Genomic DNA, 57,671 nt, shown 5'->3' on the forward strand with positions numbered 1-57,671 from the left:
CATATGGGCAGGCCCTTGTTATTGTATTTCTTTCAGGTATTTTCTTTATTGTGATCACAGCGATCGGCCTGAGGGAGGCGATCATCAGATCCATTCCCGATGCGGTCAAGATGGCGATCACACCTGGGATCGGATTGTTTATCACCATTATCGGACTGAAGAATGCGGGTATTATTATTTCAAACCCGGCCACCCTTGTCAGTCTGGTGGATTTTTCACAGTGGAAGCTGGAGGGAGCGGATATGATGCTCATCAACGGCGCCCTGACTGCCCTGATCGGACTGATCATAATGGGGATCCTGCATGCGAGAAAGGTGAAAGGCTCCATTCTTTTAGGAATTGTAGCCGCCACGCTGATTGGAATACCTCTTGGTATCACCCGCCTCTCAAACCTGGATATGAACATCGGGGTGAAATTCAGGGATTTTGCAGAGGTTTCCTTTATGAGAATGGACTTCACGGGCTTATTTGCAGGAACCAATTTTATGGAAACCGTATTTACAGTGACTATGCTGGTTATCAGTTTTTCACTGGTGAATATGTTTGATTCCATCGGAACTTTGCTGGGAGCCGCCCGGCAGTCCGGAATGATCGATGAAAACGGTGAAGTCATCAGGATGAAACAGGCCCTGATGTCAGATGCTGTCTCCACCCTGGCAGGCGCTATGGTTGGAACCTCTACCGTGACGACCGTGGTGGAGTCCAGTGCGGGAATTGCAGTGGGAGGAAGAACCGGGCTCACAAGCCTTGTGACAGCGTTTATGTTCCTGGGATCCATCCTTTTTGTTCCCATTGTCAGCATTGTCCCGGCAGCGGCAACCGCGCCCGCCCTGATCTTTGTCGGCATTCTGATGCTGGGTAATATCAGGGAAGTGGACTTCAGTGAGATGAGCAATGCCCTTCCGGCATTCTGCACTATCGTATTCATGCCATTTACCTACTCCATTGCAAACGGTGTGGCATTCGGCCTGATCACTTACTGCCTGATGAAGCTTATGACCGGCAGGAAGCAGGATGTAAAAGCCCTGACGCTGGTGATATCTGTGGTATTTGTGGTCAGATACGCATTTATGACATTGGGCTAATCAATTGTTATCGGGAACTGGCATAGCTGCGGTTATGCCAGTTTTTCTTGTTTTCTTGTACTCTTCCAATGAATGGACTATAATGGGATGATCGGAAGTGCATGCATGTTAAGGACGGTGAAAAGAATGAGGCGTATTTTTTTTGTTGAAGATGATTTGAGTTTAATAAGCGGTTTGTCCTTTGCCATCAGAAAACAGGGGTATGAGATTGATGTTGCCCGGACAAAATTAGAAGCAGAAACGCTGTGGATGAATGGAACGTATGATCTGGTTATTCTGGATGTATCCCTGCCTGATGGCTCCGGCTATGATCTATGCAGGAAGATCCGCCAGACCTCCAAAGTACCGGTCATTTTCCTGACAGCGGCGGACGAAGAGACAGATATTATCATGGGGCTTGATATAGGCGGTGATGACTACATTACAAAGCCTTTTAAGCTGGCGGTGTTCCTTTCGCGGGTCAATGCGCTTCTTCGCAGAAGTGGTAATTTCAACCAGACCGATACGGAACTAAGCTCCAATGGCATCAAGATACAGCTGCTAAAGCGGGAGGTATATAAAAGCGGAGTGATGATCGATCTGACGGCCGGCGAGTACAAACTGCTGTGCCTGTTTATGGAAAATCCGAATATCGTCCTTTTGCCGGAGCAGATCTTGGGCAGACTTTGGGACTGTGATGAAAACTATATAGACAGCAGTGCGCTGACGGTCTATATCCGCAGGTTACGCACAAAAATCGAGGATGACCCAGGCAATCCGCAAAAGATCGTGACGGTCCGCCGTGTGGGCTATAAATGGAATGCTGAGGATTGAGGAGAGCCATGAAAATATTCACAGATCGAAAAATCAAGCATCTTTTTTGTATGGTGTTTCTGTCCGCCGCGGGATCCGTTCTGCTTTCCGCTGTCCTGATCGGTCTGAAGGTGGAATATGCGGAGCTGTATGTACTGGGATTGTCTGTCTGCATGGAAAGCTTTGTTCTTGCCGCCATGTACCTGTATTTTAGAAACCGGCATAAGATCATGGAAAAAGCGATCGCGCAGATCAAAGAATATATTGGGGGAGATGAGGATGCCCGGATCCACTGTGATGACGAGGGCGAGCTGTACCGATTGTTTCATGAAGTCAATTCTCTGGTGTCCATCCTGAACGCCCATGCCGAGAATGAGGAACGTGGAAAAAGGTTTATGAAAGATACCATATCCGACATATCCCACCAACTCAAGACACCTCTGACCGCCCTGAATATCTATAACGGGATCATGCGGGAAGATGCAGAGGATGCGCCGGCCATCAGGGAGTTTGCCGCCCTTTCGGAACAGGAGCTTGACCGGATAGAGACACTTGTGCAGAATCTTTTGAAGATCACAAAGCTGGACGCTGGGACGATCACTTTGGAAAAGACAGTTGAAAATGTGTCCGACATGATGGCAAGTATTGAACGGCATTTTGCTTTTCAGGCCGGGCAGGAAGGAAAAACACTGTCTTTTTTGGGAGATGATATGGTTGTACTGCTGTGCGACCGTAACTGGCTCACAGAGGCGGTCGGTAATATTGTGAAAAATGCCCTGGACCACACCAAGGCAGGAAATTCTGTTTCTGTTGAGTGGAGAAGCTTTGCGTCAATGGTCCAGATTGTTGTGAAAGACAATGGCAGCGGCATCCACCCGGAGGACATACATTATATCTTCAAACGGTTTTACCGCAGCCGTTTTTCAAAAGATACGCAGGGGGTGGGACTTGGGCTTCCCCTTGCAAAGGCAATTGTGGAAGCGCACAGGGGAACAATCGAGGTGGACAGTGTGTTGGGCGCCGGCACGGTTTTTACCATCAATTTTTTGATTCCTACAAAATTGTAGGCTGTGTGTCATCCGGCAGTAATGTTGATGTGGTACTCTTTCCTGATCAAGGAAGAAAGAGGTGTTAGACTTTATGGATCTGTTAGAAGTACAGAATGTTTCAAAAACCTATGGAAGGGGGGAAGCTGCTGTACATGCATTGAAGCAAGCGGCTTTCTCTGTCCCAAAGGGTGAATTCGTTGCCATTGTCGGAGAGTCCGGTTCAGGGAAAAGCACGCTGCTGAACATGATAGGCGCGCTTGATACGCCTACTTCAGGCAGGGTGTTGATTGATGGAAGGGACATTTTCTCCATGAAAGACAGCAGCTTGACTGTTTTCCGCCGCAGGAATATAGGCTTCATCTTTCAGAACTTTAATCTGATCCCGGAATTGACCGTGGAGCAGAATATCATCTTTCCTGTCCTGCTTGATTATGAGAAACCTAACAAGAAGTATTTGGAAGAACTGCTTGCTGTATTGAATTTAAAAGAGCGCCGCCATCATTTGCCCAGCCAGTTATCCGGCGGCCAGCAGCAGCGCGTTGCGATCGGGCGGGCTTTGATCACACGGCCGGCGCTCATCCTCGCTGATGAGCCTACCGGCAATCTTGACTCCCAAAACACCAGCGAGGTGATCACTCTGCTCAAGGAAGCCTCAAGAAAATATGAGCAGACCATAGTTATGATCACTCACAGCAGGAGCATTGCACAGACAGCGGACCGGATCCTGCAGGTGTCCGATGGGGTGGTGTCCGACTTGGGGAGGTGCCGCGAATGAAAAGTTACCTTAGCCTGATCCCGATATCAGCCAAAGTACACAGGCGGCAGAACCGTATGACCCTGCTGTGTATTATTTTTTCCGTGTTTATGGTAACGGCTGTGTTCAGTATGGCCGAGATGGGGGCCAGGATGGAGCAGGAAAGACTGCTGGAAAAACATGGCAGTCTGCCGGTTCAAAATCTGTTTAACAGCGCAATGGGACAATCCCTTTTGTTGATTGCCGCGGTTTTATTTCTGCTGGTATTGATCGCCGGAGCTTTAATGATCTCCAGCAGTATGAACAGCAGCGTGGCCCAAAGAACACAGTTTTTTGGTATGATGCGCTGCATCGGGATGAGTAAACAGCAGATTAACCGTTTTATCAGGCTGGAGGCTCTCAATTGGTGTAAAACCGCGGTCCCCATTGGTCTTTTACTTGGAACGTTTGCCTCATGGGTCCTGTGCGCCGTCCTGCGTTTTATTGTGGGTGAGGAATTTTCTCATATACCCTTGTTTCGGTTCAGCATTGTTGGTTTGATCAGCGGTATTGTGGTGGGCGTTGTCACCGTATTGCTTGCTGCAGGATCACCGGCAAAAAGAGCGGCAAACGTATCGCCTGTGACGGCAGCTTCCGGTCATTGGGAAAATGCGCGGACAGGAGCGCAGGCGGTACGCTGTGCGGTTGATTTCCGTTTTCTTAAAATCGAAACAGCCCTGGGCATTCATCATGGGGTATCGGCAAAGAAAAACCTGTTTCTGATGACGGGGTCCTTTGCCCTTACCATTATCCTTTTTCTCAGTTTTTCCGTATTGATCAACTTTGTAAACTACGTGATGCCGCAATCGGCCAGCACCTCTGACGTGGATATTTCAAGCAGTGACGGTTCCAACTCAATCCCAGGCGGACTGGTCCGCACCATCAGCGGTATGAAGGGGGTAAAATATGTCTATGGCCGTCAAAGCTGCCTTGGGGTCCCTGCAGAAGTAATGGGCGATACCACGGTTTACGGTGCGGTTGATATCATTTCCTTTGATGATTTCGATTTAGACTGCCTTAAAAAGGACCGTGCGTTAACACGGGGCAGCAGCCTTTCAAAGGTTTATGGAAACAGCGGTCATGTCCTGGCAGCCTGGGATCAGAACAGTCCCTTGAGGATCGGCGACAGGATTCTGGTGGCTGGCAGTGAACTGGAAATCGCCGGTCTGCTGAAATATGACCCCTTCAGCAGTGACGGCCTTACTAACGGCAAGATTACACTGATCACCTCCAGGGATACGTTTACCCGCCTGACGGATGTGGAGGATTACTCCCTGATTATGATCCAGACAACAGGTGATGCGACCGATGAGGACATCAAGGCGCTGGGGCGGGCGGCAGGCGGTGGGTATGTATTTAACGATAAGCGAGATGAACGCACCACCGGCACATATTTTGCTTTTGTATCCTGCGTATATGGATTTTTGGGAATCATCACCCTGGTTACCCTGTTGAATATTGTAAACAGCATTTCCATGAGCGTATCCGCAAGGATCAAGCAATACGGCGCCATGCGGGCAGTGGGGATGGACCGGCGCCAGATCACCCGGATGATCGCTGCTGAAGCTTTTACCTATGCTTTCTGGGGCTGCGCCGCCGGCTGTGCGGTGGGAGTGCCCTGCAGTAAGCTTCTGTTCGATCAACTTATTGCCAGCCATTTCAGCTATGCTGTTTGGCGGTTCCCCGTTGTCAATTTGGCGGTCATACTTGTGTTTGTACTCTTGGCAGCGGCCATAGCAGCTTATGCTCCGGCGAAAAGAATAGGAGATCTGTCCGTAACCGAAACCATCAACGAACTGTAAAAAAGCTTCTCTTGGATTAAAAACAGTAAACTTTTCAGGCTATGGTACGATAATGAATAAGAGTACTCATAAAGAACAGGAGGATTAAGATGAGAGTTAACCTTACGATGCAGCAGCCTGGACATTCTGTTATCAATACCGCCCGGATCAATGCCTCTGTTGCCAGGAATCATCCGGATGGCGGTAGAGCTAAGGCGGGGCATATGAAAAAGGACCGGGTGAACCTTTCGCCCCAGGGCAAGCTGATGAGTATGATCGAGAATCTGAGGAAGCAAAAGGAGGCGGTCATAAAGAACAGGAATGACCTTGTGGAATCCACGCTTAAAAACGGAGGAAAGGTGGAGGACATTAAAGAGCAGCTGAAATATTATGGAAAGCAGCTGGAGCAGATCGACCATCAGATTTCCGATGCATATGCAAGCCAGGCAAAGCAGGCCGTGGAACAGGACGATCAAAAGAAGCCGGGGAGAGATGATGGACACAAAACCCGGCAGCAGCGGGACGCGGAGCATATGAGCAGGCTTGCGGGGGCATCGGCGGACTTAAAACATGCTGAAAAGATCGCAGCGGCACAGGACAAGGCAGAAGGGGATGCACGGGTGCAGGAAGCTGAGATACACATGGGCGGGATACACATTGACAAGCTGGAAAGCAAGGGAATGGGAACCGGTGCAAATGTTGGCGATATGATTGAAAATGAGAACCGTTCACTGGAGGCAAAGCGGAAACAGGCCGGCCGTCTGTGGGACAGTGCCATGGATCTTCAGGAAAGCCAGGGGGATAAGCTGAAGGAAGCCAGAGAACAGATAGACGAGAAACCCTAAAAAAGAGGGGAGCCGCCAGTAATGATCCCGGCGGCATGAGTATGAAAGGTATATATAAAAAGGTTTGTGCCTTGTACATGTTCTATACTACTGGAAAAGTATGACAAAAGTTTGTCCGTGGAATAAAAGATACATAAAAACAATTAAGACTTTCTTACAGATTCCTGGGTTATAATTAGTTGATAGTTCCGTATTTTTGATATAAGATATTAGTTAAATGATGTGTACTCTCGGAGACTCCGAGAGTACATTGAACTTATGGGGAGGGAACAGATACCATGGTACAGCCCAATGGAATACAGAGAATTTCAAAGACAGACACATATCTGAATGTGGCTGAGACATTTGCCTACAGGAGCACCTGTATTAAACGAAAATACGGAGCCGTGATTGTTAAGGATGATGTGGTAGTCTCCACGGGCTACAACGGTTCGCCCCGAGGGTATGACAACTGCTGTGACACGGGGAAATGTCCCAGGATCGAACTGGGAATGCACCAGGGAGAGGGATATGGGATCTGCCGTGCGGTCCATGCGGAGCAGAATGCGCTGTTAAACTGCTCAAGGGAACAGACCATGGGTGCTGACCTTTATCTGGCAGGGGTCAATCCCATGGACAATTCCGTGCACAGGGCCAAACCATGTCCTTTATGTGCAAGGATGATCATTCAGGCGGGGATCCGCAATGTGATCATGAGGATGGGAGCTCGGGCGGATGAGTATGTTGTGGTGCCCGCAGGTGAACTGACCTGGCATTGTTGAATCCAGGCCGGGGATTCAGGCCGGGGATTCAGGCCGGGGATCCGGCCCGGAATTTTTTGCATTGACGGTGGGGCGGGCAAAAGATATACTGGACTGTGACTAAAATGAAAGCGATGGAATGAATATGTCAGAGAGAAAATTTGTGATCGTTGACGGCTCCTCCCTGTTGTCAACCTGTTATTATGCTGTTTTGCCAAGGGAAATCATGTTTGCAAAGACCGAGGAGGAGAGGCAGAAACACTACGATAAAATACTCCATTCAGAGAACGGTACGTATACCAATGGGATTTTCGGCGTGCTGAAGGCCACAGCCTCCCTGCTAAAAAAACAGGCGCCGGACCACATTGCCTTTGTGTTTGATAAAACAAGGGATACATTTCGCAGGAAGCTGTACCCGGACTATAAGGGGACCAGGTCCGCTACGCCGGAACCGCTGAAACAGCAGTTTGTACTCCTTGAACAAATCCTGGAGGATGCAGGGTTTCGGGTCTTATATGACAGTCAGTTTGAGGCGGATGATTATGCAGGCAGTCTGGTGATGAAATTCAGGGATCAGATCCCCATGGTGGTGATGACAAAAGACCACGATTACCTTCAGCTTGTCAGTGACGAGCACAATGTAAGAGCCTGGATGGTCCAGTCCAAACAGGAAAAAGCAGATGAATTGTACAATAAATATTATGCTCCCTACGGCCTGGATAAAAGGAGCGTCAACCTGCCGGAAAAAACCTTTGAGTTCACAGCAGAGCACGTATTTGCGGAGGAAGGGGTATGGCCCTGCCAGATAACCGACTTAAAGGGGATCCAGGGGGACACCTCAGATAATATCCCGGGAGTCAAGGGGGTGGCAAGCGCTGCGCCGATCCTTTTGAACGAATACAAAAGTGTGGAGGATCTCTATGAGGCCATTCATGATGTAAAGGAGGATAAGACAGCTTTAAAAGAACTGCAGGACTTCTGGAAAAATGGTCTTGGGATCAGCCGTTCCCCGTACAAGGCCCTGACAAAGACCGAAGAGGGCGAGGTGTGCGGGGAAGCGGCTGCCATGCTCTCCAAACAGCTGGCCACGATTAAGACTGATATCCAGATCGGCCTCTCCCTGGACGACTTCTCTGTTTCATATTATGATGAGTCAAAGATGAGGGAATGGTGCAGCCGTCTGGATATCAAGGAAGAATCTGTTTTTGGAAAGTGACATCAGGTTGATGTCAGGTGATCAGCCCTTCACCACTGAGCTGTATTCAGGATGCTTTTCAAACCACTTCACGGCATAGGAACAAGTCAGAACCGCTTTTTTATCTGTTTCCCGAAGCTGTTTTGCAGCTGCTTCCATCAGTTTGCCGGCAACCCCCTGTCCTCTCAGAGAGTCATCCACAAAGGTGTGGTCGATATTGACCGTATCCGTATCCACGTCCGGGAATGATACCTCGGCAAGAATGGCGCCATTGTCTCCTGGCAGCATGATCCTATTCTTCTCATAAATAAAGTCCATGTGAAACCTCCTGTGTTTTTATATGATGGTAATGAGAGATACATTATAGCATGCGGCCGTATCCTCATCAAGCCCTATCGGCAATGTCAGCCTACAGTAATGTCCCAGTAATGTCTCCGCTCATCAATGTCCGGTATCAGTAAGCTCCGGGATGGGGCGTTGCCAGGGCGGCAGCCTCCGGAAGGCCGCAGCCTGTGAGAAAATTGCGGACAAATTCCAGCATATGGCAGTAGCATTGGGAAAGCTGGTCCGCAAACCGTTCCTTTTCACCAAAAGCCAGACAGCGGAATGCCTTCATGCTTTTCTGGTATAATGCGTCTGCTGCGTTCAGACCCTCGCTGTAAAAGGAATAGTAATAACCCCAGTGGAGCATTTCTTTGACCTCTGTAAGGATTACCTTGTAGGGCTGTAGGGGAAGATGGTCTATGGTACACTGCACCAGCAGGTCCAGGGGAATGACATTGTTTTTTTTCATATCCTGTTTCAGGCGCTCAATGCTGGCGCTGTCAATGAAATCAAATGCCAGGACGGCGGCAGGGTACACTGCGATGGCCATGAACTGAAGTCCGCTAAGATACAGCAGTGTGTCCTTTTTAAAGACCTTGTTCTTCATGCACTGCAGTGTGGCGTCATCGTTAAAAAGGGTCACCTGGGTACCCCTGACATTGTAGGTTTGGCAGAAACCGGTCTTGTTGAGCACGGCAAGGGCTTTCCGTATGGTGGACACAGAGACCTGGTATTCCTCAGCCAGTGCCGCCTCCGGTGGAAGAAAGGAACGGTCCTTGTAATAGCCTGTCCCGATCTTATCAATCAGATCGCGGGTAATCTGCATATAGTAATGGTCCCTTCCCTGTTCCGCGCTCCAGGTGTAGTAATCGGGATCATCCATTATGGGAACCGTCATGTGGGAGGACAGGTCATCCAGATACTGTCTGACCGCGCTTGTGATGGAACGATACATACCGGTAAAACAGCGATGGATCTCCCTTGGATGTTTTCTGTTCACAGCATCCATCATCCACATGGGATCTTTGTAATCCTTATAAGCGGACGCAAAGAACTCAGACTGGGTGCAGTCCAGGAAAAACGGCACCCGAGCACAGATTTCAAGGCTTGTGAAAATATCCCTGAACAGCAGGTTATCAGATGCGTCCAGCAGGCTGTGGAGGGCAACGGATGAGGCTTTCCAGCGGATCCGCAGGGATTTTCTGCCGCTTTTCTTTAATTGCTGGAAACAGTGCTCCAGCGTCTCTGCGCCGCACACTTGGGCGGAAAAGGAAAAAAGGCAGGGCATCAGCAGGGTCATGGTTTCATAGACCTGAAGGATCGAGGTCTTTTTCTCCATGACAGTTTGTATGGCCGCCTCATTTAACGCACCGGTACAGGGACGGTATATAACTACGGAAGGCCTTCTCTCCTCGGTCCGGATCAGGCCCTCCTCCTTCAGATCCTTTAATACATCCTTTGCTGTCCTGATTCCCACGTGATAGATATCGCACAACTGGTTAAGGGAAGGGAGAGTATCCCCATAACCCAGGTAACCGGTCAGGATCTGTTCGCGCAGGCATTGATACAGGTATTCGTATAATGTTCTTTTTTTCTCCATTAACAAATCCTCCAAATGTCTCTAATGCACTCTCGGAAAATCAGCCGCAGGAATGGGGGCCAGGACTCCGAGAATACACCCTATTATATCATAGATTTTCCAGAATACTATATGCTTACGTACACAAATCGTATGTTGATTTATCCTGTGCCGTATTTTAAAATAAAACAGAATACACTTTAAGATAATGGAGAACAAAAGGAAATGAAGCAGATAGAAAACAGATTTCCTGATGATCAAAAGCCTTTTTTCCGGGGAGTGCAGATGATACTGTTATCTGTAGCCCTGGTTTTTGTTTTTGCGGTATCCATTTGGAATGCGGCAGGACTGCGTGTGGTGTTAAACCAAAGCACCCAGGAATACCTGTATGATGTGACATCACAGCTTACAAGGGATATCAGGGATGCAATGATCAATAAAATGACCGACCTGGAGATGGTGTCAGATTCCATTTCCCGTCTGACAATGTATCAGGAAGAGGAGTCGATCACTGAATTCCTGAACCGCAAAGCCCGCATACTGGAATGTGATCCCTTGATCATCTTGGACAGACAGGGGAATTTTATTTCCTCCGACTCTAACCTTTCTTCCTGGGAATTGACACCGGAAGACTATTTAAAGATACCCGGCATCCAGTCCTCTTTTTTGGGAAAGGTAAGTGCCAATTATCTGGGAGGGCGGAGCATTTTTTTATTCCGTTCCCGTTTACAGGGATAACCAGGTGGAGGATGTGCTGGTTGGGATAAGAAGCAAGGAAAATATGCAGGCTATGATATCCTCTAAAAGTTTTAACGGGCAGGTGATCAGCTGCATTGTTGACAGCACCGGCCAGGTGATTATTTCACCCACTGATTTAAAGCCGTTCCTCCAGCTGGATGATATATTCAGAAAAGAGAAGGACAGTAAGGTGAAGTCGGATATTTACCAGATGCAGTCTGACATGCACAAGGGCAGCAGCGGCATTCTGGAATTTACCGCAGTTACCGGGGAGGATCTGTTTCTGGCATACAATGAACTGGAGATCAATGACTGGTTCCTCTTTACACTTATCCCCTCTGATATTATTTCCGGCGGAGCCGAGCGCTATATCATCCAGTCCTTTGTGATCATGGCGGTCACAATGCTTATCTTTTTTATTTTTCTTTTTGCCGTATACCGGTTTTATCATATCCACAGGCTGCAGCTGGAACGCCTTGCCTTTGTGGACCCGGTGACAGGGGGAAGGAATAACGCCGCTTTCCAGCTGAAGTACCGGGAACTGGCCAGGGGGATGGAACCGGGTACTTATACGGTGGTGCTGTTGAATGTGAAGAATTTTAAACTCATCAACGAACGGTTTGGAAGCCTTACAGGCAACCGAATACTGGGCTACATATACCAGGTGCTGGAACAGCACGTGTGCCCGCACAAGGATGAGTTTGTGGGAAGAGGCGAATCCGACTATTTTTTCCTCTGTATCAGGGCCAACACACCTCAGGAGGTCCAGGGCAGGCTGGACAACATGATCCAGGACATCAATTCCTTCCGCGACACAGACCTGCCCGGCTGCCATATGGCTTTCAGGCAGGGAGCCTGCCGGGTGGAGGATCCCTCCCAGGAGATTACGATCATACAGGACAGGGCGAGGCTTGCCTGCCGGGGCCGGGATCTGGATTTCTGGCAGGGATGTGTGTTCTATGATGAGAGCCTGACGGAACAATTAAAAAAGGAACAGGAGCTTAATGACCTGTTTGAGGATTCCCTTGAGAATCATGATTTCCATGTGTATCTGCAGCCCAAGGTAAGGCTTGGCGATGAAAAGATCAAGGGAGCCGAGGCATTGGTGCGGTGGATCCACCCGGAGAGAGGCGTGATCTATCCATCGGATTTTATCCCGCTGTTTGAGCGCAACGGAAAAATATGCAGGCTGGACCTCTATGTGTTTACAGAGGTATGCGCTTTGATCCGCGGCTGGATCCGGCAGGGCAGGGAATTAATCCCTGTTTCTGTGAATCTGTCCAGGCAGCATTTTACAAAGGAAGATTGTTTGGATGAGTTTTACCGCATTGCGCAGGAGTACGGGATTCCGCGGGGAGCCATTGAGTTTGAACTGACCGAATCCATTTTCTTTGACAACCAGCAGATTGACCGGGTGAGGGACATTATCCGCCAGATGCATATGCTGGGATTTGACTGTTCCCTGGATGATTTTGGCTCTGGGTATTCCTCACTGGGACTTTTAAAGGAGTTTGACGTGGACACGATCAAGCTGGACCGGTCCTTTTTCCTCAACATGACGGGGTCAAAGGCCAGGGATGTGATCACATGCCTGGTGGACCTGTCAAAACGGCTGCATGTGCAGGTGGTGGCTGAAGGTATTGAGACAACGGAGCAGGTGGAGTACCTGCGCTCTATCGGCTGCGACATGGTACAGGGGTATGTATTTTCCAAGCCTCTTCCGGCCCGGGAGTTTGAGAAGCTGTGGTTTGAGCATATTTAGAGGACAGGCTGCATAAAATGTAATATCTGTGTCTGACATGAGAATCCCTTTGGCAAATGTGCAAAGCGCCCGCCTGATTATGCCCGGAGCAAAACCGGCGTTGGCGCCAGCACGCCAAGGCAGACCGAACCATTGAAAGGAGTTATTACATATGCCCATCTATCCGCCCTGTGAAAGCCTGATGAAATACGGAGTTGTCCAGAATATTGTTGAGAAATATTACCGGTTCAGAATCAAACGGCCATGCTTTGTCATGATGCAGAATGAGAGATGGACACTGGTGACCCTGGACTGTTAAAATCTTTCTTTACTCTCAGCAGACCGGTAAGTTCGGGAAACTGGCTACTTGACTTATGGGAGATTCTGTTCTAGTATAAAAGCTGTCAATATGAACCGTCCGGTCCATTTTGGTGTGGGACAAGGCGGTAAGGACAGGAGAGAGACAGGATGAATAAAAAGGAAGCAAATGAAATAAAAAAGCTTTTTACTCCGGCAAACTGTGCCATCACACGTATCTGCGGCTGTTACGTAGATGCTGAGAAGAATAAGAAGACGGAACTTAAGGAGGCGTTCCTTTCCCTGCCCGAGGAGGAAGCCTTTAAGTATTTTACCATTTTCAGGAATGCCCTGTCCGGTACGGTGGGGAAGAACCTGATCAATATGGAATTTCCCTTACATACCGAGGCCGAGGGAGGCACACATCATTTCCTTATGAAGCTGCGGGACAGCCAGCTTAAGGATGATGGGGTTTTGGAGGAGTTTTATGATAAGGTGATCGCAAACTATGACTATGGTGAAAATTATTATATCATACTGATCCACTGTGCGTATGATATTCCGGCCAAGGCCACGGACGGAATGGAGATGTTTGACGCCTCCGAATACGTGTATGAGTTTATTCAGTGCACCATCTGTCCGGTAAAACTGGCCAAGGCCGGGCTGAGCTACAATCCCCTGACCAATGCCATTGAGAACCGCAGCAGGGACTGGCTGGTGGAGGCGCCGGACCAGGGATTCCTGTTCCCGGCCTTTAATGACAGGAATACGGATATCCACAGTCTTTTATATTATTCAAAGAACCCGGAACAGATGCCGGAGATCCTGATCGATGAGCTTCTGGGGTGCGTGGTTCCCATGTCGGCCAAGAGCCAGAAGGAAACCTTCCAGGCCATTGTGGAGGAGACATTGGGAGAAAACTGCGATTTTGAGACGGTGAAGACCATTCACGAGAACCTGGCCGAGCTGGTGGAGGAGACAAAGGATGAGCCCGTTCCCCTGACCCTGGATAAGTATCAGGTGAAAAAGCTTCTGGAGACCAATGGGGCAACGCCGGAAAAGCTGGAAGAATTTGAACAGCGGTACGCGCAAGTGGAGGATGGCCCGGGAACCAGCTTTGTGGCGGCAAACGTGGTGAACACAAAGAGTTTTGAGATCAAGACCCCGGATGTGAGCATCAAGGTTGCGCCGGATAAAACCTATCTGGTGGAAAACAGGATGATAGAGGGGCGGCCCTGTATTGTCATTGCCATCAATGAACATGTGGAAATAAATGGAATCTCAGTGAGACCGGTGGGAATTAAGAGGCCGGAGGAAGAGTAGATTTTTAATCAAGAACAGCCGATTCCAGCACCTGGTCCGGTGCCTGGAATCGGCTGTTTTGAATGTGGGGACATCAGATACGCTCCGCGTTGTCCCTCATGAATTTGAATTCCGCCACAGAGCGGTCAAAGGTCTGGATGTGGTAGTAGAGCCAGTCCCTGACTTTTTCACTGACCTTTTCCACAAATGCATCAGTGGGACCTTCCTCCTCCATAAGCATCTCGTGGAGTTCCTGTACGGTGTTCCTCAGCTCTTTGTGTTTCTCCTTGTGCTCATTGATGCCAGGATAATTGATGGAAGCCTGGAGTTCCTCCTCTTCCCTGAAGTGATAGTCTGTATAGTCTGCCAGGAAGTTTAACATCCTGGCCGCCCCGCTCTGGTTGGACCGTTCCTCGCAGCTCTTTAATAGGTCGTTGATCTTGCTGATCAGCTCCTTGTGCTGGGAATCAATCATCTCATTACCTGTAATCAGGTCATCTGTAAATTCTGCATACATATTCCATTACCTCCGTGCTGAATGTTTGATATATATAATTTATCACAAACAATGGAAAATTACTATGACTTTTGCAACAAGTACAAGCCTTTTTGAGAAAAGGCAGACAGCGGGCGGTAGTGTTTTGAAAAAAACATCTTCGCAAAAACGAATACACTATAAATAGGGGGAGGTATACGTGTAAGGAGTTGTCTGGACAAAGAAGTCAATAGTTGATATAATGACTATGTGCATTTGGCAATCTTACAATAACGGGAGGATAATACTACAGATGAGTCGGACAATTAGTGCAGGTTATGTATATCGTCAATATTCTACAGAAGGTGTGTATCTGGCAGACTACAAAAGCTCCAGGGCGGCCCATGAGGCCACAGGAGTTTCCATTGGCTCCATAGCCAGGGCGGCTCACGGCGAGCGCAGAACCGGAGGCGGATTTGTGTGGAGGAAGGTTTTGGTGGATTCTCCCAAGGAGAACATAGAGATCGATCTTACAAGTAAAATAGGAAACCACGATAAGCGGCCATTGCTTCAAAAAACCCCGGACGGAGAGGTGGTTGGGGAGTTCCTTTCCATTGCCCATGCCAGCAGAAGCCTGAAGATCAGCAGAAGAAGCCTGTCATGCGCCCTCAGCGGGGCTCAGAAAACAGCCGGCGGTTTTATCTGGGAAGAAGTGGAATTGCCTGAGGAGCAGGAGGAAGACGCTGAACAGGAGAACCTTAAGGATTGAGATATACATACACTATAATTACCCTCAGTGGACAAGGGGGGCATACGCCGAGCGACAGTAACGCCGCAGAATCGCAAAGCTGTGGTGCAAAACCGTGTGTCCCCTTGTCCACTGAGGGTATAGAAGAAACAGAGATATAGAAAAACAGAGATCATCAAGAGATCATCAACAGCTGTCCTTTGGGCAGCTGTTTTTATTTGTTCAGAAGATAGGAGCGTTTTTATGAGTTATAAGAAAACATTGGAAACAAAAGAGAAAAAACGCAGAATTATGAATGTATTTGCGAGATTTTTATGGAAATTTGCGAGAATTTATAGTACAATAGGAAAAGAGACATTGGCAGGATCGCTCAGAGGAGGAACTGGAAATGAAACGTGATGATTTGGTATGGAGAGACAGAAAACGAAACCGGCTGGGTCTGCCCTGGACCTTTACTGTATATGGACTGACGGAAGACCGTCTTTTTATCAAGTCGGGTATGTTGAATATACATGAGGATGAGGTGCGTCTGTACCGCATTCTGGACCTATCCCTGCGCAGGTCCTTTTGGCAGAGGATCGTTGGGCTGGGCACGATCCATGTGGACAGCAGCGACAAGACCATGAAGGCCTTTGATATACATAATATCAGGAATTGCGAGGCGGTGAAGGAACAGTTATCCCAGCTGGTAGAGCAGGAGCGTGACAATAAGCGGGTATCCTCCAGGGAGTTTATGGGTGGATATGAGGGCGATGGGAACGATGAGAGTGAGTTTGATGAGCCGGACGGCCATTATTAATACTACTAAGAAAGGGGATATTGTATGGGGAAAAGACGTAATATCATAGTTGGGCAGTCAGGAGGACCCACGGCAGTTATCAATTCCAGTCTGGCAGGGGTATACAAGACGGCAAAGGAGAGGGGATTCCACAAGGTGTATGGAATGCTCCATGGGATTGAAGGCCTGTTGGAGGAAATGTATGTGGACTTGTCCACTCAGATCCACTCGGACATGGATATTGAACTGTTAAAGCGGACGCCCTCTGCATTTTTGGGTTCCTGCCGCTATAAGCTGCCGGACATCCATGAGAATCCAGGATTTTATGAAAAGATTTTCGGGATCCTGGATAAGCTGCAGATCGAAGTCTTTATCTATATTGGCGGCAACGACTCCATGGATACCATAAAGAAGCTGTCAGACTATGCCATTGTGAAGGGCCATGACCAGAAGTTCCTGGGGGTTCCAAAAACCATTGACAATGATCTGGCGCTGACGGACCATACCCCTGGCTTTGGAAGCGCTGCCAAGTACATAGCCACATCCACCAAGGAAGTGATACGGGATGCCATGGGCCTTTCCTTTAAGCGCAAGACCATCACGATCATGGAGTGTATGGGAAGGAATGCGGGATGGCTGACCGGTTCCACGGCTCTTGCAAGGACTGAGGACTGCTGCGGACCGGATCTTATTTACCTGCCGGAAATTCCCTTTGACATTGATAAATTCCTTAAAAAATGCAAGGATCTTATTGAGAAAAAACCATCCAGTGTGATCGCCGTTTCTGAGGGAATCAAGGTTTTGGATGGACGGTACGTGTGCCAGCTGGCAGGCGGAAGCGATTATGTGGATGCATTCGGACACAAGCAGCTGGCAGGTACGGCAGATTATCTGGCAGGTTTCCTGGCTGCTGAACTGGGCTGCAAGGCCAGGTCCGTAGAACTTTCAACCCTGCAGAGAAGTGCCTCCCATATGGCGTCCAGAGTGGATATCAATGAGGCCTTCATGGTGGGCGGCGCTGCTGTGAAGGCAGCGGATGAGGGAGATACCGGTAAGATGGTGGTGATCGACCGTGTTTCAGATGATCCGTATATGAGCGCGGCAGGTATCTATGATGTGCACAAGATCGCAAACAATGAAAAGGTGGTGCCCAGGAACTGGGTGAACAAAGACGGCAGTTATGTGACCCAGGAATTTGTCAACTATGTGGAGCCGCTGATCCAGGGAGATTATCAGCCGTTTATGGTCAACGGACTGCCGCAGCACCTTGTTTTAAAGCGGTAAATGATGGCTTCGGGCCGGAATTTTCTATGAAAAGCTAAAATTCAATGAACAAAATCAGGCTGCAGCGGATAAGAATCAGGATGGTTCCCCAGAAATTTGGGAACTGTCCTGAACTATTTTACAAAAAAATAACGGATTTTTTTGTTGTTTAGGTGATAATGGACATAAAAATTCCTCCCCCCGGCAGGGGAGAGGGGTGAAACGAAATTTGACAATTGAATATAATAGTGATATATATATTTCAACCTTTCCAATTGTCATTGATGGACACCCGGATCCGTGCAACAGGGATCAGGGGGTGCCCCTAAAAGGAGACTGAACTATGAAAGAAAAGAAGATTATGTTACCAACAATAGCTGAAGCAAAGCGGTTTGTAGAGGAAGCTACCAGGTGTGACTTTGATATTGACGTATTTTACAACAGGGTAACCATTGACGCAAAGTCCATTCTGGGAGTACTGAGCCTGGATCTCACCAGGGTACTGACAGTCCAGTTTAACGGAGCCGATGAACGGTTTGAGGAATACCTGGACACCATTTTACCCCATGCAGCTGTGACGGCTGCCTGATGGACGTCTGCCTGATGGCAGCGGCCGGGAGGGATTGCGAACGTCTGTTTGCAATCCCTCCTTTTTTATGGTATGATATGTGGGATATAAGGACGGACAGATGACAGGTATGGATGTTTCACTGAATTTTGGGCATCCGGGGAGCAAGGAGGGAGCGGGAATTGGAGGAACAGACCCAGGCGCAGCCGCCAATCAGGATATCGGTACGCAATCTGGTGGAATTTGTGATGCGAAACGGTGATCTGGATAACCGCAGGACAGCAGGGGCAAAGAAAGAGGCCATGCAGGCCGGAAGCAGGCTTCACCGCAAGATACAGAGGCGTATGGGAAGCGATTACCGCTCTGAGGTGATGTTAAAGCACAGGGTCCGGGAGGATATGTTCGAGATCCTGGTGGAGGGAAGGGCGGATGGGATCATTACGGAACCGGCCGGCACTGTGATCGATGAAATCAAATGTATTTATATGGATGTAGACCGGCTGGAGGAGCCGGACCCGGTCCATTTGGCCCAGGCATTGTGTTACGGCTATTTTTACAGCCATGACCATGATCTGGATACCATTGGGATCCAGATCACCTACTGCAACATAGAGACGGAGGAGATCAGGCGGTTCAGGGAGGAGAGGAGCTTTGAGAACCTGACCCAGTGGTTTCAGGGACTGATCCACGAGTATGTAAAGTGGGCGAGATACCTTTACCACCATGGCCTGCGCAGGCAGGAGTGCCTTAAGGAGCTGCCTTTTCCCTATCCCTACAGGGAAGGACAAAAGGAACTGGCTGTGGATGTGTACCGCTCCATTGCCAGAAAGCGCAACCTGTTCATCCAGGCGCCCACAGGAGTTGGCAAGACCCTTTCCACCATCTATCCCAGTCTGAAGGCCATGGGTGAGGGGCACGGGGAAAAGCTGTTCTATCTCACCGCCAAGACCATTACCAGAAGTGTGGCTGAGGAGGCTTTTGCCATATTGAGGCGAGGGGGACTGTATTTTAATACGGTTACCATCACTGCCAAGGAAAAGCTGTGCATCATGGATAAGCCGGACTGCAATCCCCAGTCCTGTCCGCGTGCCAGGGGCCATTATGACCGGGTTAATGATGCGGTCTATGAGATCATTGGGGAAGTGGACGGCATTACCAGGGACAAGGTGCTGGAATATGCGGAGCGCTTTCAAATCTGCCCCTTTGAGTTCTGCCTGGATATCAGCAACTGGGTGGATGGGATCATCTGTGACTACAACTACGTGTTTGATCCAAATGTAAGGCTGAAGCGGTACTTTTCAGAGGGGGAGCCGGGACAGGGGTATCTGTTCCTGGTGGACGAGGCCCACAACCTGGTGCCAAGAGCCAGGGAAATGTACAGCGCCAGCCTTGTAAAGGAGGACGTGCTTTTAGTAAAACGGATTTTAAAATCCCAGCCAGGAGCAGGCCGTGTCCTGCCACAGCTGGACAAGTGCAACCAGAAGTTTCTGGAGCTGAAGCGGGCATATGGGTCAGGGAACGAGGAGGGGATCGTTCACAGGCAGGTCCTGGGAAGTGACTATGAACTTCTCCCTGATGTGAATCTTCTGGCGCTGCAGCTCATGTCTTTGTTCGGGGAACTGGAAACCTTTATGAACGAGAACGTGGAGTTTCCGGACAGGGATCTTGTATTGGAATTTTATTTTGCTGCAAGGGATTTTCTATATGTCTATGACAGGCTGGATGACAATTATCGGATCTATGCCAGGCTTCTTCCTGACGGACAGTTTATGGTAAAGCTCCTGTGCATCAATCCGTCCCTGAACCTGAAGGAATGTCTGGACAGGGGGGAGAGCACCGTATTCTTTTCCGCGACCCTGCTGCCCATCCAATACTATAAGGAACTGCTCAGCGGCAGCCAGGAAGAGTATGCCGTATATGCAAAGTCCCCCTTTCCCCAGGAAAACCGCCTGGTACTGGCAGCCAGTGATGTGAGCAGCCGGTACAGCAGGCGCAGCAGGCGGGAGTATGAGAAAATAGCGGATTATATATGCCGGATCGTGGAAGGAAGACAGGGGAATTATATGGTGTTCTGCCCATCCTACCAATATCTGAATGAGATAGGAGAGATCCTTGGCCGGCGGCAGGAAGAACATGTTTTGGATTTTACCTGGATCGCCCAGAAGAATCGTATGACCGAGGAGGAGAGGGAAGATTTCCTGAAGCATTTCGAGGAGGAAAGGGACCGGTCTTTGGCAGCGCTATGCGTTATGGGCGGGATCTTTTCAGAAGGGATCGATCTAAAGGAGGACCGCCTTATTGGGGCCATTATCATTGGGACCGGCCTGCCCCAGGTGAACACGGAGCAGGAGATACTGAGGGATTATTTTGATGAGCAGGGCGGCTGCGGCTTTGATTATGCCTATCAGTATCCGGGCATGAATAAGGTGATGCAGGCCGCAGGCCGCGTGATTCGTACCATCAGGGACAAGGGGGTGATCGCCCTGTTGGACGACCGCTTCCTGAATCCCCAGTGTGTATCCCTGTTTCCAAGGGAGTGGGGGACCTATACGGTGGTCAACCGCTATAATGTGGGGCAGGCGGTAAACGCATTCTGGGACCGGACGGACCAGGCGTGCTCTACTGCAGGATATCCATAAACTGTCTGGCAGCCTGGGATACGGGCAGACTTTCATTGTAGGCCACCATCATCTGGCGGGAGGGAAGCTGCTCCTTCAGGTTCAGGATAAACAGATTCTCATCCTGGGCAGGGATGCAGAAATCAGGCACAAATGCGATCCCAAGGCCGATGCGGGCCAGATCAATCAACAGGTCGTTGCTGGAGAGCTCGATCTCGGGAACCAGGTCCAGCTGGCTTTTTTGGAAAATCTGGTGAAGGAATTCACTGGTGGTGCTTTTCCGGTCCAGCATCATAATGGGATAGTCCAGCAGCTCCTCCAGGGTGAGCTTCCTGCCTTCCAGAGGAAAGGCGGACCTGCTGGCCACAAACACATCATGGAATTCGTTGATGACCCGGGTGTGCATGTTTCCGGCCAGGGCGGAGTTGGGATAGTTGGTCACAATAAAATCAGCCTGACCATTTTCCAGAAAACGGGCGCACTCAATAGAGGTCTGGTTGGTAACCTTAATATGGATATTGGGAAACTCCTTGTGGAACCGGTTCAGGTAGGGGACCAGATAGTAGCGGCAGATGGTATCGCTGGCGCCGATGCGAAGCTGTCCGCCGTTTAGGGTATGGGCTTCCAGCAGCTGGTTTTCCCCCCGCTTGATCAGGTTCATGGCAGGCTCAATATGTTTTAAAAGGATCTCACCTTCCGGGGTCAGCTGTACTTTCTTAGTGCTTCTGATAAACAGGGGCTGGTTCAGCTTTTTCTCCAGGACCTTAATGGACTGGCTGACCGCTGACTGCGAGATGAACAACTGCTTGGAAGCCTCGGAAAAACTCAGTGTGATGGCGACATGGTAAAATACTTTATATAGTTCATAGTTGATATCCATTATTAAGTCCTCCTTATAAACTATGCCTATCTTATCACGTATCACAAGTGTTTGTAAAGAGGTTTCTTCCTGATCTCTTGACTTATACAGGGGGATGGATTATCCTATTAAATACAATAAAGGGAACAGAGTGAAAGGAACTGAATAAATATATGGCTGAAAACTTTTTTGAAATGTATCTGGAGGAGATTGGGGATATTGCGCCCATGACCTTGGAGGAGGAATCTGTCCTTCTGGAAAAAACAGCCCGGGGAGATGGGGATGCCAGGAGCCGCCTGGTGGAGGGCAGCCTGAAAAAGGTCCTGGACCTGGTGGCAGAATACCAGGGCAGCGAACTGCCCATGTCCGACATTGTGCAGGAGGCCAACACAGCCCTTATGCTGGCGGCCGTGGAATATGATGCCAGCGAGGAATGGGAGAGCCTGCTTGAGCGCCGCGTAAAGGAAGGGGTGGAACTTGCCCTGAAAGAGCAGAAGGCCGAACATGAGATTGAAGAAAATATGGCTGCCAGGGTGAATGTCCTCCAGACCGTATCCCAGATGCTGGCCGCTGAACTGGGCCGTGAAGCCTCAGTGGAAGAACTGGCGGCCAAGATGAAGATGACGGAGGATGAGATCAAGGACATCATGAAGCTGGCCCTGAATGCCATCACGGTAAATGGTGAAGGACAGGCAGACCCTGCTGATGGAGGCGGGGATCAAGCTTTGGGACACAATCCTGTAAGGGATGGATGGAGCTTGGAAGAACTGTAAGGGGAGAATACAAATGAAGATATATATAATTCGTCACGGACAGACAGACTGGAATGTGGAAGGAAAGATCCAGGGAAGGCAGGACATTCCTCTGAATGCCGCAGGCAAAATGCAGGCCCAGGCCCTGGCCAAAGGCATGGAGAACCGTCCCATAACCGCCATCTATTCCAGCCCCCAGCTTCGGGCCATGGAGACGGCCCAGGCCATTGCGGCGGCTCAGAACGTGCCGATCCACACCTTGCCTCAGCTGGTGGAGATCGGCTATGGGAACTGGGAGGGGCGCAGGGCGGAAGACATACTTACCACGGACCGGGAACTGTATGAATCATGGTGGCAGCACCCTGCCACCGTAGCTCCGCCCGGAGGCGAGACGCTGAACCAGGTGGACAGCCGATGTCAGGAGGCCTGGAACATTATCCGCCGGGATATTGAGGGGGATACTGCGGTGGTGGCCCACGGAGGTACTCTGGCCCACTTTATTGTCCACCTGTTAAAAGGGCAGCCCGAGGCCAAGGAGATCGTGGTCAGCAATGTGAGCATCACCACCATTGACTATGACCCCGGCACAAATACCTGCCGCCTTGTGGAGTTAAATGACTGCCGTCATCTGGACGAGTGAGTGGGGAGAGCAGGGCAGCGCAGTGGGATGGCTGCCCTGCGGATTTCCCTCCGGGAAAACCGCAGGAAAAATTTCCGCAAATAAATATGATTCCCCCCTTGCGTTTCTTTTTTCTTTATATTAAAATATAAGTAGTTTTGTAAGCGCTTACAATTAAATATGGGAGGTATTCTTATGACAGAGGTTAAAGGTAATGTGATCGTAGGGCAGTCCGGAGGACCTACGGCGGTGATCAACTCAAGCCTGGCAGGGGTTTATAAGACGGCTAAAGACAGGGGGGCCAAGAAGGTGTACGGCATGCTTCACGGTATCCAGGGGCTTTTGCAGGAACGGTATGTGGACCTGTCGGAGCACATTAAGACGGACCTGGATATTGAACTGTTAAAGCGGACGCCCTCTGCTTACCTTGGCTCATGCCGCTTCAAGCTCCCCGAGATCTGCGAGGACCGGGAGATCTATGACAGGATATTTGCTATCCTGGACAAGCTGGAGGTGGAGTTTTTCTTTTACATAGGCGGCAACGACTCCATGGATACCATTAAGAAACTGTCAGATTACTCCCTCTTAAACGGCAGCAGGATCCGCTTTATGGGGGTGCCCAAAACCATTGACAATGACCTGGCGGCCACGGACCACACGCCGGGGTACGGAAGTGCGGCAAAGTATATAGGGGCCATAACAAAGGAAGTGATCCGGGACGGACTGGTGTATGACCAGCAGAACGTTACAATCCTGGAGATCATGGGGCGCAATGCCGGCTGGCTGACAGGGGCGGCGGCCCTGGCAAAGTGTGAGGACTGTGAAGGCCCGGATATGATCTTCCTTCCCGAAGTCACCTTTGATGTGGATAGCTTCATGAAAAAGGTGGAGGAGCTTCACAGGCACAAAAAGTCAGTGGTGGTGGCCGTGTCCGAGGGCGTGAAGCTGGCTGACGGCCGTTATGTGTGCGAACTCACGGAGGGGATTGAGTTTGTGGACGCATTTGGCCACAAGCAGCTTACAGGTACGGCCAGATATCTGGCGGAAAAGATCAACCGGGAAGTGGGGTGCAAGACAAGGGCCATTGAGTTTAACTCCCTTCAAAGGTGTGCGTCCCATATTGTGTCCAGGGTGGATATCACGGAGGCGTTCCAGGTTGGAGGCGCCGCGGTAAAGGAAGCCTTTGAGGGGGAGACCGGCAAGATGATCATACTGAAGCGGGTGTCGGATGATCCCTATATCTGCGTGACGGATATCTATGATGTCCATAAGGTAGCCAATGTGGAAAAGAAGGTTCCGCGGGAGTGGATCAACAGGGATGGAGATTACGTAACCGAAGAATTTGTAAACTACATACGCCCCCTGATCCAGGCGGAGCTGACTCCTATTATGACAGACGGACTTCCCAGGCATCTATATTATACGGATGTGGAAAAGAAATAAGACAAGTAAAGCTCTTTGCAAAATTGAGATACTTGTGATACAATCAAAAGAGTTAACATGTTAGAATAACATACCAGTAAGGGGAGAGACAATGAGATATTTTGAAATGCAAATTGGCAAGGAAGGTGCACTTATGCGGGGCTATCTCCACGAAAAGTCAGAAAGCTGGCCGCAATTTGACGAGAGGCCCTGTGTGGTGGTATGCCCGGGAGGCGGATATGGATTTTTATCTGACCGCGAGATGGACCCGGTGACACAGGAATGGCTTGCCCAGGGATATCAGGTCTTTTTGCTTCTGTATTCAGTGGCGGATAAAGCGCGGGGATACCAGCCTTTAAAGGAACTTTCTGAATGTGTTGCCACGATCCGCAGGAACGGGGATGTGTGGGGAGTGGACCGGAACCGGCTGGCTGTTCTGGGATTCTCCGCAGGCGCGCATCTGGCTTTGAGCATGGGAACGCTGCGGGACAGAGCACCGATTGCGGAAGATAAGGGATGGAACCGTCCGGACGCCTTGATCCTGTGTTACCCCGTGGTATCTGCCGGGGAGTATGCTCATGAAGGCTCTTTTGAGAATATAACAGGTGAAAGGCGGGGAGAGAGCTGGGAAGAATTCAGCCTGGAGAACTTTGTGAGCGAAGATACGCCGCCCTGTTTTATCTGGCATACCGTGGATGATGCAGTGGTTCCGGTCCAGAATTCCCTGCTTTTGATCAATGCTCTGCAGCAGGCCGGAGTATCCTACGAATGCCATTTGTATCCCACAGGTGCCCATGGGCTGTCCATGTGCACAGAAGAGGTATGCAGGCCCGGTGCAGAAGTGGATCCGCATCCGAGAACATGGTTTTACCTGTGCTGCCAGTGGCTTGGACAGCAGTTTCATTTTGCCAAATAAGATCCGGGGGAATATTGTGATGATGAATGGACAGAGAGCGCCTGTTGTCAAGGACCGCCATACCATGCAGGAGAATATTTACGCAACCCTTCGGGGACAGATCTGCTGGCTGGAGCGGGCTCCAGGGTCGATCATGAGCGCCAGTGAGATTGCGGCATCTATGACGATTTTGATGGAGAGAACAGTGAGCAGGACACCGGTCAGGGAGGCGTTTTTACAACTGGAAAAGGAAGGCCTTGTTTCCATGATGCCCCAATATGGGACAGTAGTGACAAAGATCGACCGGGAAAGGGCAAAGGAAGAACGGCAGCTTCGTTATCTGCTGGAACTGGAGAACATAAACAGCGTTGTGGAACGGGCCACAGAAGATGACTACAGGCAGCTGCGGGAGTTGATCGAACAGCAGAAAAAGATGATCGAGCAGTATTTGAATTTGCAGTATTTTGCCCTGGATGACAAGTTTCACCATGACCAGTTCCTGATCGGAGGCCATCCGCTTTTTCTGGAAATTTTGAAAACCAGGAACAGTCATTATGACCGGATGCGGACAATGACAACCTGGGATATCAATAACGTGAAAAACTCGATCCGCCAGCATGTGGAATTGGTGAATGCCCTTGAAAAGAAAAAGGCAGAGGAAGCCAAACAGATCCTTCAGGATCATTTGTGCAAATTAATGGATGAGGAAGGGGACCTGTTCCGGCAATACCCTGAATATTTTACTGTTCTGCAAAGCTGACCCTTACAGATGGCGCAAAGACGTTACGTTTGGTGGAGGATTACATGGTTGACCACGCTGGAATTTTGATGGAGCAGGGAAAATCAATGGCCTGCGAGAGAGTCTGTGGAGTAAATGACAATATAGAAAAAGCACATTACCACAGTTATTATGAAATCTACTATATGGAAGCAGGGGAACGCCATTTTGTCATTAATAACCAGCCGTATTTTGCCAGACAGGGGGATTTTGTCCTGTTTTCTCCTTATATCATGCATTGTGCGTATAGCGGGAAGGACATTGCGTTTAAACGGATCCTGATCTGCTTTCGTGAACATGAAATTAGTTCTGAAGAACTGCGGGAAAAACTGTCCGCAGGCACTGGTATTTATCGCATGGATGCCAAATCAAACAAGAGGATGCATTTTCTCATGGAGATGTTCATGGAAGAGCAGGACAGGGCGGGAGAATACCGGGAAGAATACATGAAATCTATTTTAAATACAATGGTGCTTACCATGCTTGAAAAATCCGTTATGTCAGGTGCTGAAAAGTTAAAGAATACGGATTATGTTTCTGAAATCATGGATTACATTAATTACCATTACCAGGAGGATCTTACGCTTCAGAAGTTGGCTGACCTGTTGTTTATCTCACCGCCCTATTTGTGTAAGATATTTAAGGAATATGCAAATCAGACAGTGGTGCAGTATATCAATACTACCCGCATACTGAACGCCCAGAGAATGGTGATGGAGACAGAGGATCGGATAACGGAAATAAGCCGTTCAGTGGGATTTGTTAATGTGACTCATTTTAACCGGGTATTTAAAAGCATCACTGGCATTACGCCGTCCGTATTCCGTAAGAGAGTCCGAATGAGGGAAAACAAATAAACGGACTTAAATAGTTCGGCTGTTATACTTGGATCTATGCCTGATCCAAGTATGACAGCCGAATTTTTTTTACTGTTTACACAAGTGAGCCATTCATTTCCCGGACCCCTTGAGGATTTTGATATATTTGGGAGAAATGATTAAGATATGTTAAAAATACGCCCCAACATTATAAAATATGTCTAGTAACCCACCTGAGTAATTGGTACAATTGAAAAACAATCCAGGCAAACGCTTATACTTTATGAAAGGAGCAGGTGATGTCGGAAATAAAACTTGGCTTAGGCCTATACAGACATATGTTAACTGATGAATATTTTGCATTTGCAAAGCAGTGTGGATGTACGCATTTGATCATTCATCTTGCGGACTACTACTCAAAGCAGATCGTGACAGCAACCAATGACAGCACAAACTATGGACTTGCAAAGGGGGGAGAGGATATATGGAGCGCGGAACATATGAAAAACCTCCAGAAAATGGCGGGAAGATACGGTCTGTGTATTTACGGAATCGAGAATTTTAGCCCGGCAGACTGGTATGACATACTGTTGGACGGTCCCGGACGGCAGGAGCAGATGGAGGTTTTAAAGCAGATCATCCGAAATGCGGGAAAAGCCGGGATACGCTCCTTTGGCTACAATTTCAGTCTGGCCGGTGTCTGGGGGCACCAAAAGCATCCCCATGCCCGGGGCAGAGCAATGAGCACCTGCTTTGACAGTTCCGAAATCAAATATGACGCCCCTATTCCCAAAGGACAGATCTGGAATATGACCTATGCTGCGGGGGATGGCACATGTTTGGAACCGGTGTCCTCATTGCAGCTGTGGGACAGGCTGAAGCGGTTTTTGGAGGAAATCCTTCCCGTGGCTGAGGAAGCCGGGGTGGAGATGGCCCTGCATCCGGATGATCCTCCAATGGATTTGCTGCGCGGCATGCCAAGGCTTGTATTTCAGCCGGAGCTATACCAGAGGGTGATTGACATTTCGCCAAGCAAAAGCAATAAGCTGGAACTTTGCCTGGGCAGTATCCAGGAAATGACCCATGGATCGGTCTATGATGCCATAGAGCAGTACGGCGGTCAGGGAAGAATCAGTTACGTGCATTTTCGGAATGTAAAGGGAAAGGTGCCAACATATGACGAGGTCTTTGTGGATGAGGGCGATATTGATATGCTGCGAGCGTTAGCTCTGCTGGAAGCCCATAACTTTGACGGGGTGATCATTCCCGACCACACACCTGAAATACTGTGCAGCGCGCCCTGGCATGCGGGAATGGCGTTTGCCCTGGGATATATGCGGTCAGCCCTTCAGATGGCAAGCAAAGGACTGCTTAAAGAAATATTAGATCAGGTGGAGGGATCGTATGAGGGATGAAAGACTTCTTGACGTATTTGGACTGGATGGAGAAACGGCTCTGATCACGGGGGGAGGCACCGGACTGGGGGCTGCCATGGCAAAGGCATTCCTACTGGCAGGAGCAAAGGTGGTAATTACCGGGCGGCGCAGGGAGGTTTTAGACTCCGCCTGCCAAAGTCTGGGGCCGGGGGCCAGTGGTATTGTCTGTGATGTCACCGACACCAGCTGTGCTCCAAAGCTTGCAGAAGACATTGTGAAACAGATGGGCAGTCTGGATATATTGGTCAATAATGCGGGGGTTCACAGTAAAAAGCCCATGGAACAGATAACCCAGGAAGAATTAAAACGTATTATGGATGTGCATGTATTTGGCGCTTATGCGCTGACACAGGCGGCAGTTCCTTATATGAAAAAGGCAAAGGGCGGTAGCATCATCTTTATCTCTTCCATGTCGGCCTGTATTGGTATGACAAATGTAACTGCATATTCTGCGGCAAAATCAGCGGTGCTGGGGTTTACACGGACAATGGCAGGGGAATTGTCAGGGGAAGGGATTCGGGTTAATGCGATCGTGCCTGGTTTTATTGACACTCCCATGTTTCACCAGGCAGTGGACCTGGATCCTGACAGGCAGGCCAAAATTTTGGGACATACCCCTATGAAGAGGTATGGAACACCGGAGGATATTGGGTGGGCTGCCCTGTATCTTGCTTCAAAGGCATCGGAATTTGTGACAGGCACCACGTTAATGGTGGACGGGGGCTGTTCCATCGGCTTTTGATCAACGCGTTTGGAAATGTATAGGCAGAAGAAGGGGGAAGATAAATGCAGAAATTTATGGATGATACATTTATGCTGTACAATGAAACCGGGAGACGGCTTTACGAAAGCTGTAGGGAAATCCCGATCTTTGATTATCACTGTCATTTGAGTGCAAAGGAAATATACGAAAACAAAAAGCCTTCTAACCTTACAGAGCTTTGGCTGAGCGGAGATCACTATAAGTGGAGGATCATGCGGGCACATGGTATTGAGGAAGAGATGATCACCGGAACCGCGGATGACTATGAAAAATTCCATGCTTACGCCGGAGCGCTGCAGGAGGCGGTGGGCAACCCTCTGTTCCATTGGTCCCATTTGGAACTACAGCGGTATTTTCATATAACGGATGTGCTGACAGAGAAAAACAGCAGGGTAATCTGGGACAAAGCAACTAAAGTGATGGAAGCAGAGGATTTTTCCCCCAGGTCATTAATTCTAAGATCCAATGTATATGGTCTTTGTACCACAGAAGATCCCGCCGCTTCCTTGATTTATCACAAAAAGCTGATAGAGGAGGCATTTCCGGTAAAAGTACTTCCGGCGTTCCGGCCGGATCTGGTAATGGAAATGACAAGGGAATCCTGGCGGGATTATATGGTGCGATTGGGACAGGCTGCGGATGTGGAAATTTCAGATCTAGGAACACTGGAGAAAGCGCTTCTGGCGCGCATGGATGTATTTGAAAAAGCAGGATGCGTTGCCTCGGATCATGGGTTTGAACAGTTTCCCTGGAGACCTGAGGGAACAGCAAAGGCGGACCGGATCATAAAAAAGGCTCTGTCAGGAGAGTGCCCTGCAAAAGATGAGATCGATGTGTTCCAGACAGAGCTGCTGATTTGGCTGGCAGAGGAATATTCCAGAAGAGGCTGGGCCATGGAACTGCATGTGGGATGTATCCGCTCCAGAAATACCAAAATGGTGAAATGCATTGGGGAAGCCACTGGATTTGACTCTGTTGGGGATTTTGGGATTGCCGTGCCGCTGGCTGCCTTTATGGACCACATGGAACAAATGGAAATGCTTCCCAAAATGATCCTCTTTTCGCTTAATAACCGGGATCTGTCAGTGCTGGCAACAATGGCGGGAAATTTTCAGAATGCCGGCATAAGGTCCAAAATACAGCTGGGCAGTGCATGGTGGTTCCAGGATCACAGGGACGGAATGGAGGAGCAGATGCGTGTGCTGGCAAATACAGGGCTTTTGGGTCATTTTATCGGTATGCTCACTGATAGCCGCAGCTATCTTTCCTATACACGCCATGAATATTTCAGGAGAATCCTCTGTAATCTGGTGGGCAGCTGGGCAGAGAAGGGGGAATTGCCTGACGATCAGGACATGCTTCAAAGAATAATTGCAAACATCTGCTTTTGGAATGCAAAAGAATATTTTGGAGTATAGATATTGACTCAATAGCACAATAAAAAACAAAAAAGGATCATTTTTTTAGGAATAGTTAATAACGCTTGACACTAACATGTTAATATGGTATATTAATGACAGGAGGCAATTAGACCGTGCCACTTTTACTATCTATCATTAAATGGAGGGAAAAAAGATGAAAAGAAGAATTTTGATGACACTTGTATTAACAGGATGCCTGGCTTTGGCGGGCTGCGGGAGTTCTGCAAGCACCACAAGCACAACAACGGCTTCTTCGGAAAAATCAACTCAGGATTCCGGCGCATCCGCCGGGCAGGATGCAAAAAAGGTAACGATCAAATTTGGTAATACAGCCGGAGAGGATGATATCCAGACCATGGCCCTTCGCGAGGTTGCAAAACGTCTTTCAGAGGAAAGCGGCGGACGGATCGAGGCTGAGATCTATCCAAGCTCTTCACTGGGAGATACAGATGACCTGACAGAGCAGGCAATGCAGGGAGCTGCCATCCTGACCGTATCAGATCCCAGCCGTTTGGCATCTTTTGTAAATGATTACGGTATGCTGCAGATGCCGTATATCTTTGATGATTATACCGGACTGGACAAGGTGATGGAAACAGAATTGTATGCACAGTGGGAAAAGGAATTTGCAGACCAGGGCATATGGCTGGTAACCTCCAACTGGTTCAGCGGCACCCGGAACTTCTGCCTTAACAAAGAAGTGAATGTACCCGCTGACCTGAACGGACAGAGGATCCGTACCATTGGTAACGATCTTTGCACAAGCTCAGTCAAAGCCATGGGCGCAGTGCCGACTCCTATGAGCTGGAGTGAGGTTTATACTTCGATTCAGCAGAAAGCACTGGATGGAGCAGAGGTTCAGACCCCTTCCTTTTACGCAACCCGTCTGTGGGAAGTGACAAAGTACATCAATAAGACGGAACATTTCCAGCTGATCGGATCCGTAGTGACAGGCACCAAATTCCGCGACAGTTTAAGTGAGGAGGACAGGGCGCTGATGGAAAAGGTTTTCCGTGAAGTAGGTACGGAATACCAGCAGAAGTGCGTTGAGCTCAGCGAGCAGTATGAGAAAGAGATGGCTGAGAAATACGGTGTGATCATTAACAATAATGTTGATATTGACGCATTTAAGGAAGCATCTGTTCCAGTATATACACAGCTTGGATATGAGGAAGTACGCAGCCAGCTGATGGAACAGATGGGAAAATAATGGAATGATAACGGGGGTGCCGTAATGAAGAAATTCTATCGGTTATTTTGTAGGGGTGAGGAAGTGCTGAGCTGTACGCTGTTTTTTATGATGGTAGTGCTTGTTATGTGCTCAGCCCTTGCCCGATTGGTAAAGCATCCCATATCATGGAGTATTGATGTGGCGCAGCTGCTGCTGGCATGGACCTGCTTTCTTGGGGCGGACGTTGCATTCCGCCGGAATAAACTGGTTGGCCTTGACCTGTTTACACGTAAGCTGCCGGAGAAGGTTCAAAAGGCAGTGACTCTGGTCATCCAGGTGATTATGCTGGGAGCCTTGGTGATCTTTATTGTATATGGCCTCCGCCTTAGTGTAGAAAGCTGGAAGCGGTCATTCCAGACCCTTACGATCAGTTACTCGTTTGTAACCCTCAGCTTGCCGGTATCCTCTGTTTTGATGAGCATAACCGCATTGCTGAAGATTAAAGAGTCTGTCAGCCAGCTGGTGGAAGCAAAGAAATAGAGTTTGGAGGTAGAAGTGTGGGAGTACTATTAATTACCTTTGTTGTCCTGTTAATCATAGGAATGCCGGTTTCTTTTGTGATCGGCCTGGCAGGTCTGGCTTTTTTTGCGGCAACTCCTGATATTCCCTTTTCCATTACAGTACAGAGGATCGTGGCCCAGACACAGTCCTACTCGTTCCTGGCCGTTCCCTTTTTTATCTTTGCAGGCAATCTGATGAATGAGTCGGGAATCACTAAAAGATTGTTGGGGCTGGCTTCTATGCTGACGCGCAGGATGTACGGGGGAATGGCGCAGGTGTCCGTAGTGATGAGTACCTTGATGGGAGGGGTTTCCGGTTCCGCCACAGCGGACGCTGCCATGGAGACCAGGATCTTGGGACCGGAAATGCTTAACCGCGGTTACTCAAAAGGATATATTACAGCGGTTAACTGTATGACCGGATTGATCACAGCTACAATTCCGCCCAGTTTGGGGCTGATCCTGTATGGTTTTATCGGTGAGGTATCCATCGGCCGTCTGTTCTGTGCCGGGATGATACCGGGAGTCCTGATGATGGTGGTGCTGATGGCTACCGTGAACATCACCTGCCGGATGCACGGCTTTGAGAAGCCGAATGCTGAGACACCTAAGCTGACGAAGGATGAGCTGATTACGAATCTTAGGGAATCCATATGGGCTTTGCTGTTCCCGGTCATCTTGATCGTGGGTATCCGTTTTGGCGTGTGCACGCCTTCGGAGGCCGGAGCCTTTGCAGTATTTTACGCGATCATTGTAGGTGCGTTTGTATATCATGAGTTTACCTTTGACGGCTTTGTGAATGCGCTGTCCACCTCCATGATCGATACGGCGGCGGTTATGCTGATCGTCACCTTGTCAGGACCGTTCAGCTATTCGGTAACTTATGTGAATTTGCCCCAGGCATTGTCTACACTTATTTTTGGAATCACGGAAAATCCTCAGCTGCTGCTGATCATTATCCTGGTGTTCCTCTTTGTGATGGGAATGTTCCTGGACAGCAATGTGAATTTCCTGCTGCTGACGCCCATTTTCCTGCCAATGGTCACAAGGCTTGGTGTTGACCCTGTCCATTTTGGCGTGCTGATGGCAACGATCGTAACAATGGGTGTTATGACACCTCCGGTGGGTTCAGCCCTGTATACGGTCTGCGGAATCCTGGAGTGTCCGGTGGAAGAGTATACCAAGGCGGCAATACCGTTCTTTCTGGCGATTATGCTGGAGATGATCGTACTGGTATTCCTGCCTGGAATTGTATTGTTCCTGCCGAATTTGATTTATGGTACCTATTAATGGCTGAGGTAAATGCTGCATGAAAACAATCTTATGCTTTGGCGATTCTAATACATTTGGAACAAATCCCAGCGGTGGGAGATGGCCTAGGGAGATCCGTTGGCCGGGAAGGCTTCAGCAGCTGCTGGGGAATGAGTTTTATGTGATCGAGGAGGGATGCGGCGGCCGCACGACCGTGTGGGAGGACAATCTGGAGCTTTACCGCAACGGACGTTCCTTTCTGCCAGTGGCCCTGGCCACCCACAAACCCCTGGACCTGGTGATCATCATGTTGGGTACAAATGATTTTAAAAGCCGGTTTAGGGTCCTTCCCTGTGATATTGCAGAGGGAATACGCCAGCTGGCTGAGCTTGTACAAAATTATACATATGGTCCTTATTATACGGTCCCCCAGATTTTGCTTGTTTCCCCAATTGTGATTGGGGAGGGGATTGAAAACAGTATCATGACAGGTTTTACCTCTGATGCGGCAGTGCTCAGCAGGAAGCTTGCGCCTCTGGTACAAAAGGCTGCAAAAAGGCAGGATTGTTTTTACCTGAACGCTGCCGAATATGCTGGTCCCAGTGCTGTGGACCAGCTTCATATGGAAAGAGAAGATCATATAAGGCTTGCAGAAGCCATGGCTTCAAAGGTCAGGACCATTTTATGACACATGTAAATGGCCGCGGATAAAAGCATCCCCGCCGGATTCAATGCCTATAGTATTGAAGATTCCGGCGGGGATGCTTTTTTGTGCGCCCATGGGCGCAGGTTATTTGCCCCAGTACAGATCAAAATTCGGATTGTTCTGAACAGAGGAAATACCTGAACTTTCAAGGGCAATGTCAGAGCACAATGTATAGATAGTTGGAAATATGTGGTAGGGACGATACCCCAGGTAGCACATGTCAAGCATTTCCATGGGAGAGTGCAAAATGGAATACCGTTCATTGATCTTTGTTAAATCATAATCTCGCTTCAGATCATCCGCATATGTGTTACAAAACAGCAGCGGCATAAGGGACGGTGCTAAAAGCAGTCCTGGTAAGGTCCTAAAAACAATCCTGAAAACGGTTCAGAAAAGGGTTTTGAAACGGGTTCAGAAACGGGTTCAGAAAAAGGCTGCCGCATTTACGGTCATTCAACCGTTCAAGCGACAGCCTGGCTTATGTCTGTTAGTGGTACAGCTTTTTATGCTCATATACAGGTTCGGAGGTAAGTTCCACACCCAGCTTTTTAAATACTTTGATATCCACGTCCGACAGCATAACGGAGGTGTGTACCTGGCAGCCGCGCAGCTTGGGCAGCTGGGACAGGGCTTTTCTGGCAGTATCGTCCGTGGCCGCGCTCATGGACAGGGCGATCAGCACCTCGTCTGTGTGGAGCCTGGGATTCTTGCTGCCCATATACTGGATCTTTAAGGTCTGGATGGGCTCTATGGCCGAGGGGGCGATGAGATGCACATCATGGTGGATATTGCCCAGCACCTTGATGGCGTTCAGCAGCAGGGCGGCGGAGGCGCCCAGCAAAGCGCTGGTCTTACCGGTTACCAGCTGTCCGTCCTCCAGTTCCATGGCAGCGGCAGGGGAACCCAACTGCTGTGCCCGCTCCATACAGGGAGCGATCACGCGGCGCATGGCAGTGGTGATCTTTGCCTGGTTCATAAGAAGGTTGATCTTGTATACCTCATCTGAGCTGCCCTCCTCCTTGGCCAGACGGTTCAGGGCATGGTAGTAGCGGCGGATGATCTCCTGGTAGGATGCCTCCCTGCATGCCTCGTCATCTATGATACAGAAGCCGGCCATATTTACACCCATGTCCGTGGGTGACTTGTAAGGGCTGGTGCCGTAGATTCCCTCAAATATGGCATTGAGCACAGGGAAAATGTCCACATCCCTGTTGTAGTTGACCGTTGTCTTGCCGTAGGCTTCCAGGTGGAAGGGATCGATCATATTCACGTCATTCAGATCAGCGGTGGCAGCTTCGTAGGCCAGGTTTACCGGATGCTTCAGAGGCAGGTTCCAGATGGGGAAGGTTTCAAATTTGGCATACCCGGCCTTGATCCCCCGCTTGTTTTCATGGTACAGCTGGGACAGGCAGGTAGCCATCTTGCCGCTTCCCGGGCCAGGGGCAGTGATGATCACCAGGGGTCTGGTGGTTTCTATATAGTCATTCTTTCCAAATCCGTCATCGCTTACAATGAGGGGGATGTTGCTGGGATAGCCCTCAATGCAGTAGTGGCGGTATACCTTGATGCCCCGGTGCTCCAGCTTTATCTTAAACTGGTCAGCCCCGCCCTGGCCGCTGTACTGGGTGATCACAACACTTCCCACATACAGGCCCTTGTCGCGGAATTCCTGGATCAGACGGAGTACGTCCTCGTCATAGGTGATACCCAGGTCATGGCGCATTTTGTTTTTTTCAATGTCAGCCGCATTGATGACAATGACAATCTCAGCCTGGTCGGCCATCTGGAGAAGCATGCGAAGCTTGCTGTCCGGTTCAAATCCCGGAAGTACCCTGGAAGCGTGATAGTCGTCAAAGAGCTTGCCCCCGAATTCCAGGTACAGCTTATCCCCAAATTCCCCGATGCGCTTCTTGATGTGTTCTGACTGCATGGTCAGATATTTGTCGTTATCAAATCCGATTTTCATTTCCTTTGTAGTCTCCCTGTCCTTGGGCGTTATGAAAACACCCTGATTTAATCGCATACCTTTCAAGTATATCACAACTTGTTCATATGTGCCATAGATAGATTCCCATGATTATCAGTATTATTTATAAGAAGAGGCCGGATAAATAATTAAATATATTAATTTTACTAATCTATAATATTTGTGGTATGATAAGGACAGATAAAAGGGCGTCTGCCCTTTTTGTGCCGCGATAAATAAAAGAGGTCATGAAACAAGCAGGAGGTTGCTAAATGAGCGTAAGGCGAATATTTGTGGAAAAGAAACCGGATTATGCAGTTAAGGCAGGCGAGCTGAGGGAAGAACTGGAAAATTACCTGGGAATCAGCGATTTAAAAAATGTACGCGTTTTGATCCGTTATGATATTGAAAACCTGTCGGAAGAGATATATGAGAAGGCCCTGGTAACCATTTTCTCAGAGCCTCCGGTGGACGAGGTATATGAGGAAACATTTCCAAAGGATCCGGGGGACCTGATCTTCTCCGTGGAATACCTGCCGGGCCAGTTTGACCAAAGGGCGGATTCCGCGGAGCAGTGCGTAAAGCTTTTAAAGGAGGACGAGGAACCGGTCATCAGGTCTGCGGTCACCTATGTGATCACAGCACCTCTTACAAATGACCAGGAAGCCGCTATCAAGAGCTTTTGCATCAATCCGGTGGACAGCCGTGAGGCGGGAGAGGACAAACCAACCACCCTGGTAACTGAGTTTGAGGTGCCGGAGGACATAAAGTATTTTGACGGGTTAGCGGACTTTAAGGAGGAGGAATTAAAAGCCCTTTACGATACGTTGAACCTGGCCATGACATTTAAGGACTTCCTCCACATACAGAGCTACTATAAGAATGAAGAGCGCAGGGATCCCTCCGTTACGGAGATCCGTGTGCTGGACACCTATTGGTCTGATCACTGCCGCCATACCACATTTTCCACAGAACTTAAGAATGTGAGCTTTACGGATGGGGATTACAGGGAACCCATTGAAAATACCTACAGGCAGTATCTGGCTGACAGGGAAGTGATCTATAAAGGGAGGGATGACAAATACGTCTGCCTCATGGACCTGGCCCTCATGGCCATGAAGAAACTGCGCAGCGAGGGGAAACTGGAGGACATGGAGATCTCTGATGAGATCAATGCCTGCAGCATCGTTGTTCCCGTGGAGATCGATGGAATCACGGAGGAATGGCTGGTGAACTTTAAAAATGAGACCCACAACCATCCCACGGAGATCGAGCCTTTTGGCGGCGCGGCCACCTGTCTGGGCGGTGCCATCCGTGACCCGCTGTCAGGCCGCACCTATGTGTACCAGGCCATGCGCGTCACAGGAGCTGCAGACCCCACCAGACCGCTGTGCGAAACGCTTAAGGGTAAACTTCCCCAGCGTAAGATCGTCAACAGCGCTGCCCAGGGATATTCCTCCTATGGCAACCAGATCGGTCTGGCCACCGGATATGTAAAGGAGATCTATCATCCGGGCTATGTGGCCAAGAGAATGGAGATCGGTGCGGTGATGGGAGCCGCTCCCAGAAAAGACGTGATCCGTGAAAATTCCGATCCGGGGGATATCATCATCCTGTTAGGCGGCCGTACGGGCCGTGACGGCATCGGCGGGGCCACGGGTTCCTCCAAGGTACATACCACGGCTTCCATTGAGGTGTGCGGCGCTGAGGTGCAGAAAGGAAATGCTCCCACTGAACGGAAGATCCAGAGAATGTTCCGCCGTCCCGAGGTTAGCAGCATTATCAAAAAATGCAATGACTTTGGTGCTGGCGGCGTGTCGGTTGCCATTGGTGAGCTGGCGGCAGGGCTGAAGATCGATCTGGACCGGGTTCCCAAAAAGTATGCCGGCCTGGACGGCACGGAGATCGCCATTTCCGAGTCACAGGAGCGCATGGCTGTTGTGGTGGATCCCGCAGATGTGGAACAGTTCCTGGAGTACGCAGCAGAGGAGAACCTGGAGGCAGTGACCGTGGCAGTGGTGACAGAGGAGCCGCGTCTGGTCATGAGCTGGCGCGGGAAGACCATTGTGGATATCAGCCGCGGGTTCCTGGATACCAATGGCGCCCATCAGGAGGCGGATGTGACACTGGAGGTGCCAAGCCGTGAGGGAAATCCCTTTGAGCGCAGGGAAACAGGGGATGTCAAGGCAAAATGGCTGGAGGTGCTGTCCGGTCTCAATGTGTGTTCACAAAAGGGCCTGGTGGAGCGCTTTGACGGTTCCATTGGAGCCGGTTCCGTATTCATGCCTTACGGCGGAAAATATCAGCTGACAGAGACACAGTCCATGGTGGCCAAGCTTCCTGTGCTGAAGGGCCATACAGATGCCGTGACCATGATGAGTTACGGGTTTGACCCATACCTTTCCAGCTGGAGCCCGTACCATGGGGCCGTATATGCGGTGATGTCATCCGTGGCAAAGATTGTGGCTTCCGGGGGAGATTACAGGAAGATCCGTTTTACCTTCCAGGAATATTTCCGCAGGATGAATGCGGATCCCGCCAGATGGAGCCAGCCCTTTGCAGCCCTTTTAGGCGCTTACAATGCACAGATGGGATTCGGCCTTCCGTCCATTGGCGGAAAGGACAGTATGTCCGGCACCTTTGACACGGAGGATGGAGAGATCAATGTACCGCCCACCCTGGTGTCATTTGCAGTGGATGTGAGCAGCAGCAAGCACATCATCACTCCCGAGTTTAAGAAGCCGGGCAGCAAGATCGTGGAGTTCAGGATCGCAAAAGACCAATATGACCTTCCGGATTATGAACAGGTGATGGAGGGGTACGGAAAACTGTTTGAAGATATAAAGGCGGGCAGGATCATTTCCGCTTATGCGGTGGAAGGAAACGGCCTTGCAGAGGCAGTGAGCAAGATGGCGTTCGGCAATAAGCTGGGTGTGAAGATAGAGCACAGCCTGGATCCAAGGGATTTCTTTGGAGCAGGCTGGGGAAATATTGTGTGCGAGGCAGCGGACGGGAAAGTGGGAGAACTTTCTATATCCTATACGGTGATCGGTGAGGTGACTGAAAGCGGCGTATTGGAGTACGGAAGTACGTCAATTTCCATGGATGAGGCGCTGAAGGCATGGACAGGCACCCTGGAGGATGTGTTCCCAACAGTGACCGGCAAGGCGGAAATGGGTGACAAAGCTGTCATAGAGGAAAAGCTTTACCATACAGATGCGGTGTATATCTGCGACCACAAGATCGGCCGTCCCACCGTGTTCATTCCAGTGTTTCCGGGAACCAACTGTGAGTATGACAGCGCCAAAGCATTTGAGCGGGCGGGGGCAGCGGTGATCACCAAAGTGTTCAGGAACGTAAGCCCTGAGGATATCAGGCAGTCCGTGGATGAATACAGAAAGGCCATGGCCAAGGCGCAGATCGTCATGTTCCCGGGCGGCTTTTCCGCAGGTGACGAGCCGGAAGGCTCAGCCAAATTCTTTGCCACTGTTTTCCGCAATGAGGTGATGAAGGAAGAGATAGAGAAGCTGTTAAATGAGCGGGACGGCCTGATGCTTGGCATCTGCAACGGTTTCCAGGCGCTGATCAAGCTGGGATTGGTTCCGGAGGGAATGATCGTGGAGCAGGGACCGGATTCACCGACCCTTGCCATGAATACGATCGGACGCCATATCTCCAAGATGGTATACACCAAGGTGGTGACCGACAAGTCCCCATGGCTGGCCGGCGCCCGGCTGGGCGGCGTGTACTGCAATCCTGCATCCCACGGCGAAGGCAGGTTTGTGGCAAATGATGCATGGCTTCACAGGCTGATCGCCAACGGACAGGTGGCCACCCAGTATGTGGACGACAAGGGCAATGTGACCATGGACGAGTATTGGAACCCCAACGGCTCCTATATGGCCATAGAAGGCATCACCAGCCCTGACGGGCGTATCCTGGGCAAGATGGCCCACTCCGAGAGACGGGGAGAGGCAGTTGCCATGAACATTTACGGAGAGCAGGATATGAAGATATTTGAAAGCGGGGTTCAATATTTCCAGCTGTAAACAAGTACCCTGTGAAAAAAGCACAAAAAAGCAGGCTGTGTTTTCCTGCCGGTTCCCTCAATGGGACCGGCGGGATATTCATGGCCTGCTTTTGCTGGGCTGATTGGTAAACATCGGACCAATGGCAAGGCCCGGACCGGCCTTTTACAGCACCTTGTGATAGGCCAGCCTGGGGTCGCCTTTTTCCGTGCCCTCCGTGAGGGTGAGGCTGCCGCAGAGCGTGTATCCGCTTTTGGCAAGCGCCCGCTGCATGGAACGGTTGTCCGGATGGGTGTCGATGCGGATGTTGGTTAAGCCCATATGCCGCGCCAGGTCCTCAGACCGGCCAAACAGCTGTGCCGCAATGCCCCGGCCCTTGCATGATTCCTCCACGCAGACCCTGTGAAAGGCAGCATAGGGCTCTTGGTTTAACCAGGCGCCGTCAATCTGTGCATAGCTGGCTTCCGGCCCGGGGACCACTGTGATCATGCCCACGGCCTGTCCTTCCTGTTCCAAAACATGGATGGTCTTCTGTTCAATGGCGGCAGCAAGCCCCGGTCCGTCCGGATCGCCTTTCTGCCACTGATCAATGCCCCTGGCCCTGAATGATGCTTTTGCCTGATCCACCATATGGAGGAGCCTGGGCAGGTCCCTTTGTGTCGCTAACCGGTATATCATGTAATACCTCCCTGTCTGCAGCCAATCCTGCAATATCCGCCAATATAGGGCGGTTTTTTATCAGTATACATAATGGTGGGCGGTTTCGTCAACTTCCGGCTGAAATTGCAGGCATACTTGATTTTTTCCGCCTGGGTGCTATACTGAAATTAACATCATAAATATTACATATACCGCTGTGGTCCCATGGCGGAATGAAAGGGGATAATTGACATGGACACAAAACTTACAAGAGATCAGGCTTTGGAGACTCTTAAAAAATATAATACAGAGCCGTTCCACATCCTTCACGCGCTGACCGTGGAGGGAGCCATGAGATGGTTTGCAAAGGATCAGGGCTTTGAGGACGAGGAGGATTTTTGGGGACTTGTGGGGCTGCTCCATGACGTGGATTTTGAGATGTATCCCCAGGAGCACTGCATCAAGGCACCGGAACTGCTGAGACAGGCGGGGGCAGAGGAGGAACTCATCCGTGCGGTATGCAGCCATGGATACGGGATCATGGTGGATATCAAGCCGGAGCACCAGATGGAGAAGATCCTGTATGCGGTGGATGAACTCACTGGCTTGATCGGCGCAGCGGCCAGGATGCGTCCATCGGGAAGTGTGATGGATATGGAGGTGTCCAGCCTGAAGAAGAAATTTAAGGATAAACGGTTTGCGGCCGGTTGTTCCAGGGATGTGATCAAAAGCGGAGCTGAAAGCCTGGGATGGAGTTTGGAGGAACTGATGGAAAAGGCCATTTTAGCCATGCGTTCCTGCGAGGAGTCGGTGAATGAACAGATGGAAGCGTTGAAGTAAACGGACAGAAGTTTGAATGGAAGTAAACGGACAGAAGTTTGAATGGAAGTAAATGAACAGAAGTAAATGAACAAATAAAGGAGTTGAACTTGATCATGGTCCCCGATTGAATCTGACCGGGAAGTATCTGTTGCATATTCAGAAAGAAGGGGTGTTATGTATGCTATGTATTTCGTGGCAATTGGTTCACTGGCAGCGCTGGTCTTTGCAGCCTGCATGTTTGTCAGGGTAAAGAGGCAGCCCGGGGGCAGCCCGGAGATGCAGCGCATCTCCGGTTCGGTCCAGAAAGGGGCAAATGCTTATTTAAGGCGCCAGTACAAGGGCGTGGGGATATTTTTTGCCGTGGTTTTTGCGATCCTGGTTGTGATGGCATTCTGCGGCTTTTTGAGTTTTTTTACACCCTTTGCTTTTTTGACAGGGGGATTTTTCTCCGGCCTGTCCGGCTTTATCGGCATGAGGACGGCCACCATGGCCAACTGCCGTACGGCCCAGGGAGCTTCTGAAAGCCTGAACAAGGGGCTTAGAGTGGCGTTTTCCGCAGGATCGGTCATGGGATTTACCGTGGTTGGACTGGGACTTTTTGACCTGACTGTGTGGTATTTTATCCTGAACACGGCCTTTGGCAGTCTGCCTGAGGGGGAGCGGATCGCACAGATCACAGCCAACATGCTTACATTCGGCATGGGCGCCTCCAGCATGGCCCTGTTTGCAAGGGTTGGGGGAGGGATTTTCACAAAGGCCGCTGATGTGGGGGCGGATCTGGTTGGAAAGGTGGAAGCCGGAATCCCGGAGGATGACCCCAGGAACCCGGCAGTGATCGCCGACAATGTGGGGGACAATGTGGGGGATGTGGCCGGTATGGGCGCGGATCTGTACGAATCCTACGTGGGCTCCATTGTATCCACATCAGCCCTGGCAGTGGCGGCAGGGTATGGCGTCAGGGGCGTGGCTGTGCCCATGATGCTGGCTGCGCTGGGGGTGGTGGCATCCATTATCGGGACCTTTTTTGTGAACACAAAGGAGGATGCTTCCCAGAAGAATCTTCTTCAGGCACTGAGGACAGGAACCTATATCAGCGCGTTTTTAGTGGTGGCTGCGGCATTTTTTGCCATCCGTGTGCTGCTTCCCGGACACATGGGGATATATGCAGCCATCCTGTCCGGTCTTCTGGCCGGAGTGGCCATCGGGGCAATTACGGAATATTATACATCGGATTCCTATTCACCTACCAGAAAACTGGCAGGATCCAGCGAGACGGGAGGCGCTACCGTGATCATAAGCGGACTTTCCCTGGGCATGATGTCCACAGTGGCTCCTGTCATCATTGTGGGTGTTTCCGTGCTGGTGAGTTATTACTGCGCAGGCGGACAGGGGGATTTTAATGCGGGGCTTTACGGCGTGGGGGTGTCGGCAGTGGGAATGCTTTCCACTCTGGGAATTACCCTTGCAACCGATGCCTACGGACCGGTTGCGGACAATGCGGGGGGAATCGCCGAGATGACCCATATGCCCCCTGAGGTCAGACATAAGACGGACGCCCTGGATTCCCTGGGCAATACCACGGCTGCCACGGGAAAGGGATTTGCCATTGGTTCGGCGGCACTGACAGCCCTTGCTCTGATCGCTTCCTACATTGACAAGGTACGGCAGATCGCGCCGGATCTGTCCCTGGATCTATCCATCACTAATCCCACGGTGCTCATCGGGCTCTTTATCGGCGGAATGCTTCCGTTCCTTTTTGCAGCCCTTACCATGGATGCGGTGGGGGAGGCGGCCCAGTCCATTGTGGTGGAGGTACGGCGTCAGTTTAAGGAGATCGCAGGGCTGATGGAGGGAAAGGCGGAGCCGGATTACAGCGCCTGTGTGGATATGTGTACCAAGTCCGCCCAAAGGCTTATGATCGCCCCGGCCATGGTTGCAGTGGCTGTTCCTGTGACCGTGGGACTTCTTCTGGGGCCCCAGGGCGTTGCGGGACTTTTGGCCGGCAACACGGTGACCGGTTTTGTGCTGGCCGTAATGATGTCCAATGCAGGCGGTGCCTGGGATAATGCAAAGAAGTATATTGAAGGCGGTGCCCACGGAGGAAAGGGCAGTCCTGAACACAAGGCGGCGGTGATCGGAGATACGGTGGGCGATCCCTTTAAGGACACTTCAGGGCCATCCATCAATATCCTGATCAAGCTGACCTCCATGGTGTCCATTGTGTTTGCCGGGCTGGTGGTAGCGGTCCATTTGCTGTAATGCACAAAAACAAAAGAAATAAACCTGGATTTTCTGCAAAACAGTCCGCGGTGTAAAAACATATGTCCTCTGTACGCAAATTTTTTCGTCTAAACCTATTGACATACTTGCTAAAGTAAGGTATCATTTGCACTTGTAACGCCATAGAGTATAAAAGCAGTTGATTTGTTAAGATATAAGCAGTGCAAAGTTAGAAGCAAGGGAGACGGATAAGATGAAAAAAGTGGTGAAGTTCGGCGGAAGCTCATTGGCCAGTGCGAGACAGTTCAAGAAAGTGGCGGATATCATAAAAGCTGATAAGTCCAGAAGATACGTGGTTCCTTCCGCGCCGGGCAAACGCAGTGACAAGGATGAGAAGGTTACGGATATGCTGTATGCCTGCTATGACGCTGTAGTGGAAGGCAGGTCCTACAAGAAGATCCTGGAGAAGATCAAAAGCAGATACCTGGATATCATTGACGGCCTCAACTTAAACCTGAACCTGGACCACGAATTCGAGAGGATTGAGGAGAATTTCCTGGCAAAGGCGGGAAGGGATTACGCCGCTTCCAGAGGAGAGTACCTGAACGGTATTGTGACCGCCAATTACCTGGGATATGAATTCATTGACGCAGCCGAAGTGATCTTTTTTGACGATAACGGAAACTTTGAGGCGGATCTGACCAACAGGGAGCTGTCTGAGCGCCTGGAGCATGTGGAGCGGGCGGTGATCCCAGGATTTTACGGTTCCAAACATGACGGCACGGTGAAGACATTTTCCAGGGGCGGCTCTGACGTGACCGGCTCCATTGTGGCCAAGGCGATCCATGCGGATATGTATGAGAACTGGACGGATGTATCCGGTGTCCTGGTGACAGACCCAAGGATCGTGGATGATCCTGAGGTGATCGAGACCATTACGTACAAGGAACTTCGGGAACTGTCCTACATGGGCGCAAGCGTCCTTCATGAAGATGCCATATTCCCGGTCCGCAAGGAGGGGATCCCCATCAATATCAGGAATACCAACCGTCCTGAGGATAAGGGCACGCTGATCGTGGAGAGCACCTGCCGCAAACCCCGCCATACCATAACAGGGATCGCGGGCAAGAAAGGATTCTGCTCCATCAACATTGAGAAGGCCATGATGAACGCCGAGGTGGGCTTTGGCCGCAAGGTGTTAAGCGTATTTGAGCAGTACGGCATTTCCTTTGAGCACATGCCCTCTGGCATTGATACCATGACGGTCTATGTGCACCAGTCTGAATTTGAGGAATATGAGCAGTCTGTGATCGCCGGGATACACAGGGCTGTGGAGCCGGATACCGTGGAGCTGGAGTCGGACCTGGCACTGATCGCAGTTGTAGGCCGGGGCATGAGGTCAAACCGGGGCACTGCGGGAAGGGTATTTTCCGCCCTTGCCCATGCCAGGGTGAATATTAAGATGATCGATCAGGGTTCCAGTGAGTGGAATATTATCATCGGGGTGAAGAATGATGACTTTGAGACAGCGATCCGTGCGATCTACGACATTTTTGTGATCACAGAACTGTGAGAAAGAACAAAGGATCCGGGATCGGGTCAATAACTTAAATATGCAACAAAAGAGTGGCACGGTAAAGCACCGTGCCATTTTTTCAGGAATATGTTGGAAAATCCATCCCCTTGTCATTATTTATTTTCTAATAGTAAAAAATATGGTATACTGGATAAAATAATAAGAGGTTGTCTGTCATCATGTGCCTGAGAACAAGGAGGATCTGCATATGTTGGAAAAAATTGATTTGAATAAAACCGTAGATAAGAAATCATACCGCAAGGTAATGGATGAGGCCTCTCAGAGACTGGGACTGCTGCAGCGGGAGTGCAAAGCTGCCGGGATTCCCGTGATCATTGTGTTTGAGGGAATGGGGGCTGCAGGCAAAGGGGTTCAGATCAACCGGCTGATCCAGGCCCTGGATCCCAGGGGATTTGACGTGTACGCATGTGACAGGCCCACTGAGGATGAGCAGATGCGCCCTTTCCTGTGGCGCTATTGGACCAAGACGCCGGCCAGGGGAAGGATCGCTATTTTTGACAGAAGCTGGTACCGCAGCGTGCAGGTGGACCGCTTTGACGGGCTGACGCCCGAGGATAAGCTGCCTGACGCATATCAGGACATACTGTCCTTTGAAAAGCAGCTGAGCGATGACGGCACGGTCATAATAAAGTTTTTCCTGTACATTGACAAAGAGGAGCAGAAAAAACGGTTTAAAAAGCTGGACGGGTCTAAGGAGACTGCATGGAGGGTCACCAGGGAGGACTGGGAGAGGAACAAGGAGTTTGAACGGTATCTCACCATGAATGAGGAGATGCTGGAGAACACGGATACGGATTATGCGCCATGGAGTATTATCGAGGCAGTGGATAGAGACTACGCTGCGCTGAAGATCGTGACAGCCGTCATGGACCGTCTGGAAAGCGAGCTGGAGGAGAGAAAGGCTGCCGGGGAGAAGCCGGCGGAGAAAACTCCTTTAAAGACAACCAGGGACCGCTTTAAAAACGGAGTCCTCTCAGGCATTGACCTGTCTAAAAGCCTGACGGAGGATGAGTATAAGGAGCGGATGAAAAAGCTGCAGAAACGGCTTGCCCAGCTTCACAGTGAACTTTACCGGCTTCGGATCCCCGTGGTCATCGGATTTGAGGGCTGGGATGCCGGCGGCAAGGGCGGCGCCATCAAACGTCTGACAAGTCAGCTGGATCCACGGGGATACCGGGTGAATCCCACGGCAGCGCCCAATGACATAGAGAAGGTCCATCACTATCTGTGGCGTTTCTGGAACAATGTGCCAAAGGCCGGCCATATTGCCATTTTTGACCGCACATGGTACGGACGGGTCATGGTGGAGCGTATTGAGGGGTTCTGCACAGAGACCCAGTGGAAGCGGGCCTACCAGGAGATCAACGAGATGGAATCCCACATGGCCAATGCAGGCGCGGTGGTGCTTAAGTTCTGGCTCCATATCGACAAGGACGAGCAGGAGCGCAGGTTCAAGGAACGTCAGGCAGACCCCTTAAAGCAGTGGAAGATCACGGATGAGGACTGGCGCAACCGGGAAAAGTGGGACCAGTACGAGGATGCGGTCAATGAGATGCTGGTCCGCACCTCCACCACCTATGCGCCCTGGATCGTGGTGGAAGGAAATGACAAGCACTATGCCAGGGTAAAGGTGCTTCAGACAGTGGTGGATGCCCTGGAAAAGAAAATCAAGAAAGTAAAAGAGAGCAGATGAGTGACACAAAAGAGATAATCGTAGTGGGAGGCGGGGCAGCCGGGATGATGGCTGCTATTGCCGCCGCAAAGGAAGGCGCCAAGGTGCACCTTTATGAAAAAAATGAGAAACTTGGAAAAAAATTATTCATCACAGGCAAGGGCCGCTGCAACATAACCAATGCGTGCGATATGGAGGAGCTTCTGGCATCGGTGGTGAGCAACTCCAAGTTCCTGTACAGCAGTTTTTACGGCTTTACCAACCAGGATATGATGAACCTGCTGGAGCAGGCGGGGCTTAGGCTCAAGGTGGAGCGGGGGAACCGTGTGTTCCCTCAGTCGGACAAGTCGTCTGACGTAATAGCTGCCCTGACCTCGATCCTTAAAAGGGAGGAGGTCCGGATCCACCTTCAGCAAAGGGTGGAGGGCCTGGTGATAGAGGACGGTGTTTGTGTGGGAGTCCGTGTGGGCGGCCGCATTCACAGCGGGGAGGGCGTGATCGTGACCACAGGAGGCTTGTCCTACCCCACCACGGGTTCCACCGGTGACGGCTATGAGTGGGCCAGGGAAAGCGGGCACAAGATAACGGACCTGTCCCCTGCGCTGGCGGCCTTTGAGGTAAAGGAAGCGGATACTGTAAAGGAACTTCAGGGATTGGCCCTGAAGAACGTGGAGGCATGGATATCAGCTGGTAAAAAGGAGCTGTTCCGGGATTTTGGGGAAATGCTGTTTACCCATTTCGGAGTCAGCGGCCCCCTGCTTTTAAGCGCCAGCTCCTTTGGGGCAAAGGCAATCAGGAAGCAGCCCCTGGATCTGGTCATTGACTTAAAGCCTGCATTGTCCACGGAGCAGCTGGATGACAGGATCCTGCGGGACTTTACGGAAAGCATGAATAAACAGTTCCGCAATTCCCTGTCCCATCTGTATCCCTCCAAACTGATCCCCGTGATCATTGCGCGCAGCGGCATTGATCCGGATAAGAAGGTCAATGAGGTGACCAGGGAAGAACGGGCCAGGCTTGTGAAGGTGACCAAGGGGCTCACCTTCACCCTGACCGGTTTAAGGGACTACAAGGAAGCGATCATCACCCAGGGAGGCATCTCTGTCCGGGACATAAATCCCTCCACCATGGAATCCAAGCGGGTGCGGGGACTGTATTTTGCAGGAGAAATACTGGATCTGGATGCGGTTACCGGAGGGTTCAACCTGCAGATCGCATGGTCCACGGGATGGGCGGCAGGCAGGGGCGCGGCCCTGGCTTAGGGCCAGTCCGGCCAAGGCGCCGGAGGACGTTTGAAAACTCATTATAAGACAGGAGAGTAATGAAAGCATGAAGCATTTTAACATAGCAATTGACGGTCCGGCGGGAGCGGGCAAAAGTACCATTGCCAAATTGGTGGCAAAGAAGCTGGGATTTGTGTACGTGGACACGGGCGCCATGTACCGCACCATGGCCCTCCATTTTCTGAGAAAAGGCATTGATCCCGCGGATGAAGCATCCATTGCAGAGGCATGCCGTGATGTGGACGTGACGATCCGGTACGAGGACGGCGCTCAGCAGGTGATCCTGAACCGGGAAAATGTCTCAGACCTGATCCGCACCGAGGAGGTTGGCAGCATGGCCTCAGCCACCTCTGTTTACATGCCTGTCCGGGAAAAGCTGGTGGAACTTCAGCAGGAGCTGGCGCGAAAAACAAATGTTATTATGGACGGCCGGGATATCGGAACCTGTGTGCTTCCCGATGCGCCTGCCAAGATCTACCTCACAGCTTCGGTGGATGTAAGGGCAAAGAGGCGGTACGGGGAATTGGTGGAAAAGGGTGTGGAGTGCGACCTGGAGTCCATTGCAGAGGATATAAAAGAGCGGGATCACAGGGATATGAACAGGGAACATTCACCCCTAAAGCAGGCAGAGGACGCCGTGCTCCTTGACAGTTCCCTCATGACCATCAGCCAGGTGGCGGATGCCATCATTGCCATTGCCCGTGAACATGGGCTGGAGGTGTGACCATGGAGCGGGAAGTGGTGGTGGCTAAAAGCGCCGGCTTCTGTTTCGGCGTGGAGCGCGCCGTGGATCAGGTGTACCAGCAGATCCAGGCAGTGAAGGATGGGCGGGCAAAGGGGCCTATTTATACCTATGGACCCATTATCCACAACGAGGAAGTGGTAAAGGACCTGGAGAGCAAGGGCGTCCGGGTGCTGGAGACAGAGGCGGATCTATTGTCCCTGCCCAGGGGAGAGGGGACGGTCATCATCCGTTCCCATGGAGTCAGCCGTCACATATATGACATCCTCGGCCAGCGCCAGGTGGCGATTGTGGATGCCACCTGCCCCTTTGTGAAGAAAATTCACCGCATCGTGTCGGAACATTCCCAGGCAGGGGATGCGGTGGTGATCATCGGAAGCCCGGACCATCCCGAAGTGGAAGGAATCAGGGGCTGGGGAAATGAGTACACCACGGTCATAGAAGACGGGGAAGGGGTTGATAAATTTTCTCTTCTTAAGGGTCAGAAGCTGTGTATCGTGTCCCAAACGACATTTAATTACAACAAATTTAAAGAATTAGTTGAAAAATTTTCAAAAAAGGGTTATGATAGTAGTGTTTTAAATACGATTTGCAATGCAACACAGGAAAGACAAGTGGAGGCAGCGAGGATTGCTTCACAGGTGGAGGCCATGATTGTTATAGGTGGCAGGCATTCTTCTAACACCCAGAAGCTATATGAAATATGCCTCAAGGAATGTAAAAACACATGTTACATTCAGACACTCGGCGATTTAGATCCTGACAGTGTATCTTCTGTGCGCAGCGTAGGTATTACAGCTGGGGCATCCACCCCAAAAAAGATTATTGAGGAGGTTCATACCAGAATGGCAGAGCAGAGTTTTGCAGAGTTATTAAAGGAAGAGGAAGAATCAACCAAACCAATACGTACAGGAGAGATAGTTACCGGTCAGGTCATCGAAGTCAGCAAAGATGAGATTATTCTGAGTATTGCAGGGAATAAGTCGGAAGGCGTTATTACCCGTGATGAATACAGCAACGACAATAATGTAGATTTGACCACCAAAGTACAGATTGGTGAGGAGATGGAAGCCAAAGTCATTAAGCTGAATGACGGCGTGGGCATGGTTTCTTTATCCTATAAGCGTATGGCGGCTGACAGAGGCAATAAGCGTCTGGAAGAGGCGTTTGAGAACCAGGAGGTTCTGACCGCAAAGGTAGCACAGGTATTAGACGGAGGCTTAAGCGTTGAGGTTGAGGGCGCTAGGGTATTTATCCCGGCCAGCCTTGTATCTGACAGCTATGAGAAAGATCTGTCCAAGTATGCCGGACAGGACATTGAATTTGTGATTACAGAGTTCAATCCCAAGAGAAGAAGGATCATTGGCGACAGAAAGCAGCTGTTGGTTGCACAGAAGGCACAGCTGAAAGAAGAACTGTTCTCCAGAATCCAGATTGGTGATGCAGTGGAAGGAACTGTTAAGAATGTGACAGATTTCGGTGCATTCATTGACCTGGGCGGAGCGGATGGACTGCTTCATATTTCTGAGATGAGCTGGGGCCGTGTTGAGAACCCTAAGAAGGTATTCAAGGCCGGAGACCAGGTGAGGGTCCTGATCAAGGATATCCAGGGTGAGAAGATTGCCCTGAGTCTTAAGTTCCCTGAGGCGAATCCATGGGTACAGGCAGCAGAGAAGTATGCTGTTGGTAATGTTGTAGTAGGCCGTGTGGCGCGTATGACGGATTTCGGCGCATTTGTTGAGTTGGAGCCGGGCGTAGATGCTCTTCTTCATGTTTCCCAGATTTCCAGAGAACATGTTGAGAAGCCAGCAGACGTATTGAGGATCGGTGAAGAGATTGAAGCAAGAGTGGTAGACTTCAACGAAGCAGACCACAAGATCAGCCTGAGCATCAAGGCTATGATGGCTCCTGCAACACAGGATCTGGATGTAGCTGACGTGGATATTGATGCGGTAGCACAGCAGGTAGAAGAATAATCGTATGTTATAAGACCGGTTGCAGACAGATGCCTGCAGCCGGTTTTTGTCTTTGGGCGGGAACTGGTTACCTGCGCCTTATAGTTACTTCATAAGCGGATTTAAAAGCAGGGATGCTTCAAAGATGCCTTCCTCGTAGGTGAATTTAAGGATTCCGTGATACCGGTCCACCAGGTAGCGCACCGATGATGTGCCGGTGCCCAGATCATCCCTTTTGGAGGACATGAAACGTCCGTCCTTCAGGCATATGACATGGGTGTAGGTATTGCGTACGGACAGGGCGATCATGGATTTGCCGGCCTGTCCGATATTGATGGCAATGGAGGCAGGGCCGCAGGTCTGGCGCATACAGGACTCCACCGCATTGGAGAGCAGGTTTCCAAGAATGGTGCAGAAATCGATCTCGGGAACGGGTAGGGAGGGCGGAAGCGAAATGGAGGTCTCCACATCGATTCCCTGATCCTGCGCCAGCTTGATGTAGTAATTGAGAAGGGCGTTGGAGGATACGTTGGAGCAGTATTGCACCATGGAAAGGGCTTCAAAGCTTCCCAAATATTCGTTGATATATTCCAGGGCCTGATCTGCCTTTTCTTCCTCCAGGAGTCCCTTGAGAGTGATAAGGTGGTGGCGGTAATCATGGCGCACTTTCTTAAGCTGGTCCAGGTTGTACTGAAGGGTCGCCATTTGGGAGGTCTGAACGCTGGCCAGGAGCCTGGTGGTCCGGTACTGTTCCTTGATGGCATAGCTTTGGGCCAGTCTGGAAAGGATTCTCAGGGTTACGTAATGCACCGCGTAAATACATACGGCCCAGCCCATAACAGAGAAGGCGGCATTGGGATGTCTGGCCAGGAATAGCTGGGCGGGAACACTTCCTGTATCAAAGTGATATACGATAAAGAACAGCACGGGAATGGAGACCAGATGCTTCCACACCGGCAGGGGGCGCGTGTAATCCACGGCTTCCAGCAGATAACAGTGGAGCAGATAGTAGGCGCTGCTGACCATGACAAAGAGCAGCAGCAGGCGGTAAGCCAGTTCTGCGTTGGCGATGTGGAGATTTCCTTTGGGAAGGTTCCTGGAAGCATAGATCAGGCTGGCGCAAAAGACAGCAATATCAGCGAAGTTTTTAAACAGAAACAGCGTGTACACCACCACCTGCCAGTCTGCCTTTGAAAGCCATCTGCACAGCAGTACATTGGCCGTCATGGTGATGCAGACCCAGGGAAGATAAATCTGATCCCTGGAAAAACGAAGGGATGCAAAGGTAAAAAGGCACACAAAAAAAAGGTATCCTGCAAGAATACCTGTAATTTTAGCCGCAGAAAATCTCCATTCTTTGCGGAATGTAATGATAAACGGAAGGATTACAAATAAAATCTCAGCCAGGATCGTACAGACCAGCTGAATATCGATAGAAACCATCAGATACCTCCATTAAGCTTTGAAAACTGATAGTCTGCATACTGCTGATGGATCTGGGACCGCAGATTCCTGGTGATGGGAAGCTGTTCTCCTGTGGTGAGCACAAATTCCGTCTTTTCAAGGGCGGAAACCTTATCCATGTTGATGATACAGTTCCTGTAACAGCATATGAACTGGGGATAACACAGCAGCAGACTAGAAAAGTCATGGAACCTCATATAGGTTCTCACGGTCTTATCCTCCAGGTGGATCTGGATGTAGTGGTTGCTGTAGTCCGTGTACAGGATATCGTCAATGGGCAGCTTGACCATGATGCGGCTTTCTTTTACTTCGATATAGTGGCTGCGCTTTTTCTGGGACACGGATCTGAAATAGTCCATGGTCTGGCTGAACTTTCCGTAGCGCAGGGGCTTTACCATGTAGTCCAGGGCACGGACTTCATACCCCTTCAGGGCAAAATCTGTGCTGCTGGTGGTAAAGATAAGGGCGCATTGGTCATCATCCTTGCGGATGCGTTCTGCAACACGGATTCCGGATGCCTCTCCTTTCAGAAAAATATCTATAAAAACAAGGTCAAATGCATTCCTGTGCCATAAATGAAGAAAGTCAGCGGCAGTGTTAAATATTGTCGTTTGCTGGCAGATATGTGCATCCGTAAAATACGTGTTTATATAACCGGCCAACTGACGCGCCTCATCAATGGAGTCATCAATTACTGCGATATTCACGTTGTGCTTCCTTTCTACATTTAACATGAAATATATAGCCGATAGATTATGTGAAAATTTCGTCAAAATATTGTATATAATGGGACAATAAATATAGATTCAGTATAATATACAACAAGTTAAAAAGCAAGAGTAATTGGAATTAGTTGTAAAGACCGTATAGGGGGGCCTGTGCATGGGCATAATCCTTTTGTACTTAATTGAAAGATATGAAAGGAGCTGTAAATTAGCATGGGAAAAGCAAAAAAGGGAGATCCCTTTGATCCTCATAACTTAAGTCCCCAGGACCAGCTGAAATTTGAGATTGCCCAGGAACTGGGACTGGAATCCAAGGTCATCGAAGGCGGATGGAGAAGCCTGACGGCAAAGGAGAGCGGAAGGATCGGAGGATTGATCACAAAGCGCAAGCGCGAGATGAAGCAGGAGGCATTGCAGCAGGATTAAATATCCGTTATACTGGAGCGGGGGTTGGGCAGCGGAGGAATACAGATGAAGATAGGAATTATCAGTTTTACAGCCAAGGGAAGCCGGCTGTGCAGCCGGCTGGCTAACGGACTGGCAGGGGAAATGCTGGAATGCACCGGATATGTACCGGAGCGTTTCCGGGACGGGGAATGTGAAAATATTAATATACAGTGCCGGGAACAGTCCCTTGACCAGTGGACCGCGGCCATGTTTGGCGACCACAGGGCCATGGTGTTTGTGGGAGCGGCCGGGATCGCTGTCAGGGCCATTGCCCCCTTTGTCCGGGATAAGATGGAAGATCCTCCCGTGGTAGTGGTGGATGAGGCAGGGCGTTTTGTCATACCCATCCTGTCCGGCCATGTGGGAGGGGCAAACCGTCTGGCCGTCCGGATCGCGCGTCTGTTGGGGGCTGTTCCCGTCATCACCACTGCCACTGACGTGAACGGCCTTTTTGCAGTGGATGTGTTTGCAGCCGAGAACCGGCTTGTGATCGCGGACAGGGAAGCTGCAAAGCAGGTATCCGTGGATCTGCTGGAGGGGACGCCGGTAGGCTTTTTCAGTGATTTTGACCTGGGGACCGGCCGGGTGCCGGCTGGATGTGTCCGGGATGTCTGTGAAAGAAATATTTGGATTACGGTGAATGATGAGAGAACATGGAAAGAACGGTATCAAACGTCCGGGGAGAAACAGGACAAGCCCGGGCTGTTAAGACTGGTGCCAAAAGCTGTGACAGTGGGCGTTGGATGCCGCCGCGGAGTGGAGGTCCATGCTCTGGAGCACCGGGTAAGGGAGTGCCTGGACAGACATGGGATCGATCCGGCTTCTGTAAAAACATTGGCTACCATTGATGTGAAACGGGACGAAGCGGCCGTGCTTGCGCTGGCCCGAGACCGTGGGTGGGAGCTGGCGTTTTACAGCGCCTGTGAATTGTCCGGGGTGAAGGGAGAGTTTCGGGAATCGGACTTTGTCAGACGGACCGTAGGCGTGGGCAATGTGTGCGAGAGAGCCTGTCTGGCAAAGGGGGGAGGCCTGGCGTTTGGCCGTGAAGCCGGGGACGGGATCACGGTGGCTGCCGCCGTGCTTCCGGTCAAATTAAACATTGAGAAATACATATAGATATGGTATACTTTTAGCTTATAAGTCAGAGGTTGGACAGCAGGTGATACGATGGGAGACTCATACATCTATAAGAATCAGAAAAAATTGCGATGGGGATATACCACGGGTACTTGTGCGGCAGCGGCTTCTTTGGCGGCTGCCGTTATGCTGCTTGGCGGCAGGCGGACAGAGCAGGTGGCCATTACCACGCCTAAGGGGATAGGGCTGGATCTGGAGGTGGAGGACATTTCCATGGGACAGGCCTTTGTTTCCTGCGGGGTGAGGAAGGACGCGGGGGATGACCCTGATGTGACCGATGGGCTGACCGTATATTCCAGGATCACAGTTTGCGGGGAGAAGGACATTTGTAAAAGTGGGTTTTATGAATATAAAAATGACCAATTTTGCCTGAGATTAGTAGGCGGAGTGGGAGTTGGAACTGTTACAAAGGATGGATTGAGCTGTGAGGTGGGAAAAGCAGCTATTAATCCTGTGCCCCGGCAGATGATTTTCCGGCAGGTGGCTGACCAGTGCATGGAATACGGATTCAAAGGTTTTCTGCAGATCGAGATCAGCGTACCAGGGGCAGTGGAAGTGGCAAAGAGGACCTTTAACAGCAAACTGGGAATACAGGGAGGCATTTCCATACTGGGGACCAGCGGTATGGTGGAACCCATGAGTGAATCGGCCCTTTTGGAAACCATACGCCTGGAGCTGAGGCAGAAGGTGCTGGCAGGATATGAAAGGGTTATCATTGCTCCCGGGAATTACGGGGAGGCGTTTTTAGAGCATTCCCTGGGGATCGGGCTGGACCAGGCGGTCAAGTGCAGTAATTTCATCGGCAGTACCATTGATATGGCGGTGGAGGAAGGGGTAAAGGCCCTGTTCCTGGTGGGACATGGAGGAAAGCTGCTGAAACTGGCGGCAGGTATTATGAACACCCACTCATCAGTGGCAGATGGGCGCATGGAGATATTGGCAGCATATGGAGCGGCCTGCGGAGCCGGCTGCTCTTTGGTAAACCTGATACTGGATGCCATCACCGTGGACGAAGGGCTTCGGCTGTTGGAAACCAGGGAAGGTCTTCGGGAACAGGTGATGGAGCGGATCATGGAACGTATAACGGAACATCTGAAACAAAGGGCGGCGGGCAGACTGGATATCCAGGCCCTGGTATTTACCAATGAACGGGGGATACTGGGAATGACACCGGGAGCGTCCGGGATGCTTGCACGTTTGAAGGCGAATCAATGAAGCGGAAGGTGATATGGATGATACATATAGTAGGAGCAGGTCCGGGAAGCCCGGATCTGATAACAGTGCGAGGACAAAAACTGCTTGGCAAAGCGGATGTGGTGATCTATGCAGGGTCCCTGGTGAATCCTGAGCTTCTTGACATGACCAGGGAAGGCGCGCTTATCTATGACAGCGCCAGGATGACCCTGGAGGAAGTGATGGGGATCGTGGAGCGGTCCTGGGAAGCAGGCCTTTGCGTGGTGCGCCTTCACACAGGGGATCCCTGTATTTACGGGGCGATCCGGGAGCAGATGGACTGGATGGATGAAAAGGGGATTGCATATGATATATGTCCGGGGGTAAGTTCCTTTTGCGGGGCTGCGGCAGCCCTTGGAATGGAGTATACACTGCCGGATGTGACACAGAGCGTGGTGATCACCAGAATGGCGGGCAGGACTCCGGTTCCGGAGCGGGAGTCCATACGCGGTTTTGCGTCCCACGGTGCAGCCATGGTGATATTCCTGAGCACGGGAATGGTGAAGGAACTGTCCCGGGAACTGATGGAGGGCGGATATAAGGCGGATACGCCGGCGGCCATTGTCTATAAGGCCACCTGGCCGGAGGAAAAGGTGGTGCGCTGCACGGTGGGAACCCTGAAGGAAGCGGCGGAAAAGGAGCATATCACAAAGACGGCTCTGATCGTGGTGGGGGACAGCGTGGCCCAGAAGGGGTATGAGCGTTCTAAACTGTATGATCCTGGGTTTACGACCATGTACAGGGAGGGAAAGCGCGCCCCGGGCACCATGTATGTGGTGGGCATGGGACCTGGAAACGTGGGACAAATGACCGGGGAGGCCCTGGAAACCTTAAGGCGCTGCCAGGTCATTGCAGGCTATACGGTCTATGTGGATCTGGTGCGTGAGCATTTTCCTCAGAAAGAATTTCTGACAACAGCCATGACACGGGAGGAAGAGCGGTGCCGTAAGGCCCTGGAGTGCTGTATGGAGGGAAAGGACACGGCTATGATATGCAGCGGGGATGCCGGCGTCTATGGCATGGCAGGCTTGATGCTGGAGCTGTCCAAGGAGTATCCCGGGATAGAGGTTAAGATCGTGCCGGGAGTTACTGCCGCATGTGCGGGAGGAGCTGTTCTTGGAGCTCCCCTCATGCATGATTTTGCAGTTGTCAGCCTCAGCGACAGACTGACGCCGCTGGATACGATCTGGGACAGGATCGAGTCAGCGGCCCGGGCGGATTTTGTCATGTGTATTTATAATCCTGCCAGCAAGGGGAGACCTGATTATTTCAGACAGGCATGCCAGCGGATCCTGAAATACAGGTCCGGGGATACGGTCTGCGGTCTGGTGGCCAATATTGGACGGGAGGGACAGTCCATGGAGGTGTTGTCCTTAGAGGAGATAAAGGACAGGCAGGTGGACATGTTTACCACTGTGTACATCGGAAACTCGCACACCAAACAGATCGGGCCGTATATGGTGACGCCCAGGGGCTACAGGCATGGAGAAAAGTGAAAGTAAAGAAAAGAAAAAGGCAGTGCTTTTTGCGGGCACCACGGAAGGCCGCCTGCTGGCCGGATATCTCGTATCCATGGGAT

Annotated in this window: 52 protein-coding genes (2 of these 52 running past the window's edge); 44 read left to right on the forward strand and 8 right to left on the reverse strand. The window is 50.5% G+C overall.

What is annotated here, in order from left to right:
- From HMPREF9469_RS16515 to HMPREF9469_RS16550, 8 genes are all read left to right on the forward strand, one after another.
- Positions 1–1,085, forward strand: partial view of an NCS2 family permease gene (locus HMPREF9469_RS16515; RefSeq protein WP_265583669.1) — the 3' portion only. 349 nt of this gene lie to the left of the window's left edge; only the last 1,085 of its 1,434 coding nucleotides appear in the window; the start codon falls outside the window, past its left edge; it ends in the stop codon at positions 1,083–1,085.
- A 126-nt stretch (positions 1,086–1,211) separates the two neighbouring features.
- Positions 1,212–1,898, forward strand: a complete 687-nt coding sequence (locus HMPREF9469_RS16520; RefSeq protein ID WP_007863880.1) for a response regulator transcription factor — start codon at positions 1,212–1,214, stop codon at positions 1,896–1,898.
- A gap of 8 nt (positions 1,899–1,906) precedes the next feature.
- The gene (locus HMPREF9469_RS16525; protein ID WP_007863882.1) at positions 1,907–2,944 is read left to right on the forward strand and encodes a sensor histidine kinase; all 1,038 of its coding nucleotides are present in this window, start codon (positions 1,907–1,909) and stop codon (positions 2,942–2,944) included.
- A gap of 73 nt (positions 2,945–3,017) precedes the next feature.
- On the forward strand, positions 3,018–3,701 hold the full coding sequence (locus HMPREF9469_RS16530; protein WP_007863885.1) for an ABC transporter ATP-binding protein: 684 nt from the start codon (positions 3,018–3,020) through the stop codon (positions 3,699–3,701).
- Positions 3,698–5,521, forward strand: coding sequence for an ABC transporter permease (locus HMPREF9469_RS16535; protein ID WP_007863898.1), 1,824 nt, complete (start codon positions 3,698–3,700; stop codon positions 5,519–5,521). The genes HMPREF9469_RS16530 and HMPREF9469_RS16535 overlap by 4 nt, the downstream gene beginning before the upstream one ends.
- A gap of 89 nt (positions 5,522–5,610) precedes the next feature.
- On the forward strand, positions 5,611–6,345 hold the full coding sequence (locus HMPREF9469_RS16540) for a hypothetical protein (RefSeq protein WP_007863900.1): 735 nt from the start codon (positions 5,611–5,613) through the stop codon (positions 6,343–6,345).
- A gap of 278 nt (positions 6,346–6,623) precedes the next feature.
- Positions 6,624–7,106, forward strand: coding sequence for a deoxycytidylate deaminase (locus tag HMPREF9469_RS16545; protein ID WP_007863901.1), 483 nt, complete (start codon positions 6,624–6,626; stop codon positions 7,104–7,106).
- A gap of 124 nt (positions 7,107–7,230) precedes the next feature.
- Positions 7,231–8,301: a 5'-3' exonuclease gene (locus tag HMPREF9469_RS16550; protein WP_007863902.1), complete on the forward strand. Its 1,071-nt coding sequence runs from the start codon at positions 7,231–7,233 to the stop codon at positions 8,299–8,301.
- Positions 8,302–8,322: 21 nt separating this feature from the next.
- Here HMPREF9469_RS16550 and HMPREF9469_RS16555 read toward each other — a convergent pair whose 3' ends face one another.
- Together HMPREF9469_RS16555 and HMPREF9469_RS16560 are read right to left on the reverse strand one after the other, a co-directional pair.
- Positions 8,323–8,598 (reverse strand): GNAT family N-acetyltransferase, encoded by a 276-nt coding sequence (locus tag HMPREF9469_RS16555; protein ID WP_007863903.1) that lies wholly within the window; start codon positions 8,596–8,598, stop codon positions 8,323–8,325.
- A 136-nt stretch (positions 8,599–8,734) separates the two neighbouring features.
- Entirely contained in the window at positions 8,735–10,204 is a 1,470-nt protein-coding gene (locus tag HMPREF9469_RS16560; RefSeq protein WP_007863904.1) for a GntR family transcriptional regulator, read from the reverse strand.
- A 204-nt stretch (positions 10,205–10,408) separates the two neighbouring features.
- On the opposite strand from HMPREF9469_RS16560, the gene HMPREF9469_RS33515 reads away from it, so the two are divergent.
- The 4 genes from HMPREF9469_RS33515 (at position 10,409) to HMPREF9469_RS16570 (ending at position 14,282) form a co-directional block, all read left to right on the forward strand.
- Positions 10,409–10,921, forward strand: a complete 513-nt coding sequence (locus tag HMPREF9469_RS33515; protein ID WP_007863905.1) for a hypothetical protein — start codon at positions 10,409–10,411, stop codon at positions 10,919–10,921.
- Positions 10,863–12,683, forward strand: coding sequence for a bifunctional diguanylate cyclase/phosphodiesterase (locus HMPREF9469_RS16565; protein WP_007863906.1), 1,821 nt, complete (start codon positions 10,863–10,865; stop codon positions 12,681–12,683). Before HMPREF9469_RS33515 ends, HMPREF9469_RS16565 begins: the two co-directional genes overlap by 59 nt.
- Positions 12,684–12,834: 151 nt before the next feature.
- On the forward strand, positions 12,835–12,981 hold the full coding sequence (locus tag HMPREF9469_RS32485) for a hypothetical protein (protein ID WP_007863907.1): 147 nt from the start codon (positions 12,835–12,837) through the stop codon (positions 12,979–12,981).
- A gap of 149 nt (positions 12,982–13,130) precedes the next feature.
- The gene (locus tag HMPREF9469_RS16570) at positions 13,131–14,282 is read left to right on the forward strand and encodes a DUF4317 domain-containing protein (RefSeq protein WP_007863908.1); all 1,152 of its coding nucleotides are present in this window, start codon (positions 13,131–13,133) and stop codon (positions 14,280–14,282) included.
- A 73-nt stretch (positions 14,283–14,355) separates the two neighbouring features.
- Here HMPREF9469_RS16570 and HMPREF9469_RS16575 read toward each other — a convergent pair whose 3' ends face one another.
- A complete protein-coding gene (locus HMPREF9469_RS16575) occupies positions 14,356–14,778 on the reverse strand; it encodes a bacteriohemerythrin (protein WP_007863909.1) in 423 nt (140 codons plus the stop codon).
- Positions 14,779–15,049: 271 nt separating this feature from the next.
- Here HMPREF9469_RS16575 and HMPREF9469_RS16580 point away from each other — a divergent pair, with 271 nt between their 5' ends.
- The 6 genes from HMPREF9469_RS16580 (at position 15,050) to HMPREF9469_RS16600 (ending at position 20,732) form a co-directional block, all read left to right on the forward strand.
- Positions 15,050–15,505: an NUMOD1 domain-containing DNA-binding protein gene (locus HMPREF9469_RS16580; RefSeq protein ID WP_007863910.1), complete on the forward strand. Its 456-nt coding sequence runs from the start codon at positions 15,050–15,052 to the stop codon at positions 15,503–15,505.
- Between the two features lie 222 nt (positions 15,506–15,727).
- A complete protein-coding gene (locus tag HMPREF9469_RS32090; RefSeq protein ID WP_007863912.1) occupies positions 15,728–15,883 on the forward strand; it encodes a hypothetical protein in 156 nt (51 codons plus the stop codon).
- Positions 15,873–16,283 carry a PH domain-containing protein gene (locus tag HMPREF9469_RS16585; protein WP_007863913.1) on the forward strand — a complete coding sequence of 137 codons (411 nt, stop codon included), beginning with the start codon at positions 15,873–15,875 and terminating at the stop codon, positions 16,281–16,283. The genes HMPREF9469_RS32090 and HMPREF9469_RS16585 overlap by 11 nt, the downstream gene beginning before the upstream one ends.
- Positions 16,284–16,307: 24 nt before the next feature.
- Complete coding sequence (locus tag HMPREF9469_RS16590; protein WP_007863915.1) at positions 16,308–17,546, forward strand: 6-phosphofructokinase; 1,239 nt, start codon at positions 16,308–16,310, stop codon at positions 17,544–17,546.
- A 322-nt stretch (positions 17,547–17,868) separates the two neighbouring features.
- Positions 17,869–18,114, forward strand: coding sequence for an HPr family phosphocarrier protein (locus tag HMPREF9469_RS16595; protein WP_007863918.1), 246 nt, complete (start codon positions 17,869–17,871; stop codon positions 18,112–18,114).
- A 227-nt stretch (positions 18,115–18,341) separates the two neighbouring features.
- Positions 18,342–20,732, forward strand: coding sequence for an ATP-dependent DNA helicase (locus tag HMPREF9469_RS16600; RefSeq protein WP_050814468.1), 2,391 nt, complete (start codon positions 18,342–18,344; stop codon positions 20,730–20,732).
- Here the strand turns inward: HMPREF9469_RS16600 and HMPREF9469_RS16605 are convergent.
- Positions 20,713–21,591, reverse strand: a complete 879-nt coding sequence (locus tag HMPREF9469_RS16605) for a LysR family transcriptional regulator (RefSeq protein WP_007863922.1) — start codon at positions 21,589–21,591, stop codon at positions 20,713–20,715. The two genes, HMPREF9469_RS16600 and HMPREF9469_RS16605, sit on opposite strands and share 20 nt — an antisense overlap.
- A 152-nt stretch (positions 21,592–21,743) precedes the next feature.
- On the opposite strand from HMPREF9469_RS16605, the gene HMPREF9469_RS16610 reads away from it, so the two are divergent.
- The 13 genes from HMPREF9469_RS16610 to HMPREF9469_RS16670 all read left to right on the forward strand — a co-directional run bounded on the left by HMPREF9469_RS16610 (position 21,744) and on the right by HMPREF9469_RS16670 (position 34,144).
- Positions 21,744–22,343 carry a sigma-70 domain-containing protein gene (locus HMPREF9469_RS16610; protein WP_007863925.1) on the forward strand — a complete coding sequence of 200 codons (600 nt, stop codon included), beginning with the start codon at positions 21,744–21,746 and terminating at the stop codon, positions 22,341–22,343.
- Positions 22,344–22,356: 13 nt separating this feature from the next.
- Complete coding sequence (locus tag HMPREF9469_RS16615; protein ID WP_007863927.1) at positions 22,357–22,962, forward strand: histidine phosphatase family protein; 606 nt, start codon at positions 22,357–22,359, stop codon at positions 22,960–22,962.
- Between the two features lie 174 nt (positions 22,963–23,136).
- Positions 23,137–24,384: a 6-phosphofructokinase gene (locus HMPREF9469_RS16620; RefSeq protein WP_007863929.1), complete on the forward strand. Its 1,248-nt coding sequence runs from the start codon at positions 23,137–23,139 to the stop codon at positions 24,382–24,384.
- 91 nt (positions 24,385–24,475) lie between these two features.
- The gene (locus HMPREF9469_RS16625) at positions 24,476–25,279 is read left to right on the forward strand and encodes an alpha/beta hydrolase (protein ID WP_007863931.1); all 804 of its coding nucleotides are present in this window, start codon (positions 24,476–24,478) and stop codon (positions 25,277–25,279) included.
- A gap of 19 nt (positions 25,280–25,298) precedes the next feature.
- The gene (locus HMPREF9469_RS16630) at positions 25,299–26,018 is read left to right on the forward strand and encodes a GntR family transcriptional regulator (RefSeq protein WP_007863933.1); all 720 of its coding nucleotides are present in this window, start codon (positions 25,299–25,301) and stop codon (positions 26,016–26,018) included.
- 44 nt (positions 26,019–26,062) lie between these two features.
- Positions 26,063–26,893 carry a helix-turn-helix domain-containing protein gene (locus HMPREF9469_RS16635; RefSeq protein WP_007863936.1) on the forward strand — a complete coding sequence of 277 codons (831 nt, stop codon included), beginning with the start codon at positions 26,063–26,065 and terminating at the stop codon, positions 26,891–26,893.
- Between the two features lie 260 nt (positions 26,894–27,153).
- On the forward strand, positions 27,154–28,269 hold the full coding sequence (locus HMPREF9469_RS16640; RefSeq protein ID WP_007863937.1) for a mannonate dehydratase: 1,116 nt from the start codon (positions 27,154–27,156) through the stop codon (positions 28,267–28,269).
- On the forward strand, positions 28,259–29,032 hold the full coding sequence (locus HMPREF9469_RS16645) for an SDR family NAD(P)-dependent oxidoreductase (RefSeq protein ID WP_007863939.1): 774 nt from the start codon (positions 28,259–28,261) through the stop codon (positions 29,030–29,032). Before HMPREF9469_RS16640 ends, HMPREF9469_RS16645 begins: the two co-directional genes overlap by 11 nt.
- 44 nt (positions 29,033–29,076) lie before the next feature.
- Complete coding sequence (gene uxaC / locus HMPREF9469_RS16650; RefSeq protein ID WP_007863940.1) at positions 29,077–30,471, forward strand: glucuronate isomerase; 1,395 nt, start codon at positions 29,077–29,079, stop codon at positions 30,469–30,471.
- Positions 30,472–30,628: 157 nt separating this feature from the next.
- Positions 30,629–31,684: a C4-dicarboxylate TRAP transporter substrate-binding protein gene (locus HMPREF9469_RS16655; protein ID WP_007863941.1), complete on the forward strand. Its 1,056-nt coding sequence runs from the start codon at positions 30,629–30,631 to the stop codon at positions 31,682–31,684.
- A 24-nt stretch (positions 31,685–31,708) separates the two neighbouring features.
- Entirely contained in the window at positions 31,709–32,185 is a 477-nt protein-coding gene (locus tag HMPREF9469_RS16660; RefSeq protein WP_007863942.1) for a TRAP transporter small permease, read from the forward strand.
- Between the two features lie 17 nt (positions 32,186–32,202).
- Positions 32,203–33,495, forward strand: a complete 1,293-nt coding sequence (locus tag HMPREF9469_RS16665) for a TRAP transporter large permease (protein ID WP_007863943.1) — start codon at positions 32,203–32,205, stop codon at positions 33,493–33,495.
- Positions 33,496–33,514: 19 nt separating this feature from the next.
- The gene (locus tag HMPREF9469_RS16670) at positions 33,515–34,144 is read left to right on the forward strand and encodes an SGNH/GDSL hydrolase family protein (protein ID WP_007863946.1); all 630 of its coding nucleotides are present in this window, start codon (positions 33,515–33,517) and stop codon (positions 34,142–34,144) included.
- Between the two features lie 505 nt (positions 34,145–34,649).
- On the opposite strand, the gene HMPREF9469_RS16675 is transcribed toward HMPREF9469_RS16670, so the two are convergent.
- Complete coding sequence (locus HMPREF9469_RS16675; protein ID WP_007863947.1) at positions 34,650–36,128, reverse strand: DUF1846 domain-containing protein; 1,479 nt, start codon at positions 36,126–36,128, stop codon at positions 34,650–34,652.
- Between the two features lie 272 nt (positions 36,129–36,400).
- Here HMPREF9469_RS16675 and HMPREF9469_RS16680 point away from each other — a divergent pair, with 272 nt between their 5' ends.
- Complete coding sequence (locus HMPREF9469_RS16680; protein ID WP_007863949.1) at positions 36,401–40,177, forward strand: phosphoribosylformylglycinamidine synthase; 3,777 nt, start codon at positions 36,401–36,403, stop codon at positions 40,175–40,177.
- 144 nt (positions 40,178–40,321) lie between these two features.
- Here HMPREF9469_RS16680 and HMPREF9469_RS16685 read toward each other — a convergent pair whose 3' ends face one another.
- Positions 40,322–40,834, reverse strand: a complete 513-nt coding sequence (locus HMPREF9469_RS16685) for a GNAT family N-acetyltransferase (RefSeq protein WP_007863951.1) — start codon at positions 40,832–40,834, stop codon at positions 40,322–40,324.
- 213 nt (positions 40,835–41,047) lie between these two features.
- Between HMPREF9469_RS16685 and HMPREF9469_RS16690 the strand changes: the two genes are divergently transcribed.
- The 7 genes from HMPREF9469_RS16690 (at position 41,048) to HMPREF9469_RS16720 (ending at position 51,107) form a co-directional block, all read left to right on the forward strand.
- Positions 41,048–41,635 carry a hypothetical protein gene (locus HMPREF9469_RS16690; protein ID WP_007863953.1) on the forward strand — a complete coding sequence of 196 codons (588 nt, stop codon included), beginning with the start codon at positions 41,048–41,050 and terminating at the stop codon, positions 41,633–41,635.
- Between the two features lie 156 nt (positions 41,636–41,791).
- Entirely contained in the window at positions 41,792–43,876 is a 2,085-nt protein-coding gene (locus HMPREF9469_RS16695; RefSeq protein WP_007863955.1) for a sodium-translocating pyrophosphatase, read from the forward strand.
- A gap of 214 nt (positions 43,877–44,090) precedes the next feature.
- On the forward strand, positions 44,091–45,410 hold the full coding sequence (locus HMPREF9469_RS16700; RefSeq protein ID WP_007863957.1) for an aspartate kinase: 1,320 nt from the start codon (positions 44,091–44,093) through the stop codon (positions 45,408–45,410).
- A gap of 211 nt (positions 45,411–45,621) precedes the next feature.
- Positions 45,622–47,127 carry a polyphosphate:AMP phosphotransferase gene (gene pap / locus HMPREF9469_RS16705; RefSeq protein WP_007863959.1) on the forward strand — a complete coding sequence of 502 codons (1,506 nt, stop codon included), beginning with the start codon at positions 45,622–45,624 and terminating at the stop codon, positions 47,125–47,127.
- Positions 47,124–48,368 carry a BaiN/RdsA family NAD(P)/FAD-dependent oxidoreductase gene (locus HMPREF9469_RS16710; protein WP_007863960.1) on the forward strand — a complete coding sequence of 415 codons (1,245 nt, stop codon included), beginning with the start codon at positions 47,124–47,126 and terminating at the stop codon, positions 48,366–48,368. The genes pap and HMPREF9469_RS16710 overlap by 4 nt, the downstream gene beginning before the upstream one ends.
- 67 nt (positions 48,369–48,435) lie before the next feature.
- Positions 48,436–49,113, forward strand: coding sequence for a (d)CMP kinase (cmk, locus tag HMPREF9469_RS16715; RefSeq protein WP_007863961.1), 678 nt, complete (start codon positions 48,436–48,438; stop codon positions 49,111–49,113).
- 2 nt (positions 49,114–49,115) lie between these two features.
- Positions 49,116–51,107, forward strand: a complete 1,992-nt coding sequence (locus HMPREF9469_RS16720) for a bifunctional 4-hydroxy-3-methylbut-2-enyl diphosphate reductase/30S ribosomal protein S1 (protein ID WP_007863962.1) — start codon at positions 49,116–49,118, stop codon at positions 51,105–51,107.
- A gap of 84 nt (positions 51,108–51,191) precedes the next feature.
- Here HMPREF9469_RS16720 and HMPREF9469_RS16725 read toward each other — a convergent pair whose 3' ends face one another.
- Positions 51,192–52,529 (reverse strand): GHKL domain-containing protein, encoded by a 1,338-nt coding sequence (locus HMPREF9469_RS16725; RefSeq protein ID WP_007863964.1) that lies wholly within the window; start codon positions 52,527–52,529, stop codon positions 51,192–51,194.
- Positions 52,529–53,257, reverse strand: coding sequence for a LytR/AlgR family response regulator transcription factor (locus HMPREF9469_RS16730; protein WP_007863967.1), 729 nt, complete (start codon positions 53,255–53,257; stop codon positions 52,529–52,531). The genes HMPREF9469_RS16725 and HMPREF9469_RS16730 overlap by 1 nt, the downstream gene beginning before the upstream one ends.
- Positions 53,258–53,488: 231 nt before the next feature.
- Between HMPREF9469_RS16730 and HMPREF9469_RS16735 the strand changes: the two genes are divergently transcribed.
- The 5 genes in view from HMPREF9469_RS16735 to cobK are tightly spaced (at most 51 nt apart) and all read left to right on the forward strand, a layout consistent with a single transcriptional unit that may run on beyond the window.
- Positions 53,489–53,701 carry a small, acid-soluble spore protein, alpha/beta type gene (locus HMPREF9469_RS16735; RefSeq protein ID WP_007863968.1) on the forward strand — a complete coding sequence of 71 codons (213 nt, stop codon included), beginning with the start codon at positions 53,489–53,491 and terminating at the stop codon, positions 53,699–53,701.
- A 45-nt stretch (positions 53,702–53,746) separates the two neighbouring features.
- The gene (locus HMPREF9469_RS16740) at positions 53,747–54,838 is read left to right on the forward strand and encodes a cobalt-precorrin 5A hydrolase (protein WP_007863970.1); all 1,092 of its coding nucleotides are present in this window, start codon (positions 53,747–53,749) and stop codon (positions 54,836–54,838) included.
- A 51-nt stretch (positions 54,839–54,889) separates the two neighbouring features.
- Positions 54,890–56,074 carry a cobalt-precorrin-5B (C(1))-methyltransferase CbiD gene (gene cbiD, locus HMPREF9469_RS16745; protein WP_007863972.1) on the forward strand — a complete coding sequence of 395 codons (1,185 nt, stop codon included), beginning with the start codon at positions 54,890–54,892 and terminating at the stop codon, positions 56,072–56,074.
- A 17-nt stretch (positions 56,075–56,091) separates the two neighbouring features.
- Positions 56,092–57,588 carry a precorrin-4 C(11)-methyltransferase gene (cobM, locus tag HMPREF9469_RS16750; protein WP_040416694.1) on the forward strand — a complete coding sequence of 499 codons (1,497 nt, stop codon included), beginning with the start codon at positions 56,092–56,094 and terminating at the stop codon, positions 57,586–57,588.
- Positions 57,575–57,671: the start of a precorrin-6A reductase gene (cobK, locus tag HMPREF9469_RS16755; protein ID WP_007863974.1), read on the forward strand. It continues 770 nt past the right edge of the window; the window shows 97 of its 867 coding nt (coding positions 1–97); its start codon is at positions 57,575–57,577; the stop codon falls past the right edge of the window. The genes cobM and cobK overlap by 14 nt, the downstream gene beginning before the upstream one ends.

The organism is [Clostridium] citroniae WAL-17108 (genome assembly GCF_000233455.1).
Lineage (GTDB): Bacteria > Bacillota > Clostridia > Lachnospirales > Lachnospiraceae > Enterocloster > Enterocloster citroniae.

Coding starts and splice junctions, on each gene's coding strand:
- HMPREF9469_RS16530 (WP_007863885.1), top strand. CDS start 3,018: ATGGATCTGTTAGAAGTACAGAATGTTTCAAAAACCTATGGAAGGGGG.
- HMPREF9469_RS32485 (WP_007863907.1), top strand. CDS start 12,835: ATGCCCATCTATCCGCCCTGTGAAAGCCTGATGAAATACGGAGTTGTC.
- HMPREF9469_RS16600 (WP_050814468.1), top strand. CDS start 18,342: ATGCGAAACGGTGATCTGGATAACCGCAGGACAGCAGGGGCAAAGAAA.
- HMPREF9469_RS16580 (WP_007863910.1), top strand. CDS start 15,050: ATGAGTCGGACAATTAGTGCAGGTTATGTATATCGTCAATATTCTACA.
- HMPREF9469_RS16630 (WP_007863933.1), top strand. CDS start 25,299: ATGATGAATGGACAGAGAGCGCCTGTTGTCAAGGACCGCCATACCATG.
- HMPREF9469_RS16535 (WP_007863898.1), top strand. CDS start 3,698: ATGAAAAGTTACCTTAGCCTGATCCCGATATCAGCCAAAGTACACAGG.
- HMPREF9469_RS16560 (WP_007863904.1), bottom strand. CDS start 10,204: ATGGAGAAAAAAAGAACATTATACGAATACCTGTATCAATGCCTGCGC.
- HMPREF9469_RS16550 (WP_007863902.1), top strand. CDS start 7,231: ATGTCAGAGAGAAAATTTGTGATCGTTGACGGCTCCTCCCTGTTGTCA.
- cbiD (WP_007863972.1), top strand. CDS start 54,890: ATGGGAGACTCATACATCTATAAGAATCAGAAAAAATTGCGATGGGGA.
- HMPREF9469_RS16620 (WP_007863929.1), top strand. CDS start 23,137: ATGACAGAGGTTAAAGGTAATGTGATCGTAGGGCAGTCCGGAGGACCT.
- HMPREF9469_RS16615 (WP_007863927.1), top strand. CDS start 22,357: ATGAAGATATATATAATTCGTCACGGACAGACAGACTGGAATGTGGAA.
- HMPREF9469_RS16680 (WP_007863949.1), top strand. CDS start 36,401: ATGAGCGTAAGGCGAATATTTGTGGAAAAGAAACCGGATTATGCAGTT.
- HMPREF9469_RS16675 (WP_007863947.1), bottom strand. CDS start 36,128: ATGAAAATCGGATTTGATAACGACAAATATCTGACCATGCAGTCAGAA.
- HMPREF9469_RS16585 (WP_007863913.1), top strand. CDS start 15,873: ATGAAACGTGATGATTTGGTATGGAGAGACAGAAAACGAAACCGGCTG.
- HMPREF9469_RS16520 (WP_007863880.1), top strand. CDS start 1,212: ATGAGGCGTATTTTTTTTGTTGAAGATGATTTGAGTTTAATAAGCGGT.
- HMPREF9469_RS16605 (WP_007863922.1), bottom strand. CDS start 21,591: ATGGATATCAACTATGAACTATATAAAGTATTTTACCATGTCGCCATC.
- HMPREF9469_RS16685 (WP_007863951.1), bottom strand. CDS start 40,834: ATGATATACCGGTTAGCGACACAAAGGGACCTGCCCAGGCTCCTCCAT.
- HMPREF9469_RS16725 (WP_007863964.1), bottom strand. CDS start 52,529: ATGGTTTCTATCGATATTCAGCTGGTCTGTACGATCCTGGCTGAGATT.
- HMPREF9469_RS16710 (WP_007863960.1), top strand. CDS start 47,124: ATGAGTGACACAAAAGAGATAATCGTAGTGGGAGGCGGGGCAGCCGGG.
- HMPREF9469_RS16625 (WP_007863931.1), top strand. CDS start 24,476: ATGAGATATTTTGAAATGCAAATTGGCAAGGAAGGTGCACTTATGCGG.
- HMPREF9469_RS16720 (WP_007863962.1), top strand. CDS start 49,116: ATGGAGCGGGAAGTGGTGGTGGCTAAAAGCGCCGGCTTCTGTTTCGGC.
- HMPREF9469_RS16610 (WP_007863925.1), top strand. CDS start 21,744: ATGGCTGAAAACTTTTTTGAAATGTATCTGGAGGAGATTGGGGATATT.
- pap (WP_007863959.1), top strand. CDS start 45,622: ATGTTGGAAAAAATTGATTTGAATAAAACCGTAGATAAGAAATCATAC.
- HMPREF9469_RS16590 (WP_007863915.1), top strand. CDS start 16,308: ATGGGGAAAAGACGTAATATCATAGTTGGGCAGTCAGGAGGACCCACG.
- HMPREF9469_RS16660 (WP_007863942.1), top strand. CDS start 31,709: ATGAAGAAATTCTATCGGTTATTTTGTAGGGGTGAGGAAGTGCTGAGC.
- HMPREF9469_RS16640 (WP_007863937.1), top strand. CDS start 27,154: ATGTCGGAAATAAAACTTGGCTTAGGCCTATACAGACATATGTTAACT.
- HMPREF9469_RS32090 (WP_007863912.1), top strand. CDS start 15,728: ATGAGTTATAAGAAAACATTGGAAACAAAAGAGAAAAAACGCAGAATT.
- HMPREF9469_RS16570 (WP_007863908.1), top strand. CDS start 13,131: ATGAATAAAAAGGAAGCAAATGAAATAAAAAAGCTTTTTACTCCGGCA.
- HMPREF9469_RS16635 (WP_007863936.1), top strand. CDS start 26,063: ATGGTTGACCACGCTGGAATTTTGATGGAGCAGGGAAAATCAATGGCC.
- HMPREF9469_RS16735 (WP_007863968.1), top strand. CDS start 53,489: ATGGGAAAAGCAAAAAAGGGAGATCCCTTTGATCCTCATAACTTAAGT.
- HMPREF9469_RS16695 (WP_007863955.1), top strand. CDS start 41,792: ATGTATGCTATGTATTTCGTGGCAATTGGTTCACTGGCAGCGCTGGTC.
- HMPREF9469_RS16690 (WP_007863953.1), top strand. CDS start 41,048: ATGGACACAAAACTTACAAGAGATCAGGCTTTGGAGACTCTTAAAAAA.
- HMPREF9469_RS16555 (WP_007863903.1), bottom strand. CDS start 8,598: ATGGACTTTATTTATGAGAAGAATAGGATCATGCTGCCAGGAGACAAT.
- HMPREF9469_RS16740 (WP_007863970.1), top strand. CDS start 53,747: ATGAAGATAGGAATTATCAGTTTTACAGCCAAGGGAAGCCGGCTGTGC.
- HMPREF9469_RS16670 (WP_007863946.1), top strand. CDS start 33,515: ATGAAAACAATCTTATGCTTTGGCGATTCTAATACATTTGGAACAAAT.
- HMPREF9469_RS33515 (WP_007863905.1), top strand. CDS start 10,409: ATGAAGCAGATAGAAAACAGATTTCCTGATGATCAAAAGCCTTTTTTC.
- cmk (WP_007863961.1), top strand. CDS start 48,436: ATGAAGCATTTTAACATAGCAATTGACGGTCCGGCGGGAGCGGGCAAA.
- HMPREF9469_RS16540 (WP_007863900.1), top strand. CDS start 5,611: ATGAGAGTTAACCTTACGATGCAGCAGCCTGGACATTCTGTTATCAAT.
- HMPREF9469_RS16700 (WP_007863957.1), top strand. CDS start 44,091: ATGAAAAAAGTGGTGAAGTTCGGCGGAAGCTCATTGGCCAGTGCGAGA.
- HMPREF9469_RS16575 (WP_007863909.1), bottom strand. CDS start 14,778: ATGTATGCAGAATTTACAGATGACCTGATTACAGGTAATGAGATGATT.
- HMPREF9469_RS16645 (WP_007863939.1), top strand. CDS start 28,259: ATGAGGGATGAAAGACTTCTTGACGTATTTGGACTGGATGGAGAAACG.
- HMPREF9469_RS16655 (WP_007863941.1), top strand. CDS start 30,629: ATGAAAAGAAGAATTTTGATGACACTTGTATTAACAGGATGCCTGGCT.
- HMPREF9469_RS16595 (WP_007863918.1), top strand. CDS start 17,869: ATGAAAGAAAAGAAGATTATGTTACCAACAATAGCTGAAGCAAAGCGG.
- HMPREF9469_RS16525 (WP_007863882.1), top strand. CDS start 1,907: ATGAAAATATTCACAGATCGAAAAATCAAGCATCTTTTTTGTATGGTG.
- cobM (WP_040416694.1), top strand. CDS start 56,092: ATGATACATATAGTAGGAGCAGGTCCGGGAAGCCCGGATCTGATAACA.
- uxaC (WP_007863940.1), top strand. CDS start 29,077: ATGCAGAAATTTATGGATGATACATTTATGCTGTACAATGAAACCGGG.
- HMPREF9469_RS16545 (WP_007863901.1), top strand. CDS start 6,624: ATGGTACAGCCCAATGGAATACAGAGAATTTCAAAGACAGACACATAT.